Origin of the sequence: Paenibacillus sp. TC-CSREp1, assembly GCF_050171015.1 — a bacterium.
GTDB lineage: Bacteria > Bacillota > Bacilli > Paenibacillales > Paenibacillaceae > Paenibacillus > Paenibacillus silvae.
The window spans coordinates 115,344-171,011 of the sequence record NZ_JBNOKM010000003.1; the positions used below are offsets into that span (position 1 = coordinate 115,344).

Consider the following 55,668-nt stretch of genomic DNA (forward strand, 5'->3'; position numbering starts at 1 on the left):
TGGATTAGACAAGGTGGGAGAACATGACTTATATCAATGATAAGACGTATTGGACCATTGCTGATGAGGTATACAAACGAGATTTACCCTCAAACGGATATAAAAACGAAAATCTTCCAGGATGGACAATAGTTGAACCTGAGGGAGCAATGTTGCATGATACGAACGGTTCTGGTTTTGATGCTACGGTATTCTATAACGAAGAGCACAATCAAGTTGTTATAGGCTACAGAGGGACTGAACCACCTGATCGTCCAATATGGAGCGTACTAACAGACTGGGAGACCGATTTAAGTGATGTTGTGGGGAATCGTGCTAAAAATCTGGAGAAAACTCACAATTATATGGAGCGGCATAAGGAAGAGATTTCGTCTTTACCTTTGCATCAACGAATGCCTTTTATTCAAGAAGAATCAAGGTACCAGAATAATCAGTTTGTTCAAGCAATGAACCTATTTGAGAAAGTTAAAAAGGAGTACCCAACTGCTGATATATCAACAACCGGACACTCGTTGGGAGGTGCTCAGGCGGAATATGTTGCTATTCGTAACGGAGTATCTTCAACAAGTTACAATCCGCCAAGTATCGTACATTTACTTCCCGATGACTTACAAGAGAAGGTTCAAAACGGGGATTATCTGAAAACGAATGTGGCCTATGTTCATCCAGGGGATACTGTAGGATCTGGAGTGAAGAATGCGGATCAGCATGTTGGCTCTACCTATTACATTAATTCGACCTTTGAAGAAGCTAATCGATACGAGACAATCCCTATTTTCTTACCAAAGCGACGAGAGACTTGGTGGGAACAAGCGTTGTTCGGTAACAAGTGGTCGACTGAATTTATTCGTGTTCCGTCTATATCAGGAGAACAGAGTGCACTGTCCAAGTTTTTGGATTCCATGCTCGTTGGTCAGAAAGCGCATAGTATGGATCATTTTTCATTTGATGAAGATGGCAACATTAGTAATCCATTATATACGCTAGATGGTCGACGGGTGGATGGTCAGCCTAGAGTGGAAAACTATTCAGATATGATGAAGGCGAGAGAAGAGCTTAAAGCTGTAATGAACACACTTTATGAGAAGTATGGTTCTGCTGCTATGAAAGGTCTGGGTCAACTTGTTACAGCAGTAACAGGAATCAATTCAGTAGATATGAATAGACAGAACACTGCGTATTATGTGGGTGATCGACACGGGAGCACCATACAGCTAACACCTGAGGAGCTTGCACATGCTTCCAGACAGATGCGGAATAGCCTACTTGATTTTGCTAGTCATACAAATTCTTCAATTCAATTGTTCCAAGCTTATATATCAACCAGTGAGAGTCGGTCCTTTAATTCAATTGCCCATGATGCTACAGCAATGTTGGAGCAAATTAATCGATGGTACCAAGAATCTATTACAGACATCGCAGATTATATTGAGCAGAAAAGACAAGATTTTGTTCTCGCAGATCAATCATAGTGTATCTTTAACGAACGTGTAGGAGGTGTACATATGGGAAGAATAGCTGTTTCTTTGTCAGACTTGAGAAGAGCAGTTCAACAGTGTGAACAGTTGCAGCAGAACTTGATTCAGCAAGAACAGCAGATGCAAAATATATATAGAAAGTTGGAAGAATGGAAGGGAGAATCCGCAATAAAGTTGTCTGAAAAAATGTCGAGGTTCCTTGAAGGGAGTACATCCAGATTAGCAGAGCTAGAAGCGCACCAAGAAAGATTAAAACAGTATATCAGGAAAATGGAAGAGGCCGACTATGAATATCAACGATAAATCTGTGCTTATAGTATAGCGAACCCATAAGTCAATTGGGAGCGACCCTGATCTACACTTAAAACCCCGAGCCGAAGCGTGAATAACCGCTTCGGCTCGGGGTTTAATGCTCTAATTTTCCCAACAACAAATCCTTATTTTCCACTTACCGACTTGAACCAATCATTCACCTCTTGGGTGATCTGGTCGCCGCCGTTGGATTTCCAGTTCGTGACGAATTGATCGAATGCATCGATTGGCAGTTTGCCGTAGATGATTTTGTTGAAGGTTTCGAGCTCGGACTGACGGAGCAGGTTCCACTTGGATACCATGGTTGGTGTAGCTGCGCCTGTGAAATAGTTTTGTTTGCGGATGTCGATCTGGGACATCATGACTTTACCAGCATACCAGTTTTCCGGTTTACGGAATTCGGCGATTTGTTTCTCGTAAGGTGTTTCAGCTTTCTCGCCGCTCGCTAGCTTCACGAGTGTTTTCATGTACAGATCTGGAATACGCGCCGGGCCGGTCAGGAACGGGAATTCGTTGGAGAAGTCTTTGATCTTCTCTTTGTCACTGGTCGGTTGACCGTCTACGATATCCCAGTCGTACCCTTTCGCAAAGCCGTACTCGTACGGGCTGCCCGCTTTCGGGTTCGCCAGGTTATCCAGCAAATAGTTGTAGTACAGGAAGATCGCTTCCGGGTGCTTCGCATCTTTGTTGATCATGATACTTGCGTTGACACCAGAGTTCTGCCATTTCGTACCGATCTTGCCGTCTGGGCCAGCCGGAACAGGGTAGGCTTTGTATTTCGCGCCCGGTACGTTCTTCAGCAGGTCTGGAGCAGGCCAGTCCGGTACCCAGTTTGCGCCAGGCAGAATGCCGGCTTTGCCAGCCGTCCAGCTTTCAGCGGATTTACCTTCGTCCCATAGTGCGGAGTCAGCGTGGATATACCCTTTTTCCATCCATTCAGCCAGCTTGGCAAGGGCTTGTTTCGCACCCGGGTTCACGGAGCCGTACTCCAGATTGCCGTTTGCGTCTTTGTTCCATTGCTCCTCAATTGTACCGTATGCACCGAACAACCAGTCGAGCCCGCCCATCCAGGTGTTGGTGTTGTTTTTCAGCGAGATCGCCAGCGGGAATACTTTGTCTGGAGACAAACCGTCCGGGTTCTCGTTTTTGAATTTATCCATGATGTTTTCAAGGTCTGCGATGGTTTTCGGTGCTTCCAGGTTCAGCTTCTCCATCCAGTCTTCACGGAGCCAGAGCAGGGTATCGTCGTTATCTGTATACTCCATGATCGGCATGTTGTACTTTTTGCCGTCCTTGGTGAACGGGTACCACAGCTCAGGATGTGCTGCTGCGTGTTCTTTCAGAATCGGGCTTGCATACTTCTCGAACAGCTCGTCAATGGCGATGAATTGACCGGAGTCGATCAGCTGATTGGTGAGTACCGCGTTGGTTGGCACGGTTACGAAATCAGGCAGCTTCTCGCCGGACGCAATCGCGAGCTGCAGCTTCTGTCTGTATTGGTCGTCATTGGCCGGATACCACGTATCTTTGTGCTTCATGCCCAGCGTTTCGAGCATCCAGCGGTCATGTACGTTGTTCTCTTTGGTATCGCCATGAGCGTATTTTTTCGGCATCAGCACGGAGCTGAATTCGATGGGTGGGTCATATTTTCCTTTGGCAAACGCCGCTTCGGCTTCCGCAGAGCCTACAGCCGCCGGTGTATCGCTGGAACCTTTGTCACTGGCTGACTCGCCACTGCTACCGCATGCAGTGATGGTAATGAGTGCGATAACCGTGAGCAAGGACCACCATGCTTTGAATTTGATCATTGTTCAATCCCCCTACGATGTATGATCTTTACACTGTAACTGTACCAAGTGGAGCGGGAGGGCATCTATATGAGTTTGTTAGTTTCCATAGGACTCTCTTAGTGAAAGTGTAAAAAGTTTGGTTATCGCAATCTATATAAGTTGAACTAAAGATTTTACACATTCCACTCCGATGACAGAAGAACCTTCCAATCGCTGTTATCCCCAGATTTTTTGATTCCCTTTTTTAAAGGGGAAAATCCGGTGATAAAGGCGAAGCTTATGCTTCCGATGCAGCTTTCTTTCAGAAAGCTTTTAGCTCCGCTTCTCCAGGTTTTTTCTGTCCTCTCCGTTCTCGTGTAAAGGAATAGTTTAACTTATCTATAAGTAACGTAATACAAAGCGAACCGCTATTCATATTAATGCTGGTCGCGGTACTCTTGAGGAGTCACGCCAAACTGACGTTTGAACACTTTGATAAAATACGCCGGGTCCATATAGCCGATCTCCAGGCTGATTTCATATACTTTTTTGGTAGTTGTGACCAGCTTGTGGCAGGCTCGATCCATACGCAGGCGAGCGATATATTCACTGATGCCCTCGCCAGTCTCGATCTTATAAATCTTGGACAGATGTGTTGGATGCAGGTTCACATGATCTGCAAGCACACGCAAAGACACGTCCAGATGCAGGTTTTTATCGGTAAACTCTTGGATTTTCTTCACGTACTCGGATCGGGTATCTTTGACCTCGTTGGAGGTGCCTTCCTTGAGTTTGGCGAGTACGCCGAGCGACCATTTGCGTAGCTTGCCGATGGTGGAGAAAACTTCGCCGCTTTGCAACTGTTCAATCTCACTACCCATTAGACCTGCCAAGGTGAGCTTGTTCCGATGAGCCAGGTTCGTGAAGGCAGCGGTGATGAGAAAACCCGCCTCCATACAGTGTTCCCAGGATTCGGACCATTTCTCGTCCAACTCGGCACAGACGGCACGTATTTTATCTTCGGCGGCATCCCATTGGCCGCTTTCCAGCAGTTGAATGAAGGTAGGCGGTGTGTACAGCACGTCCAGCGGACCTTGTGCCGCTGGTGCTTCGACATCGGTCACCCGCATGACGAATTCACGCTCGTCCCCGACGATCTGGCGGAAATAGGCGGAAGCCTGACGGAAGCGATCGTAGATCTGTTCCGGGAAGGTGAACCACTCGGTCATGACAATGGAGAGGGAACCTTTCAGAAACTGTTTTACTTTGGATTGAAGCTGAATGGACAGCTTCTCCAGAATGGTTTCTTTTCCAATATCGCCACTTCGCTCCTTCAATTGCAGTAAAAACACGACATACCCGTGCTCTTCCTTCACACCCCACACGTGCATAAACTCACCCATAATTTCTTCCGCCATGTTGATAATGGCATATTCGATCAGGGTCTGATCATGGCTGTCGTAGTGGCCGAACTCCTCCTCCATGCGGACCAGCATCAGCGCGGCATCCCCGGTATGGAAGGGCAGGTCGTAATTGTCCAGCTTGCGCTCCCATTCGCTGGTGGAGAACCGACGTCCTTGTAATGTCTCCAAAAGAAGGCGCCCACGCAAATGCGGTAAATTCTCGCGCAGGGTAAACTGCGTCCGTGATAGGGAGCTGACAAGCGCCCATTCATTGTTCAGTTGGTCGATGGCTTTCTGCACTGCGCCGATGAGTTCGTCATCTGTTGGCGGTTTGAGCAGATAGTCCACGGCTTCATACTGGATGGCTTTCTTGGCATAATCGAATTCGGAGTAACCGGATAAGAGAATGCATTTTATTTTTTTGTCCCGGATGCGAATGCGTTCGATCAGCTCTATTCCTGTCATTTCCGGCATCTGAATGTCCAAGATCACGATATCAATCGGATGAGTTTCTATGAGCTGCAGAGCTTCACGAGCGGAGTATGCCCGGTGGACCTGTTCGATCCCGAGCGTATGCCACGGTTTGGTCATGGACAGGTTGTCTACCCAGTGTGCTTCGTCGTCTACGATGATCATTTGCATGGTTGTTTTGTCTCCTTAACGTTGGTTGAACAAAGGACATCTGTACACTTGCCACTCCGATGCCAGAATAACCTTCCGATCGCTGTTATCCCCGGATAAAGGCGAGCACTTCGTTTCTACAGGTTTTTTCTGTCCTCTGCGTTAGCGTGTACGTGGTCTTGTTCAAAAATGAATCAACAGATATGTGTAAACAGGCCGCTTTGGAATTGAAGGTCCAGAATTCCTTCAATCCTCCGCTAAAGCTCACATAAGGTATACCTTTATTTAAAATAAGGTCTTATATAAAGGCTGGATCGGGTGAAAAAAGGATGAAGACTTTACTCTAACGTAAAGCCTTCTTAATAAATCTTCAGACAGATGCATGAAGCACTTCAATAAACTTTAGACAACTACGGGTAGTATCAACTCTTACCAGTATCTCCTCGCTCCTTGTCGACATCCTCGCCCGGGATTTCCCAGACGATTTCGGTGCGGAAGCCGCCGAGTGGGGATGGGCCGAACAACAGGTAGGAATGGTTGCCAAAGGTGTGGATCATACGCTGGTACGTATTCCAGAGCCCGCAGCCGACCTCCTCTTGCAAAGGCTCCAGCATTTCCTGGTTCAATGCTTCGTACTGCTCCGGCGTAAGGCCGGGGCCGTCGTCGTCGATATAGATTTTGCCAAACCCGTTCGCACTTTCCCCGGTAATTCGAATCTCCCCCGATGTATACGACTTCCCAATACCATGGATCACCGAGTTCTCGACCATCGGCTGAAGCATTAAACGTGGAACCGATTGGGCAAGCATATGCTCGGGAATATCAATGTGATATTCGATACGGCCATTGCGCAGCTTCTGGATGTCCAGATAGTTGATGAGCAGCTTGATCTCTTCTTGTAACGAAGAGGTTTCCCGTTCCATCCGGGTGGTGTAGCGATAATATGCACTCAGGTTATGCGCCATGGACACCACGGCTTGTTCGTCCTTCATCTGTGCCATGTTGATGATATAACCGAGACAGTTGTATAGAAAATGCGGGTTAATCTGTGCCTGAAGCTGCTTCAACGTCGCTTCTCTGGCCCGGATTTTTTCCTGAAACACATTTTCGATAAGATCCTGAATCTGGTGGGACATGTCGTTGAAACGGTGGAACAAGAATGAAAACTCATTCTGGTTGTTGCTGTGCAAACGCACGGAGTAATCGCCTTGCTGTACGCGGCGAAGACCTTTGATCAGCTTCTGTATAGGGTACTGCACATTGCGATAGAGCAAGATGGACGCGGAGATGCCCACAACGAGCAGCAAAATCATGCAGACATAAAACAGATTCTGGCTCAGCGAGATCGGTTGCAAAATCTGATACAGCGGTACGACATCCACCAGATGCCAGTCCAGATACGTGGATTTGACGGTGCTGACGAGATAGTTTTTGCCGCCCAGCTCCACGACATCCTGTGTTGTATCTTCTAGCGAGTGAGTGTCCAGATAACGGATGAGTTCGCCGGATAACTGCTTGTCTGCGGTGCGGTTCAGGATCGGGGCGTTGCCTTTGTGGTACAGGATCGGATCGCCCTGGCCGCCTGCTTTGTACGTGTCGAGCATATTCTGAATATTCTCGTAGCTGAAGCTGGCTTCAATGACCAGGTTACTGCCTGTGAGCATGCCCGGCTGTGCTAATGAATCCGTATAGAACCAGTAAAAGGATTGCATGGCGTCTTTCGCGTCGGTGGAATGATCCCCGTAGGTCCATTGTCCGCTCATGTTTTTTTTCAAATACGCCTCGTCATAGCCGGTATCCCGGTTGTAGTTCGCAATAACCTCTTTGTTCTGCTGGGAGTACACCGCGTAGCGGGTAGGCCAGAGATCGGTTACGCCCGTCTGGAGCGTCATTTTCTCCTGAATGATGTACCGCGTCTGCATCTGGTCGTACTTATCCTGCCACAGGTTCAGGCCGTTGAAGGCACGCACATTCGGATCACGCGAGAGAATAAGGCTGAAATCCATCATCTGATTAATGCGCGAATCGATCTGACTGGACAGGAACGTGAGCTGCTTGGTGTTGGACACTTGCAGTTCTTTGCTGACGACGTCGTACGTGACGTTGTTCGAATAGGTGTACATGATCAGAATCGGGATGAACAGAATGACGATTAGCAGGTTGATTTTGGCGAAAAGGCTAAAGCGGGATCGGATTCCTTTTTGAAAAACGTTAAAGCGCTCCCATGTATACATAAAAAGTCTCCCTTATATTCACATCTAACTATATTGTTGAACGTTTTTATTTACACATGTAACGGAGAGGACAGAAAAAACCTGGAAAAGCGAAGCGCTCGCCTTTATCACCCGATTTTCCCTTTAAGAAGGGAATCAAAAAAATCTAGGGATAACAGCGATTGTAAGGTTATTCTGTCCTCGGAGTGGCTGGTGTAAATAACACGATTAGTTCACCAATATAGATCAAACTAACAAAACCCTATCGACCCTAACAATGTTATATAGTCAGACCTCGGAATGGCTTGATACTATTTATATCAGAGAAGCCCAAGACACACAAAAACTTTTTTTGGGAACAGGAGAAGGTTCATATGGAGGCTAAAATGGAGGGTCAACGGCTCCCGCAGGCGGATGCGGGAAACAAACTGGAACAGAAGAGAAAAAAACGCTACAAACAGCCGTGGGTGCTGCACTTCATGGTGCTGCCAGCGGCCATTATGGTCTTTATTTTTTCATACATTCCGATGTCGGGTATTCTAATGGCATTTCAGGATTACAAACCTGCGCTGGGTTTTACGGGGTCGGAGTGGGTGGGACTGAAGCATTTTGAGTATATGTGGACCAATGATTATTTCCTGCAAATTACGTGGAATACATTATTCTTTGCCTGTTCAAAGATCATCATGAACTTGATTATTCCGTTTATTTTTGCGCTATTGCTCAATGAGGTGCGGAAGATGGCGCTGAAACGTACGATCCAGACACTGGTGTATCTGCCGCACTTCTTGTCCTGGGTGACGCTATCCGGTATTCTGATCGATATTCTGGCACAGACGGGCATATTGAATCAGTTTCTGGTGTCGGTGTTTGGCATCAAACCGATTTTCTTCCTCGGGGATGGCAACTGGTTCCGCTTCACGGTTATTGTGAGTGATGTCTGGAAAGAGTTTGGTTTTAACACGATCATCTTCCTCGCGGCACTGGCGGGCATCAACCCGGCTCTGTATGAGGCAGCTGAAGTGGATGGGGCGGGACGCTGGAAACAGACGATGTATATCACCATTCCGGCACTCATTCCAATCGGGATCGTTATCGCCACGCTGGCGCTGGGCAACGTGCTGAACGCCAACTTCGACCAAATCTTCAACCTGTACAGCCCATTAATCTATCAGCAAGCGGATATCATCGATACGTTTGTGTATCGGGAAGGTCTGCTGAGCGGACAGTTCAGCTTTGCAACGGCGGTCAATCTGTTCAAATCGGTCATCAGTCTGATCCTCATTGTGATCTCGTATCGACTGGCATACCGTTTTGCCGGATACCGAATTTTCTAAGAAAGGATGATGATGAACCATGTATCATAAAACGCTGCCTTATCGCATTTTTAGCATCTTCAACAATGTGTTTCTGACCATCCTTTCGGTGCTCTGCCTGCTGCCGCTGTATCACTTGCTGATGGTATCCCTCAGTTCGTCCGCACCTGCGAATGCAGGGCTGGTAACATTCTGGCCAATCGGATTTACGTTTGAAGCGTACGCGAAGACGTTTGATAACGCCAACTTCTTGTCCTCGCTCTGGGTATCGGTGGAGCGGACGGTGCTGGGTACGGGACTTGCGCTGATCGTTAACACACTTGCGGCGTATGCACTATCCAAGGAAACGCGCGTGTTCCGCGCACGGAATATCTACCTGTGGTATTTTGTCATTACCATGCTGTTCAGTGGGGGCCTGATTCCGGGGTATATCCTCATTCTGAAACTGGGCCTGATGAACACGCTGTGGGCACTCATCCTACCGGGTTTGGTGGCGGTATTTAACATCATTCTGCTGCTGAATTTCTTCCGCACGGTGCCGAAGGATCTGGAGGAGGCAGCATTTATCGATGGCGCAGGTCATTTCCAGTCGTTTATCAAAATTTATCTGCCCGTGTCCGTGCCGGTTATTGCTACCGTGTCTCTGTTCATGATGGTGGGACACTGGAATGCATATTTCGACGGGATCATCTACATCCGTGATTCGGAAAAGCTGCCTTTGGCGACATTTATGCAGACGATCATCGTACAGGGCGACATGACCAAGATGGACCCGCAAGCGATAGCGAACCTGTCCCAGCGTACCATCCGGGCGTCGCAAATTTTCATCAGCGCACTGCCGATCTTGCTGGTATACCCTTTCTTGCAACGTTACTTTGTGAGTGGAATTGTGGTTGGGGCTGTGAAGGAGTAGGGACTAAAGGTTGTGTTTAGAGGATAACAAAAGGATTGTAAAAAGGAAGCTGCCAAACTGGGGAAGGCCAGGGAGGCGGCTTCTTTTTTGTTATACTACAATCGTTGCAAGCTTAAATTTTTATTATGTTTGAAAATAAATAGTGTTATGAAACTGTAAATGATTATCGCTATATTTAACAATATTAAACCTGAATAACCGTCCGTAAATTTCGTTCGCTCAATCCACTTGTTCACCAGTTCTCCAGAAAGAGCTTGTTTGGCTAAATAGTTGTTAATATCGTTCGGATGTATTTCATCAATGTATATGAGTGGAAACTCCATACTATTCGAAGAAGCTAGTGGAGGATAGAATTCCACCCATTTCTGGCCTGTCCATCGATCATACTTATATTTGAAGTCTGCGCTGGATTCAGATCCAAGATTGTCCCATCTCATAAATCCGAATATGAGTAGGATACACAGTGTAGAAATGCTAATGATTATTTTTTTATTTTTCAAATCAATCTCATCCTTTTTTACACGAACTATATCTATTTCTACTATTGGGACCCACTTGGTGCTAAAGGGGCTGTACCCGTTTTTATTTTACCAGTAATTCCAGTTTTCTGTAAGTGCATTCTTTCATGCTCAACTAAATCTCTCGAAATCACTGCCAAACTGGGGAAGGCCAGGGAGGCGGCTTCTTTTTTTGCATAAGAATGCTTGAATCTGTCTGGTTACTTAATTTGAATAAAATGGTACGATAGGAAAAATAAAATGGAATTCAAAATTCTTTTTATTCAGTAGTACTAATACCTATGATCTTATTTTCAAAGCAAGTTTTACAGAATCCCCGACCGATAAAGCCCACTTCTTTAGACGTGAGATAAAAGTGAGGTCGGATACGGAGTATCTCTATTGTGATGCTTCAAGTATCCGAAATGTCTGTGTTCTTTATTTTTTATTTGCTTGTTTCAATTCATTTATTAAACTGATACAGTATAGACATGGACGAATATCGAAGAACAAACACAACCGTATCTTTGTTGAACTATCATTTTGTGTTCTGCCCACGATACAGGAGAAAGATCTTTCTCAAATCAGAGGTAGAACAGCGCTTCAAGGCATTGGTGCATGAGGTATGTGCAGAGCTTAAAATGGAGATTGTTGCCATGGAGTGCGACAAAGACCATACATATCTGTTTCTCCATGCACTTCCAACATTAAGCCCTGCGGATATCATGGCAAAAATAAAAGGATTCACATCCAAAAAACTACGAGAGGAGTTTCCACACCTTCAGCATTTGCCCAGTTTGTGGACACGTTCCTATTTTGTTTCTACCGCTGGACATGTATCCAGTGAAACCATCAAGCGTTATGTTGAACAACAAAAGACAAGGGGGTAAAGCCTATGTCTCAGACCCTAACGGTTAAGGTAAAGCTGCTGCCGACAAAAGAGCAGATCCGACTATTGGAACAAAGTAGTCATGAATATATCCGAGTTGTGAATACACTCGTGGCCGAGATGGTAGAAGAAAAGAAAAGGTTGAAGAAGACAACAAAAGACGTTCCTGCTCATCTACCAAGTGCAGTAAAAAATCAAGCGATTAAAGATGCGAATAGTGTGTTCTCTACCAAAGTGAAGAAAAGTAAATACGCCATCATACCGACTCTGAAGAAACCGATTTGCGTATGGAATAACCAAAACTATTCGTTTGACTTCACGCACATTTCCATTCCATTCATGGTAGAGGGAAAATCGAGGCGTGTAAAAATTCGTGCATTGTTCATCGGCAGGGACCATCGAAACGTTGATCTTTTGAAGCACAAACGGGGTACGCTCCGTGTCACGAAAAGCTCAGGGAAGTGGACAGCCCAAATTGCTGTCACCCTGCCAACAACTGAAAAAACGGGTATGCGGATTTTAGGTGTTGATTTAGGGCTAAAAGTTCCTGCGGTAGCCATCACAGATGATGATCAAGCTCGCTTTTTTGGGAATGGACGAGAAAACAAATACAAGAAACGGAAGTTTCGTAGTGTTCGTCAAAAGCTAGGAAAACAAAAGAAAGTGAACGCTATTCGCAAGTTAGATGATAAAGAACAACGATGGATGAAAGACAAAGACCATAAAGTGAGTCGCGAAATCGTTCATTTCGCAGTCGAGAATAAGATTTCTGTCATTCGCTTAGAGCAACTCACGAATATCAGGCAGACGACAAGAACAAGTCGTAAAAACGAAAAGAATCTACACACATGGTCATTCTACCGTTTGGCACAATTCATTGAATACAAAGCCAATATGGCAGGGATCAAAGTACAATATGTGAACCCTGCATATACAAGTCAAACCTGCCCGGAATGTTCAACAAAGAACAAGGCGCAAGATCGAAGATATACGTGCCCATGTGGATTCAAGAAACATCGTGATATCGTTGGGGCGATGAATATTCGCTACGCAACTGTGATTGGCGGTAACAGTCAATCAGCCTAAGATGCTATATGCACTGTCTTAGGAGGGGTAATGGCATACCCTGATCTTAGCATCTGTCCAAAGCAGAAATGAAATGAGGACGTTAAGCTAGCTAAGAATCCCAGTCACTTTAGTGACCTTGCCTCTTTAGGGGTGGGAGTGTCAAAAGTGCAGTAAGATAGGGGGGGGCTTATCATGATTTCAAATTCAAATTCCTGGTCTGTATGTATATCTAGCGATGTTGAATTGAACTTTTTGGTTTATGTCGCGAGAGCATACAGCATCTGTGATGAATACTTCGATAAGCACGGTGCGTGGCCTAACAGACAAGTCTCATTGTCGGATCAGCTTCATCATGAGCTTGAGACACAATGGCAGGATTTCTGGAATGGCAGCATTCAACTAAAAGCGGAAGCAAAGATTCAGCAAAAGGCTGCATTAGAGTCTCAAGCACCGGATCTAGCTGTGTCTCATCCCATGTGTGCACACCTTAACCATAACCATGTATCTCCTTTTGTTCTGGACCAGCCCTATTTTGAAGCCATCCAGCACCAGGAATTGAGAGAAGCTTTGGCAGCACAATGGCCGTCTTATATCCAATGGTGGAACATGCCTGCGGGCGGACAGGCTGCGATGCACTACTGGGAACATATCCCTGATCTGATTCGTTATGTTCGAGAGTTCGAGATCGAAGCGGGCAGACCTATTCAGTCCTTCCATTTAGATGTGGAACTAATCTATAACGGCCCCTGTAAACCGATTGAGGTTACGGACGAATACGTCATTATGCCGATCAGAACGGATTACTTAATGAAGCCGGACTGGTGGAACGAGCGCTTCAAAGAGAGGTATTGAGAACGACAGTTTTACTATGGCCTAATTACAGGGTTTGCAGTTAACTCTAAATCAGGGGGGAATCAAATGGAATTCAGAAAAATTACTTGGGATAATTTTATTGAATGTATCGAACTTAAAGTCTCTCCAGAACAGCAGCAGTTCATCTCTTCGAATCAGCATGCACTTGCAGAAGCGTACATAGCCTCGGATGAGGGACAGATCATCATTACCTTTGCGGTTTACAAGGAAGAACGAATGGTCGGATTTATATCGATGTATTATGACGATGGGGACGGGAATTTCGATTACAGCAGCTATGGCATATTTAAAATGATGATCGATCATCGGTACCAAGGCCAGGGATACGGAAGAGAAATGGTAGAGAAAGCGGTAGCGTATGCACAATCAGCCCCTCGCGGAAAAGCCAAAGTGGTGGAGTTAACATATAAACCAGAAAATGTGGCAGCCAAGAAAATCTACGACTCGCTTGGTTTTCAACTTACGGGTGATGTATTGGCTTGTGGTGAGGTGCAGGCTGTATTGACGTTATAGTGGATGGAGAGAGCTAGATATGAGAAAACTTAAACCAGATGAGTATTCAACTGTATTGCCACTGATGGATTCGATTCAAAATAAAGCTGTATATGCACTTTCTGTGATTCACGGTACACAACAAGGCAGCGTATTCGTAAATGAAGGAAAACAAATTACCTCTGTATTTATTACAAGCTGTGGCGGTTTCTATGGTTTGGCTGGAGACGAAACGAACGATGCTTTTGCTCAGGATGTCATTCAATATATGAATGATGAGTCGAATCATCCTGACTTTTTTGCTTTGGGTGTCTATACCAAGGCTTGGGAGAACAGATTGCATGACTACCGTATTCAGCATTCCCGGAAAATCTCGCGTACATATTATCGTTTTAATCAAGACCGTTTCATAAAGTCATATGAGGAATATGATATAACACTGGAAAAGCCATTCAAGTATTACTCGTTAGACCTCGACATCTCTACAAAATACAGGGGACAGTTCTACCCGTACTATCAGCTCGTGTGGTCATCAGCCGAGCAGTTCTGTGCACATGGAATCGGACATTTTATTATGAAGCATGACGAACTGGTCAGTGTGTGTACTTCCCCTTATGTCGGTGGAGGATACGCAGAGATTGATATTATTACCATTGAAGAGTATCAGCGAAAGGGGTTAGCGAGTGTGGTTGGTGTACATTTCATTCAAGATTGTTTATCCCGAAATCTCATTCCCAACTGGAGCTGTCACACTGATAATGCAGCGTCCAATAAGCTCGCTCGGAAATTAGGATTTGAAGAGATCGGGGAACATTCGATGTATTGGTATCATGTATGACAGGCGTAATGCCCGTTAACTACATGATATAATAAAAGCAATATAACCAATGAGGAGGGAAAGATATGAAATGGCATGAAGTCCAGCAGATTTTTCCGAATCAATTCGTGAAATTTGAAATCCTGCATTCAGAAGAATCAGATAGCCAAGAAGTGATCGATGAGGTAGCTGTCATTGGACCTGTAAGTGATGCTGAAGCGACCCAGGAATTATTAAATAGCCGGGATAAAACATTGGTTTATCATACCTCCAAAGATCAAGTAATCGTTAAGGTGCGGAAGAATGTAGGTTTAAGGAGAAATATGTGAATGAAAGTAGAATACAGAGAAGGACTTTTATTCACTGAAGTGACTGTTCTTTTTAATGGAAAAACAAAAACGATCAATAACATCGTTATTGATACGGGAGCGAGTCATACTTTGATTTCACAGGACGAAGTGGATGATATCGGAATTAGGTTTGGTTTGGAAGACGAGATTGTAACGAGTTATGGCATAGGTGGAAAAGAGCATGCTTTTAGTAAAAGAATTGAAGGCATACAGGTAGAGGATTTTGTTTTAAGAGATGTGCCTATAGAATTCACTTCTTTTAAGTACTACAATATTAACGGTTTGTTAGGGTTAGATATACTTATTAAAGGTAAATTTATTCTGAATTTAGAAGAATTCGAGCTAAATCATAAGAAATAAACCTCATTGCCCCCTTCCCCTCATTCCTGCTATAATTTCCGTATATCGACTGCATTGGGGGTTATGACGTGGCAATAGGGATGATGCCGGATTGCTCGTTCGCTAGAAAGCCTTACGCAAAGCCTGAATAGGGGCGGACTTTGTGTAGGGCGCGACAAAATGAGATCGTTTGCCCTGAGTAAGCAACACCAATATCATGGTTCGACCCGCAGGCTTTGCACCTTATTTGCTTGACCACTATAAATAAGGGGCTGAAGGCCATGCAAACACCATTTATTCATAATCATCAATATAACTACATTTATAAACAAGCCGAATTTCTGCTGAAAACGCTGCGCTCGGTCGTGGACCCCAAAGTATTGGATACGGTCCGCTACACCGTCAGTACGAATGCCGTTGGCATCTTCGAGAATCTGACGCTGGAACAGAAGCAACTGCTGGAGCAGCTATCCACGTATGCGACGCCGCATGACGTGCAGTTGTACCTGAATCAGCTTGAAGACCATCTGATTCCATATCCACAGGTCACAGCCAAGCAGATTCAGAAGCTGTTTCCCAAAGCCAAAAAGCTCAAGCTGCCCGATTTGGAATCCATTGATTACGCTCACACCACGTATTTAAGATGGAAGGACATTGCAACGAGCCGATTGTTCATTGTGTACCCGCATGAGGGTAAGTTCCTCGGGATTGAGGGACGCATTACCGCTACGAACAAGAAGGGGTATTGTATGTTCTGTCATCGTCATCAGGAGCTGGGATTTTATAACGTGAAGACGAAGGCACATTCGGCGGACAATTTTGCCTCCATGGGTCAGTATGTATGTATGGATGACAAGGCGTGCAACGAGAGTATTACGGATATCAGCATGCTGGAGAAATTCTTGCTTGCAGCAATGAAATAAAAATAAAAGCTGGAGAGTCGTGTACAGCGAATATAGAGTGTAAAACAGCACAAAACCCGGATCGTAAAGCAGCACGAAACACACACAAGGTCGCTCAATTGAGCGGCCTTTTTTGGTGTGTTTATTTTTCAATCGTGAAAGTCGCGGATGCACTCTCGGCATTTAGGTTGTTAGTGGCTCGGCAGAATGGCTGGCATAGTTAACGCCCAACTCGTATGCCTGATGCAGCAGTTCCTCATAATGCTCCGGCGGGGCTTCTACAGTATTGTACAGAAACTCAACCCTCGAATTAGTCACGCCGCAGTAATCGGCGATACCGACATTAAGCAGATTGCGAATTGAATCACCGTAGTTCCGTTTGTTCATCTGTTCTTCGGTCACGCCAGCAAGGGCAATCCATAGAATTTGCTCATGATGCAGTGTGTTCGTACCGTAGGCAAAGGTGTTGTTCATCACACGGTCAATGTACCCTTTCAGCATCGCTGGCAGATGCCACCACCACAGAGGGAAGACAAAAGCAATCGCATCGTGTTTCCTGAGCCGATTGATCTCCGTTTCAATCTGAGGAGAGAAGCGCTGAATTTCTTGCGTATAGTCAGGTTCATCTTCTGCGCGTAGAATCGGATCGAAACCTATCTCATGTAAATCCACGATTTCTGCTTGATGCCCCGCTTCTGTCAGGCCTTTAACGAAACGATCGGTAACCTGGAAGGTCAGCGAATCTTTACGGGAATGGGATACAACGACTAATACGTTCATTAACAATCACAGCCTTTCTGGAGCGTGGTTAGGTAGCCATGTCTCCTTGGATGATGCTATTATAAACAGGGTTGAGAACATCTGGAAGTACGCACTTTGATGTTCTATAGGGAGATGAAAGTGCCCTAAGAACATGAATGTGCCTTGATTGGAAGACCGCAATATGGTCCTCGGCATGCAGATGAAAGGTGCAAAAAGGTTGTTCTATTGAAGAAGTGTCGGTGTAAATTATGTTGGTTGGGCGGATAGGGAATATGGAGGAATGCGCGGTGACGGAACAAGACAAGACGAAAACGGGTGCAGATGCTCCCAAGAAATATAGGGTTGGCGTTGAAGCAGCTTTGGAAGTGATGGGTGGGAAGTGGAAGCCGCTCATTATTTATCATTTGTTCACAGGGCGCAAACGGACCTCGGAGCTGCGGCGGCTGATCCCGGACATTACGCAGAAAATGCTGACGACCCAGCTTAGAGGATTGGAAAAAGACGAGATTGTACAGCGCAAAGTTTACTCTGAGGTGCCTCCCAAGGTGGAATATGAGCTTACGGAATACGGATGGGGACTCAAGCCTGCGCTGGATCTTCTGTGCTATTGGGGGGAAGAGCATCTGGACAAAGTGTATGGAGATCGGTCGAAGGTGCTGGAGGACTTTACATCTTCAGAAACGTGAAGAACGGGAGGGCAAGAACAAATGGACGATACCGTAAATGCTCAAGGCGTAAACCGAGCGAATCAAACGGATCAAGCGAATCCATCAGGCTATTCTCACCAAAACAAGCAAGCCAATAGATCTACACAAGCTAATCAGTCCACAAAGGATACTCCGGCAAACTCAACCGATTTAACCGATCCATCTAAACAGACCGTGCCGATCCGTTGTGAAGGGGTGGCTGTTGTGCTGATGAAAAGGTGTCTGGACCAATATCATGTGCTGATGCTCAAGCGAGCTGGACGGATGCTGCATAACGAATGGTGTTATATCGGTGGCGGTATTGAGCATGGTGAGAAGGCATGGGAAGCCGCGCTTCGGGAAATCCGGGAGGAAACGGGCATCACAGAGGTACGTTTATATACGTCTAATCAGTTCGAGCAGTTCTATTCACCGACAGAGGATTATATTTATATGGCCCCTGTCTTTGTAGGGTATGTGAACGAGCATCAGCCTGTCCGGTTAAATCATGAGCATAGCGAGCACCGATGGATGACGTTTGAAGAAGCGAAGAGGCACGCAGCATTGCCCGGCATTGATGATATTCTGGATTTTGTCGAAAAGCATTTTGCCAAAAAGGCTCCTTCCAAGTGGCTGCAGATTAATATAGAGAATGAATAGGAGGTATATCTCATCATATTTAAGACGTTTTATCCAAGAGCATTGTTAAACTTGATGTGTATGCTGATGATAGAGATCATTATATTCAGAAATGTTTTTTTTAGTGGAAATGGTGTATTGAAATACTTTGGCTTATTATTGTTTGTTTATATTTTGGTTTATATTGTTTTTCTTATTCGGCGTGTGCTGTTCTCCAAACCGAACATTGCGCTGGAGGCAGATCATGTCATTTCGATGAAAAATCGGAGATACGATGCATCCCAGATTGAGTGTATTTACATCAACTACAGACGGATTGGCTTTAAAATGTATGGCAAACGGATTGTGCCGATGGATTTATGCTTTTATTTTAAGAGAGATCAAGAGACCACAGGCGTAGAAGCCGTCCATGAATGGGCCGCGCGGAACGACAAAGAGATAAAGTATAAATTTTTTCAAACCTTGGCGTAGCAAAATACGTCTGTTGAATATAAGCAGTGTTTAGACTGGAGATTCTGGAGGAATAGTGATGCAAACCATAGAGCAATTTCTAACCAGCGATTGGTATCAAAATGTGATAGCTGAACTCGTTCAGCTTAAACCTCAGCTGAAATTTGTGGAACATGCCAGTTATGAAGCACCTATCCTGATGGATTCTTTTAGAGAATGGAAGTATGTTTTGGAGGGAGTTGACAGCCCTGCGCCAACCGAAGAGGAATGTGTACAGTGGACTATGGGGCAGATCGACGAAGACAAGGCATCCATTATGTCGTATGTAATTGCGAGGTTAACGTTTAGTGAAGAGTTAGATGATGATCCGGACGGAGAATTCGCAGCGGGCGAGGAACTGGAAGCAGGGGATCGTTCTGAGGTGGTGGAGGTGTTGGGATTCACAAGGTCAGTCGTCGCTCACACGGTCATCGAATATGACATGGTCAAAAATCATCCGAAGCAGTTAACAGCGTTTTTTAAAAGGACACATATCCCTGGTGCAGCCAAATTCGCATCACAGATTAAAAAGCTGTACGAACAGGAGAGGCGCCTATGAAATATTTAACAAAAGAATGGTACGAAACTTGTCAGCAGACAGGGCTTCATTTTGGCATGAGAGTACATAAAGGGGCGGCTTCACTGGACGAAGCTCTTTATCAGCGGCTGTATAAACGGAAGGAAAAAGAGCATGTAAAGCTCCAGCGAGATGTGTACGACACCGATCCACGTTTCATGCTGGAGCATGATGGTCAGGTCATGACCCGGGTAGACAAAGCATTTAGCGGGGAAGACGTGACGGAGGAAGATCAGCTCGTGTATCATATGCCTCCCGAAGAGCGTGCTCATATCGAGAAGCTGATTGCCGAGTACGATGCTCGTCCTGCTTTTGATGAGAAGCAATGTAAAGAAGACTATCAGGAAGCCATGGAATGGAATGACAAGCACCATGCGGAGCGCTTGCCCGCGGAGATTTTGGAACAGATTGCGGATATTCGTGTATTCTCGCTGGGGTACTGCACACGCAAGGTCATGCGGCAGCTTAAGAAGAAGAGTGAAGAAAATATCAAAGAGATGGAACGTGTATTGGAGGAGTACAGGGATGCTATGGTAAAGCAGAATATTCCGGCTGACATTCATCGTAAGTTGCAATTTCATGATTGTCAGTTGACGGAACTGCTGACGGGCGATGAGCTCGTCATGCGGTTTGACCCAAGAGGCGGCTTTACTGAGATCAACAAACTGATGCTGACTGCACCTGAGATTCTCAAGCAAGAGGGCGAGCTTGTCGGCAGATACTGGCTGTATCAGGAGCTGTATCGAATCGACAACGGATATGAGCTTCATGTGCTTTTGGATGGAGAACCGATGTCGGAATTAATTGTACGCTGCACTGATATTGTTGCCGAGATAGAGTAAACCGAGATGCGATCAGCTTGGTGTTTATCTTTTTTGTTTCGGCTGCATTTATTGTAACTCTTGTATGTATGAAAAAGAGGTCATGCCTGTTCAGACAAGGTATGACCTCTATTCCAATTCAGGTGGTAATTCTACTCCCAATTCCATATCTCTACCCGATTCAAATTGAAATGACGGAATTCTGGATTTTGGGCAATTTTTTGCAGTTCACGTACAGGCCCGGTTACAACGGCACCGTATACTTGCACACCGTTCTTTTTCAAGTAGGCCAGACGCCTCTGATCCAGTTCCACCCCGTTGTAATCGAGATGGCTGGACATCCATTTCAGATCAGACAGCATGAATTCAATTTGTTCCTTCATGGTTCCTTGTGACTGCTCTTGCTCTTTGGATTCTGCAGGTAAATAGTTGAACCATCTGCCACCATCATCTTTAAGTTCAAAGAGTGGTTTCAAACTAAGATGTGGGATATTGTAGTCAAACATGCCTGCTCTCGAATAGGAAAGATTTTTCTCCTGCAATTCACCTGAATACATGGGCATGGCCGTTACGCCGATATCGTATTTGGACAGAATCTGCATCAACTGCTCGGGAGTTTTCAGATTTTTTAAAGAAATGGACATCTCGGCAACATGTCCGTCATCCAGATTACGAAGCTGCTTGAGACTACTATTTTCATCAAAGTCATCATATGATGGCTTGCCACCCACCAAAGCGTAGGGTAGGTAGAACGGGCCAAGGTCATTGCCATTCAGATACGCACCTGTATTCGTAATCTTATAGCTGAATTTCCCCGTAATACTGAGCTCGGCTTGAATCTCGCCAGTAATCACTTCCCATGAGCCAACGAGGCGATACACTTTAAGATTTGTTTTTTGTGTTAGAAAGGGCGTAACTTCAAATGGCAGCGGAACCTTCTTATCCACGCGCAGTCCGTCACCATTCATCTCCACCACTGAAACGATCGATCGCAAGAACTCATTACGTACCTTGGATTGATCAAAATAAATATGCAGAACCGAGATATAAACATGATAGAGCATAAATAAGAGAAATAGAGCTCCCCCTGCATTAAGAAACAGCTTTAACCTTGTTTTCCATATCATTCGTTTGAACTGCTTATGACTCCATTCAGGGCGTTGGTGTTCAAAATCATCTTGATGGAGCGCATGCAGATCATCGGGTACATCTGGTTTGGACATTATTCATTCTCTCCTTTCATCTGTAACATTTCTTCTCTAAAACGTGCTCTTGCACGAAACAGAGAAACTTTAACCTGGCTCATCGTCATATCCAGAATTTCGCAAAGTTCCTTGTAAGACAACTCATTCATCTCGCGAAGCAGCAGCACAGTCCGATACTGCTCGGGAAGTTTCTTTATTACCTTCTCAATGAGCTTCATTTGTTCTTGAGCAACAAGTACCTCCTCAGGCGAACGGTATGTATTTTCTACATATTGTTTCTCCAATTCTCTGTTCATCTCCATTTCCCCGCGATGCTTTCGGTACCAATCAATAAATAAATGCCGGGCTACTTTGTACAACCATGCTCTGGCATAGTCAGCATGTTTCGTTTTCATGGATACCATAGCTCTGTAAAAGGTTTCTTGAACTAATTCCTCGGCGATTTCCTGTGACCCACACATTCGATAAAGATAGAGATACAGGGAGGACTGGTACTGTTTGAATAGGTTCGGCATATAAATCACTCCTCATTCCAGGTTTCATCCTCCTTCACTAAGACAACGGGTGGATTTGAAAAATGTTACAATTAAATTAAAAGATTAGGAATTTCATGGATTGCGCTTATGTCAGATTTATGAGCTAATAGTCAGTAAGGAGAGAGTTAATCGTATGGAATTGTTTACAGCATTAATCTGGATTCTCGTAAGTATTATTTTCATTCTGTTAATTGTCGGGATTGCGCGTTATGCTGTGGACTCGTCTCAAACGTCAAGAAAACTGGATACGCTGATGAAGGAAGTACGTGACCTGCGAGCCGAAGTCAGAAGAATTGAGCAGTCCAAGCAGCACAGCCAACATATTATTGATGAAAAGGTGTAACGGTAGAAAATGCATATGTTGATTGGAAATTAGGTTCGGCCCATAACTTGAGCGGGAGTGAATGAATATGATGTATGCAAATGGAGACATTCAAGCTGTTTTTATTGACAGAGATGGCACCATCGGAGGTACGGGACATTTTATTCATCCGAGAGATTTTCAGTTATATCCGAATGCACAGGAAGCCATTCGGCTTCTTAAGGGGACGGGAACGAAGGTTTTTGCCTTTACCAACCAACACCGAATTTCACGCGGACAAGCGACCGTTCAGGAGTTTGAGCAGCAGTTTCAGGAATATGGCTTCGATCAGGCCTATATTTGCTCACATGAGGAAGGGTGCAGCTGTCGAAAACCCAAGCCAGGCATGCTGCTTCAAGCGGCAGCGCAGCATGGTTTGGATCTGACGAAATGCATCGTTATTGGTGATGTAGGCGAGACGGATATGCTTGCTGCTCATGCTGTAGGAGCAACCAAGATTATGGTCCGAACAGGCTGGGGCGAATCTTCATTAACGAAATTCAGAGATAAATGGTCAGAGACTGAGCCGGAATACATTGCCGCAGATATTTTGGAAGCGGTACATTGGATTGTTGGAAATAAAGGATAAATTGTACAGCCGGTTTTATCGCACATGTTACAATAAAAAATGGACCGAGTTTGAGGTTAGGAGTGATTGTATGATCGCCAGAACATGGCATGGAGCGGTGCCGCTGGAGAATAAGGAAGCTTTTCTGGAATATGAGTATGAAACAGGGGTAAAAGATACGTTGGCGGTAGAAGGAAATCGCGGAGCGTATTTAAAGGTGGTAGAGCAGGGAGACTATGCTCATTTTTTCCTGTGTACAATGTGGGAGGATATGGAGTCGATGATGGCATTTGCCGGGCCTGAACCTACTATTGCAGTAACGTATCCCAAAGATGACGAGCTTGGCTTGATCTCCGATCCAATCGTAATTATACAGGAAGTGACCAGTGCAGATAATCCGTTCGAGAAATAAAAGAGAAGTTACTTGCAAAAATCAGATGAAACACAGGAGAAGGATATGTATACTAACCCAAGCGTGAAAAATATCAACATGCTTTTTCAAAAGCATGGGATTCACGAACAGATCGTGGAAGCAAATCAGTTGTTAGGCACGACGGAAGGACGGGTGTTCAGGCTGCGTGCAAGCTCGGGTGAGCAGTATATTTTGAAGTGGGATGATTCAGAACAAATCCGTATTGCCCGGCAGTTTCTGGAGACGTACAGTGATGTACGGCTGCTGCCCAGCCTTCTCTTTGCAGGCTCGGACAGCACTTATTTTGTATATAGCTATATGCAGGGTGAAACTCATTACAATCGGGGACAGAAGAAGGTATGGTTAACCCGGCTGGTGAAAGAGCTGTTTAATACATATGTGCGTGTGGCAGATACAGCTTCATGGGGAAGAATGGAGCTTCCGCGCAGGACGTGGAGGGAATTCAACCAGATTAGTATTGAAGAGGCCAGAGAGAATCTGGGTGACGTGCTTGGCGCGGAAGATTATAATCTGGTTCAAATTCTCGTCAATCGTCTGTTTCAGAAGCATGAGGACGCGAGGTTTATTTTGCATGGAGATACAGGGGTTCATAATTTTGTGTTTGAGCAAAAGGAATTGATCGGGGTTATCGATCCGTCTCCTATGGTGGGCCCGGTTCTTTATGATTTTCTGTATGCCTTTTGTTCTTCACCCGATGACCTTGACCCGGCGATGTTGTGGGATGTATTCAAGCTGTTAGATCACGTAGATATGCATCAATCCAGATTGTTGGAGGAAGCGATGGTTCATCTATACTGCCGAATCGGGCTTAGTAACAAACATCATCCGCAGGACTTGCCTGAGTATCTCCGGGCGTGGAATGAGTGGAGACAGCACATAATGCACAATGCACAGGAGTGGGATAAATGAGAGCGCCTGGAAGCTTAACTTCTGGCATCCTGTTCTGATACTGGAGCTAGATGGATTGTATCCACATTTGAAAAGAATAAACATTGTATCGAGAGAGGTGATTCCATTGGTAAACGTATAAACAGGGAGAAATCCATGTGATGTATTCAAAGGTACATGTGGTTTTTCTCTGCCTATGATCTCAAACTTCATAAAAGAGGAGAATTGACATGTTAAAACAATTAAGCGAGTCCATTTATTATATGGTTAATGATAATGAAAGAGAGAGACCCGTATTGGGTCTGGTATGTGGGGAAAAATATAGCCTTGTCATTGATGCGGGCAACTCGGTTCAGCACGCCCGGGAGTTTCTGACCGAAATTCAGCGTTTGCAGGTACCCCCAGTACGATATGTTGTAATTACTCATGCTCATTGGGATCATTTCCTGGGAATGAATGAATATGGTGATGCGATCGTTATTGTAAATCGTCTAACCGAACAGCGTTTGAATGAATGGCGGGAATATGCTTTTGATGATACGGCGCTGCTTGAGCATGTAGAGAATAAACGGATTAGTGCACACGCGATGGAAGTTATACAGAATGAAATGTCAGACAGGGAGTCGTTTAGACTAGGCACGTCGGGAATGGTATTTGAGGGGATGCTCCAGCTTGATCTGGGGAACAAAGTTTGTATGCTGGAACAGATTCGCAGTACACATACGGACGACTCGACTATTGTATATGTTCCCGAGGAAAAGACGCTTTTCCTTGGGGATAGTCCTTATTCTACGACGACGCGTTCTTTATTTCATTATAAGCAGCATCTGTTGCTTCCCATGATTGAGGATATACAGCGATATGATGCCGTGCATTTTCTACTCGGGCATGAGTCGATTTGTGATGTGGAGGAAATGGACGTGTTTTTCGGACAATTGAAAGCATGCAATCAAGCGGTGAGCTCTACGTCGTTGGACGAAGCGATGAAGTCGTTTAAACGAGAACAGGGGCGTGCGCCGGTGAGGGATGAGGTGTTTTTTCTGAAAGCACTGGTTAATGATCGTATTCTCACGGCTGATTAATTGTTGGGATAAAAGGCAGAGTTGCAGGTTTATATTGGTTTAGAGTAATCGAGGCCGTCAGAGTTAGGTTTACTGTAATGGTGCGGTTATTAATTAGGGGATGGGTTACAGGATAAGAGTAAGGGTCACATTAAGGAGAATAGTAGAGTAAAAGTTGTGATGTTTAGAGCCTTGGCTTTGTGCCAGGGCTCTTTTCATTGTTTATATTACTTCATATTTTATACTTCTTCCATAATTCATGAAAAGTACCGACATCGTCGGGCTCAAACATGAACTACAATTTTAACGATTCCCAGGAAGCTTATTTGCCCTGAATCGGGGGTGTCAGAATTCTAACGATTCCTAGGAAGCTTATTCCATCTAAAAAGCTTAAAATTGCCCTTTTTTCTACGAAAAATAGCTAAATAGCGTTTCTGTGAATCGTTAGAATTTTGGGGAGCCCCAATTCGCCTGAATAAGGCTTCTCCAGATCGTTAGCGCACCAGACGCTGCGAAGTTATGGTAGATACGCCTAAAAAACTTGGTATTGCACTTGGCAAATCCTCTGTGAGTGATGACAAAGGGAAGGGTGTCTCATCCGTGGCATGGAAAGGAGATTCCACCATATGTTAAATGTGTTTTGTTGAAAACAAACTGGATTTATTGCTCTTTTATCTATAAAATGGAATTATAAAACGAAACTTAGTTTCATCAAATGAAACTAAGAGAGAGGTTGATAACATGAACTTTCATTTCAACGGAATTGACCATGTTCAGCTGGCAGCCCCTGTCGGCTGTGAGGCAAAGGCTCGGCATTTTTTCCATCAGATATTGGGCTGGACTGAGATTGCAAAGCCTGAACTGCTGCAGAAACGCGGCGGTGTGTGGTTTCAGTGTGGCGATCATCAGGTTCATATTGGTGTGCAGCCGGATTTTGCACCTGCTACCAAGGCTCATCCGGCATTTCATGTACAGAACCTGGAACAGTTGCGCGAGCATCTTCGTCTGCACAACCTTCAAGTTGCTGACGACGAGGCAAGAACGGATGAGGGAGTCCGCCGCTTTTATGTGAATGACCCTTTTGGCAATCGATTGGAGTTTCTGGAGTGGATTGCAGTATAAACAGCATAGAGCTAATTTTAATGCCAACGCTAACGCTAAGCTAATGCTAAGCATAATGCTATGCCAACACAGCGCTGACGTTAACGTTACAGCAACGCAAAAAACAGGGCGATCCTATTTACGGGAATCGTCCTGTTTTATTTTATCTGATATGTGCAGACAATCTGCCTTTGACAAATTTAATGATGGTGATGCGCATGCGCATCAGGGGCGTCACCTTTTACAGTGCAAAGTACCGAGGTGTCGTGAAGATGCTTTTCAGACTCAACCTGCAAGGTGACATGTTTGATCTCTTTGTGTTCAAGCAGATGCTCAATTTTCTGCACCAGAATTTCGGACGCATATACATCCATCGTGCCATCTACGACAATATGTGCGGTCAGTGCGTTCAGGTTGCTGGTGATCGACCAGACGTGCACATCGTGTACTCCTTTGACGCCATCCACTTGCTGGATCGTCTGCACCAGATCGTTGACATCCACGTTGGCAGGTGTGCCTTCCATGAGAATGTGCAAAGAAGACTTGGTGACATAATACCCACTACGCAATACGAGTACCGCCACAATGACACTCGCCAGCGGGTCAGCCCAGCCCCAGCCGAAGAACATCATCAGCAGAGCAGCGGCGATTGCACCGATGGAACCGAGCATGTCACTGATGACATGCAAGTATGCCCCGCGCATGTTCAGGTTGCCCTCTGTGTCACTGCCGCGCATCATAATCCAGGCAACCAGAATGTTCACAAGCAATCCGATCGTACTGATAATCAGCATGCCCATCGTTGCAACCTCAGGCGGGTTGATGAAGCGGCCAATGGCCTCGTAGAAAATGTAAAGCGCAATCGCAATTAACGTAACGCCGTTTAACGTTGCTGCCAGAATCTCAAAGCGTCTATAACCGTAGGTTTTGCCTGTATTGACGGCTTTTTCCCCGAATGTGAACGCGAGTAAAGCAATTCCGAGTGCGATGGAGTCCGAGAGCATATGGCCTGCATCGGAGATGAGTGCCAGGCTGTTGGTGATGAATCCTCCGAAGGCCTCTACGATCATGTAAAAGGTAATGATAATGAAGGAAAAGAGCAGTACCTTTTTGTTATTGGTGCCATGTGCGTGATTATGTCCATGGTCGTGCCCATGATTGTGACTATGTTGGTGTCCTGACATTAAAAATCCTCTCCTTGGGAGCCTTGCTCCGTGATGTAAGTTGCCTGTTGCAGTTGAGTGAGACATGTTTGTTACGTGTTGCAAGTTTAAATGCGTGGGGTTCTGTTGCAGGTTGTTGTAACAATCACTTTATATGATATATCTTGTTGTCCTGAATAGAGTTATGTTACATGTTTCAATGCTACTGCTGTTTGTCCCCGATAAACAACTGTTTTTATTTAATATGAACATATGAGCAATCACTCATATGTTATGTGTTTATTATAATTCCGTCCTACAGTAGTGTCAACCCAATTTGAACAAATATAAACATGGATCGGCACAGACAACGATACTGGCAGCTGCACTGGCAAATAGCTTTCTGTTTATGCTACCATCGGGGCAGGATTACTATAGAAGGGCGGACTACGAGATGAAACATCTGCTGCTGGCAGACGATGATGCCAATATTCGCGCACTGCTGCGCCATGTCATGACGAAGGAGGGATACCGGGTTCATGAAGCACAGGATGGTATCGAGGCAGTCAAAATCATACAGGAGACACCCATTGATCTGGCGATTCTGGATGTCATGATGCCAGGCATGGACGGACTCGAACTGTGTGATTACATTCGTCAGCATTACGACATTCCTATTATATTGCTGACCGCGAGGGATCAGCTGTCGGATAAGAAAGAAGGATACTTGCGGGGCACGGATGAATACGTGACCAAACCTTTTGAGCCGGAGGAACTGGTGTACCGGGTCAAAGCGTTATTCCGCAGATATCATCGGACTTCCAGCGATATGATTCGCATGAACCGGATCGTGATTGACCGCAACAATGTGGAAGTGAGTGATGGGCAGTCGATTCTTTTTTTGCCAATGAAGGAATTCGAACTACTGTCTCAGCTTGCTCAGTTTCCTGGGCGCCTCTTCTCGCGGGACGAACTGATTCGGCTCGTCTGGGGAGCGGATTATGAAGGGGACGACCGAACGGTGGATGTACATATCAAGCGGCTGCGTGACCGATTTGCAGATTATGCGGACGATTTTGTGATTCAGACGGTGAGGGGCATCGGATACAAGATCGAGGTGAAAGCGCATTGAGAACGTTATACGTTCGGATATTTCTCATTACGGTGGCGGTGATTATCGTCAGCAGTGTGCTTGGGTTCTTTTTCTCCAACATCTACTACCACGCGAAGCTTAAAGACTTTAATGATGAGAAGCTGGTTGGCATCGCCATGGATATGAAAGAATTTGCCGAAGAGCAGTCCAAGCCTGATAAGGTGGAGCGATATCTTCACAACGCAGCTGCATTAGGATACGAAATCTATGTCACCGATGGTCAAGGCGATGATCAGTTTTACGGTCGTGAATTCCGCGAAAAGGACTTGGACAGGCAGGCTGTTCGTCTGGTGCTGGGCGGCGATGTGTACCATGGCGTGGCCGAGTTTCCGAGCCAACCGTTTATTACCGGATTTTTCGATAATCAATTAAGCAATACGGTTGGTGTTCCGCTGCAGGTGGGCGATGCTCGCTATGCCATGTTCATGCGTCCCGATGTTATTCTGCAATTTGGAGAACTGCGCATCTTTTTCGCGCTCATTGGAGCATTAACGGTGGGTATCAGTGTCCTGATCTTCCTGTTTAGCACACGTTATCTGGTGAATCCGATCGAACGGCTGTCCGAAGCGACAAAACGCATTGCGCAAGGCAATTATAACCTGAAATTAAACACAGCAAGACGTGACGAGATCGGGCAGCTGGCTCAGCATTTTATGACAATGAGTCGTGAATTGGAACGGGTGGATCAGGCACGGCAGCAGTTTGTATCCAACGTATCTCATGAGATTCAATCACCCTTAACCTCCATTCAGGGATTTGCGCAGTTGGTGGCGGATCGGGAATTACCGGAACAGGAACGCGAGCACTATGCGTCTATTATCGAAGAAGAGAGCAGGCATCTGTCCCTGCTAAGTAAACAGCTGCTGCTGTTATCTTCGCTTGAACAGGGACATGAAGACCTGACTCGAACGACTTTTTCGCTGAGAGCGCAATTTCGTCAGGCTGTTCAAGTGCTGCAGTGGCAGCTGGACGACAAGGAACTGCTGCTGCGTATGTCTGTTCCTGAGTCCATAAAGATTACGGGCAATGAAGTGCTGCTGATGCAGGTCTGGATGAATCTGCTTGGCAACGCCGTGCAGCATCTACCGAAAGGTCGGAGCATTGAGATTCGAGCAGAGCAGACGGAGACGGCGTGTATTGTTCATATTCAGGATACCGGGGACGGGATTGCAGCGGAGCATTTGCCGTTTCTGTTTGACCGTTTCTACCGGGTGGATCATGCGCGTGAACGTTCTTCCGGCGGGACTGGTCTGGGCCTTGCGATTGTGCAGAAAATTATTCGTCTTCATCACGGCTCAGTTGAGGTGTCCAGTTCAGCCGAAGGCACGGTATTTATGGTAACTCTTCCGCAGATGTAATGAGTTATTCATTTTCCGTTCATTTTCACCTCCTATACTTGGGTTATCAAGAGGGAGGTCAGAGCATATGTACTTGGCTATACGGGAAATGAGGTTTGCAAAGGGACGTTACGCCTTGATTGCGACCATCATGGTGCTGGTGTCGTTTCTGGTGTTATTTGTAACCGGACTTGCTCAGGGGCTGTCGTATGATAACGCGGCTTCGATTAAAAATATGGCAGCAACCCATTTTGTGCTTGAACAGGATTCAAATCATCGCTTCACTCGGTCGCAGGTAGGTCAGGAGGAACTGGATGAGGCTCGTGCTGTTGTGGGACAGGGCAATGCCGAACCGCTTGGGGTCAGAATGAGCACGGTCAACCCGGCAGACGACACCAAAAAGATCGATGTCACACTTTTCATGGTGAATCCGGGCAGCTGGCTTGCGCCAACTGTCACTGAGGGCAAAGCGATCAATGATCAGTCCGCAGGTCAGGTTGTGGTTGATCAGAAGCTGGCGAAGTCCGGCGTGAAGATCGGCACGGTTCTGGTGGATCAAGCTTCGGGAACGGAGTGGACGGTAAGTGGTTTTGTGCAAAATGAATCATTCAGTCATGCCCCGGTGGTATTTCTGAATGAGCAAGAATGGCTAACATTGCAAGCAGGGTCACGTACGATGCAGGCAGCATCTGCAATAGGTGGAGCAGACACTGGAACAGGAACAAGCACAAGCGTGGAAGCTGATACCGCGACTGGTACTGGCAATGAAAAAAATGCAACGAGCGCAGATGGTACAGGGACTTCTTCTGGTGCAGAGCGTGCGCCAGTCTACAATGCGATTGCGGTCAAAGGTACCGATGATCAGGTGAGCGGCCTAAGTGCTGCATTGCCAAAGACAGAGATCATCACCAAATCGGACGCGGTATCCGCCATTCCAGGTTACAAGGAAGAGCAGGGCTCATTACTAATGATGATTGCTTTCCTGTATGTCATCTCGGCATTTGTGCTTGCGGTATTTTTCTATGTCATTACGATTCAGAAAACCAGTCAATTTGGCATTTTAAAAGCGATTGGTACACGAAACGGTTATTTGGCAGGCAGCGTGTCGCTACAGGTGTTGCTGTTGTCTGTGGGCAGTCTGGTGATTAGCGTTCTGCTTGTTCGACTGTTTGAATCCGTTCTGCCGGCATCCATGCCATTTCAATTAGAGGTATCCACGCTAGCATTAACCTGTGCGTTATTCATCCTGATGTCGATGGCGGGTTCGTTATTCTCGGTGTGGAAAGTCACCAAAATTGATGCACTCGATGCGATTGGGAGGACGGCAGCATGAGAAACCGACTGGAATTACAAGGCGTTACACAGACATTTGATGACGGCAGCAGCCAGCGCACAATTCTGGATCAGCTCGATCTGCAAGTTGCAGAAGGGGAACTGGTTGCTGTGATGGGACCTTCGGGTTCAGGCAAAAGCACGTTTCTGTCCATTGCAGGCGCACTGCTTGAACCAACGGATGGGAAGGTATTGCTGGACGGCACTTCTATTATGGGCAAAAGTAAAACGGACATCTCGGATGTGCGGCTGCGCCAGCTTGGATTTATTTTTCAAAGTGCGAATCTCATTCCGTACCTGAAGGTGGAGGAGCAATTATTAGTAGTAGCGAAGCTTGCAGGGATGGATAAAAGCAAAGCCGAGCGCCGTGCAGGTGAACTGCTGGAGACGGTGGGATTGTCCCATCGACGGAAAGCTTACACCGACAAGCTGTCTGGCGGGGAACGCCAGCGTGTTGCCATTGCGCGGGCGCTGATGAATGATCCGGCTGTGCTGCTGGCGGATGAACCGACGGCCAGCCTGGATGCGGAGCGCGGGCTGGATATTGTAGGCACGATTGCACGGCTCGTCAAGGAGCAGGGAAAGAGTGCGGTAATGGTTACGCATGATGAGCGGATTTTACCGCTTTGCAGCCGGGTTCTTTTTTTGGAAAAGGGAAAGCTGGTGGCGCATTAGAGGTGTTCATGTTGAAGTGCATTATGAAGGTCACAGCTTCCTGTTGGGAAAGTGGCCTTTTTTTAACATAAATGTAATGTGTTGGAGTGAAAATGGAACATGGATGAATGAACACATTATGGAGTCAAGATTTCGAAAGGATGAGGACAGATGAACCGTTTGAATGCAGCACTTTATCCGGCACTGAGCGCGTTGATCCATTGCGAAACCATTGAGGCAGAGCGCAGGCCGGGTGAGCAGTGCATGAAACGCTGGTGAGTAATATCAGCATCATACCGTTTATCGGAGATAAATGTGTTGTGTTTCAGCCGCATACGGACTATGGGAACTGCCCGGAGGAACGCTGGAAGCAGGCGAGCACTATATGCAGGGATTGAAACGTGAATTAATGGAAGAGTTAGGAGCAGAGCTGCGCAGCTACATGAACGACTACGAAATGGCGTATCCGTAATTGTTATGAAAGAAGATACTAATTTTGAAATGCTATTAAACATTCTATTGCTTCACTGAATCAAGAAGAGAGAAAAAATCTTGTATTCAACGTTGAGCTAGCACGAGTCCAAAGAACGTTGGAAATTGCTCGAATATACTGAGTAGCTGGCGTTAGCTTAATATTTTAAAAAGATTATTTGAAGGAGTATTTGATAGATTTATAGGAGCTCCTACTGAGCCCCTATTTTGATTCTAGACTCAAACGTATTCCGAAAGAACCTTTTACCCTCCAATTTAATGGATACCGAGCTGTAGGCTTTAACTAAACCTCCACAATCGATAATATGGTCTTGACTCTCCAACACGTGCCAAACTTCTATCTGATCTTGTCGGATGGCTGCAACAATAAAATCAATGTCTTCCTTCAGAACGAGATATGTATGATTCAAACCCAAAATAAATGTAACTTATTGGATTTTTGATGCGTCTATTCTAATGAGTTGAACTTCAGATAGGGGGAATACAGATGAAAATAAATAAGATGTTACTTGTTAGCAGCGTAGTGTTAAGTATGCTTCTGATGGCCGCTTGTGGAAATGAAAAGGAAAAGGCACCAGAAACAGTCCAATCAACAGATCAAGAAACCAATCAAACAGAAGAGACAGATCAAGTTCAAAAAGAGCAAAATCCAATGGTAGATGAAGCGAAGTATGAGGGTGAAGAAAAAGAACTGGTTAAAATATTAAATTTATCAACTAAATACAGGAATGAAGGTAATGAGAAAGAATATATGGGGCTAGTCAGCAATGAACCTAATACGCCTATAAATCAAATGAATGCTAACAAAATAGTGGATATGCAAGTGGAGAGTATTGATGGAATTACGGATACCCAAGGAACTATTAGTGCGAACGTAACTCTCGAGGGATCTGAACCGGGATTGAACATGTACGTATTTCATAAGGTGGATGGTATGTGGAAAATCTACGATATTGATTAATTTTTATCATAAATAAAGTAATAAAAAGATGTTGCCCTACTACAATTGTAGGGCAACATCTTTTTTAATTAAGAATTAAATCCAATCGGTTGCAGAGACTCTGACCATCGTATAAATTGGTCGATTTACACCTCTTGGGTCATAGTTAGTTGACACGGGATTACCATTACGAACAACAGCATAGTTCATTTGAGATGAACCTCCGCCATCGAGCATGATAGCTAAGTTGCAACCGCGATTGATCATAAATTGACGAACCCCCCATGCATTCTCGAGCTCGAAGACAGCTAGCCAAATTTTAGAACCATCCCAACCAATTGCGGTTCGCTGAGTTTTACTTGTTGGAGCAAATCGGAAAGCATTTTGGCTGCCGGCTTTTGCCTTAGTGCAATCACTTGAAGAATCTTTACCGTGAATTGCTGTGTAGAAAGCATCCGCATTAGCATACGAAACATTTGGAAACAAGCTGTATCCACCGATGGCCCACTTAACATTATTTAGCTTAGCTTCACTGGCATAATCAACTACACCAGTTGCAACCGAAGTGCCCCCATTATAGCAAAACATCGTGCCTCGTTTTGTGGATACACCACAAGCTTGACCTGTTCGATTGGAACCTGAACGTACAGCGCTACCATTCTGCATTGCTATACCTAACATCGTTGGTCCATCGAAAAAAGTACCATTCACTCCGAAGTATGGGGAATCTTTAACTGATTTAGCCCCTACGTCGACCACAGAAATCGCTGCTAAGTCTGCTTTAATTGTGCGAACTGGATTACCATTATGAGTGTAAGAAATAGATTGAGCTACTGTCATAAAATAAAACCTCCAAATTTTAATTTTATAAGATTAAAATTAACGGCCGCTATTTTCTCTCTCATATGTATAGGTAAAATTCTTTCATATTTAACAACCACAAATTTAAAAATTCGGTAAAATGTCAGCTGATAGAAAAGGTAGGTCTATCAGTCACAATTCAAGATACTCAATATATGGACTTATACGAACATAAAATACTATATATAATCTTGAAATATATGGTATTGTTGTACTAGAAATTAGAGGGGGGGACCTAATGAACTATATTATTTTTAGAAGCAGGTGATACCTTTGCAGCTGTAAGACAATTGAAGCCGAACTCAGAAGGATACTTGAATCGTGGTCGGAGAAAAATTCAACTGCACTGCATGAGTGTGGTAGGTAAATGAAACAAATTTCAAATGAGAACTATTATAATGCTGATGGACCTTTTAACTATTTTGGTATCCAAGATTCTCAGACAGGTGAATTCCAAAAAATTACGGAGAGCTACCTGATAGAATTGATTGAAGTGTCTAAAGCTCTGTTTGGAATCACTCGTTTGCCGCTTTCGTCTATGATAGACAGACTGTCAAAGAGAAATATTATCGATCGTGAACAGAAGTCTAGATTTCATAATTTAAGGCAGATTAGAAACATGCAAGCACACCCATCTTTTCAAACGCAGTTAGGTTTGCCTACTTACGACGTATTGAAGGATATATGTACAGAGATAGATTCTTTATTCCATGCTATACATAATCACGATAAGTGAGGAATCAATTTATTAAATAATAAATGGTAACAATCGGACTTCAACCTGTCCTAAGCTTTTTGGCTAAGGTTGGGAATCCGGGTAAGAACGCAAATCGTTAAGCATGATGCGAATAAAGATGAAAATGAGGGGAAAACACAATGAAATTAAGCAAACGCAGCAAGAATAACAGACCTTATCAAGTGATCGGCCGGAGATCGGCCCGCAGGTGGGCAACCTGTCTGCTCTCCGCGGTCCTGGCCCTGACGTTCGTACCGACTTATCCAGCAGAACACGCATCGGCGGCCACAACTACGATGGTCTCACAAGGAGGTTTTACGCAGGATCAACTCGACGGATTGGCTTATCTGAACGAGATTCGGGCGAAAGTAGGCGTAGGCCCACTGGAGCTGGATGCGAGATTGTCTCAAGCGTCTCAAGCACACGCGGCATATTACAATAACACTCAGTTCAAAGGAAGGACGGCTCATGAGGAGGGGCCTGGCACACCAGGATTTACGGGAGTGAGAGCAGGAGACCGGGGAAAGGCAGCTGGATGGCCAAATACAATGGTAGCTGAAGTCATGGCTTTTAATATGGCAACAACACGCCAAGCGATTGATGGCTGGCTAAGCACCGCTTATCATCGCCAGATTATATTGGATGAGGAGTACACATCGGTCGGCATTGGATTACAAAATGGTACTGCTGTCATGAACCCAGCCTCTATGAAGTTACAGAGGGATAGTACGGAAGCCAGAGTATATCCGTACGACGGAATGAAAGGAGCGGACGTCGGTTTCTACGGATTTGAGAATCCGAATCCTCTGGTTGCCTTCGGTGTTGAACACTCGGGGGGCATCATCTCTGCTTCAGCTGGCTTTGCCATCGATTCGTTCGAAGCCAGCATCCTGGATTCGCAAGGACAAGATGTTCCGTATTACAGCGAACTGCATGGTAATACGGTGTTCTTGTATCCCAAGGATGTGCTGGACGGGTACAGCGTCTATACGGTGAAGTTTGATTATATTCTGTATAAGGAGTCACAGCGACGGAGCAAAACCTGGTCGTTTACAACGGGGAAAGGGAACACGATGAAGGGTTTATCTGCGCAGTACGACGAATTGGTGTTGAATTCAGGAAGTAAGTTACCGATGCAGATCACGGCCTCTTACGACGATGGGACATTCGCAACGCCAAAAACGGCGATTACATACTCCAGCAGTTCCCCTACGGGTCTGAAGGTCTCGCCGGATGGCGTACTCGAAGGAGTTAAGCCTGGCAGTTACAAGGTAACGCTCAGCTCCGGAGAGGTGCAGGGAACGGTACCGGTACGAGTATTCGAACGCCTCAAGAGCAAGAGTTATCCATCAACTGATCCGGCGAAGATTAAAGATATCGCAGGACGTGCCGACCAATCAGCAATTGAGTGGGCCCTTCGTTCAGGTATCGTTGGAGCGGACGCAAACGGTAAATTCCGGCCAGAAGATTCTGTGAGTGAAGCGCAGTTCCTCATCATGCTACTACGCACCTACAAAATAGATGACGAATCATACGCTTCCAAGAAAAAGAAGCATTGGGCTGAAGGTGCCTACAATGTGGCCAAGGCCCGCAATCTGCGGTTGTTTAGTTCAGGTCCGGGCAAAAGTGAATTCCGGGATAAGCCAATTAACCGTTATCGCGCAGCTGGCCTGATCGCATCGATGGACGGTGTAAATTTCGATTTTCCTTATGCAGTGAACTACGTGCTGGCTCATAATTACATGCGCGGAACCCAAGGAAATCAGAGTAGTATGTTTGGTTCCAACGATATCGTTACTCGGGCGCAGGCATCGGTGATCTTGATGCAATTGCAGTCCAATATGAAGCAATTGGTTGGAGCACCGAAGTCGGTCACATCCGAGGAAAAGCTACCTGCACATCTATTTCCGGAAGTATATATTAAACCGGCACTTGGTAGCAAAACGTTGATTGTTGAATTCGGCACGGACGGCAGGCTCTTGGTGGAAGGGAAATTCACGGATCAGGCGAGCAAGCAATTGGAGATTCAGATCGATCAACACCTGGATAACGTGCAAACTGGGAAGTTGCTGGAGAAAATTCCAGTGCAGATGGATTCATCGGGTCACTTTTCCATTTCGTCCACGGGAACATATAGCGATGCCATCCTAAATGTATTTCTAAGGACACCAGAAGCAATTTATGCCATTAATGTCAAAAGAGGCTCAATGAACGCATCGGATTATTCAAGATAAGAAATTATGACCTAACAAATATGTTCACAGCTTAAGAATGAAAGATGAAGAAGCGTCCGTGCTGGTGCGGACGCTTCGACATGTCAGGAGAGTTGAATTAGAAAGTAGAGTAGTCTTAATTCGCATGCCTTTTCTTAATGTTGATAATTTTAAATTTCACTGATGAATGTGAATATGTAAGTAGAATACGTAAACGGATGAATTATTAAAATTAAAAAGACTTCAGGAGGCTTTGGAGAAATGCTTTCATAACTGTTGACACATCAGCCCTGCATTTTTTAAAGAAAGTACTGCGCCATATGCTAAGTATTCAATGGACACTCTACTTTTTCTTGAAGATCATGCATGAATTACTTCTTACGTTGCTAATAGTTGAGATGGTTCCCCAACTCAATTATATCGGTGAGGTTAATGCTTCTCTTCGAAAATTAGATAAGTTTGATAGAGAGTTTGATAATATAATTACAGCTATAAATGCAAATTTTCAATCTTTACAACTAGCGTTATCAATCAAAAAGAACAAAGGGTTCCTTCAATCAAAGTTGGTACAAGTATCATTCCGCATCCCCACTTTATCAGAGTGATCGGGTATGGCGATGTGGAAATCGTGTGTGATCCGCTCAATCCCGAGGATGGGGAGCAGGTGGTGTCGGTTGAGGTAGCTGATATCGATGAATCGGTAGGGCGTTTCCGGGAGCAGAGTCGGCAGGATATTGCTGTATCAGCTGGCTTATGAGCTGCGGAAAGCAGAGCGAAGCTGATCCAAATTCAGATGCAACATCTACATAAGGAGGGCTCCATATGGTTCGTGATGAGATTAATCGGATGCTGGATGTGCTGCCGGAAAATGAGCTGAATGTGGCTTGTTCATATATTGAAATGGTGCACCGCAAATATATGTATCAGAAAACGCTCGAGGACAAGGGAGTTCAAGTGACTGAGTTTTGCGAGGAATCGGAGGAAATTGCGCAGCGCTGGGATGAGGTGTTTGCCCATAACCTGGATGATATTTTAAAAGAGGTAATCCACTACAGCCAGTTCAAATGGCATATGTTCAGTTACGAGCAGCAGGATTGCCTGCAGAACGATGAGGCCAGAGCGGCCTTCGATGCGGAAGACAAACATGATTTATATGTGATGTATCAGCATTCACCTGATATACAGGTCTATAACAATGCAAGCGCTGTTGTCTCGGCTGATTTTGATGAGCAGCAGGATATCTATATTTTTGACAAGGCGTTCACATGGACGTATGTGCATACGCATGAATCAATGTGCGGGCCGTATTTTTATAAAATCGAGCAGGCATAGAGAGGAGGAGTTTCGTTGCAGGAACTTTTTAAAGAGATGATCAAAAATGAAGTAAAACCTTTGTTTACCCGTCATGGCTATACCAAAAAAGCTCTGAATTTTCGAAGAGTCGAAGGCGATCTTATTTACGAATTCAACTTTCAGAAGTCCCAGGCCAATACAGCCAATCACGTTCGCTTCTATATTAACTGCATGATTCATTCCAAGGAGCTGGCGGAGCTGCAGTATATGATATCAGGCGGTAAAACGATGGAGGCGCAGGCTCATTTGATCTGCAGGATTGAAGAGATTGTCCCAGCTGCTCCAGACCGCTACTCGCTGACACCTGACACTGACCTGGTCATCCTTTCAAAAGAATTGTTGGCCCATCTGGAAAAAGCTATGGAATATATGCGGAACATAACCAGCGCCAGGGATATTGTGGAATATTATATGAAAAGAACAGCACTGCATTTGAGTGAAGAAACCTTTCATTTCCTGCTGCAAAATGGTGATAAGACGACTGCTCAGAAATATCTGCAACAACTGCACGCCGAATACGGAGCCGAAAATCGCTGGGCGATCTTTGAGAAGAAGTATGCAGCTATCTTTGCAGAGTATGGACTGTAACATATCCTTCAGGATGAATAGTAGACCGGTTCTACTTTATATAATGTTTGCTCGATCGTTGGACATAAGGCAGCATCATACACTCCATGAAATTTGATTCTGAAATAAAGACTTTTGAGGAAGTTTTTAATGTTATTTTTTTGCCTGAAGGCAGGCAAGAATTCAGAATCTTTTTCCACTGCACCAAAGCGTTTAATCCACTGCTGCATGTAAGACTGACCAACGATTTTTCTATCTAGGATGCACATGACTGGCTTCACCATTCTTTCATCTTCTCCATCGGAGTAGATACGCTTGCTAATTGTCATTTTCTCATAAATTAAATCCAGCATCGTTAAAAGATCGTCTTCATTTAATTCGCTACATTGAGCCAAATCTTCCAAAACATCAGCAGCATGAGCTACAGCATGCGCCCAACCCTTGGTTTCATCATATCCGCGGTAATCCTTCTCGTTTCGTATGTTCTGAAAGACAGCATCTTTAATCTGATGAATACGCTCATTGGACAGGAACAGCGTTTCTTTATGTCTCATGAGAAGAAGTGGGATAACCAGCATGGAAAAAGATCGTGTGAAGACAGAATCTGAATGGGTTTCACCTAGTTTGAAAAGTAAGTGGTTGTCATCTAAAACGATAGTTAAAATCTGTTCTAATTCGTATGTAGTCAGAGGAAGGCTAGGAATCCAGTGAGATAAGGTGGTATAGATCAATTCATCACGCAATTGTGCGTCTACCGTACCGATGTTATGTAACATTTCTTGTATCAAGTCGACGGCATTCGTGGGTGCTTGATATTGATTTTCTTGTATGTAGATCAGCTTTTCTTTAAAATTCATTTAAACACACTCCTGCAAATCAAATTTCAATTCTAGTGAACTTATTTATCAAAGGTATTATACAATTTCTAAGGAGGAAAGCCCATATGACAACTGCTAAAGGAACAACACGGACATGCGAGAAGGGACATACATTTGTTAAAAAGAGTGACTGTTCGACTTGTCCCAAGTGTGAGGCTGAACGGAAACCAAAAGAGGGATTTATGAGCCTGCTATCTGCTCCGGTAAGACGTGCACTTGAAGCGGAAGGTATTACGACATTATCGAAACTTGCCGAGTATACGGAAAAAGAGATCCTGAAGCTGCACGGGATCGGGCCGTCGTCCATGCCTACACTGCGTAAATCGCTGGAGGAAGAGGGATTGTCTTTTAAGGCATGATCTTAAAGCTCTTTTTGATCGTTTCCCTCATTCCTCAGCTTATTGGAGGCTACTCTATAACAGATAACAGCTCTTTCATCGTTACTTGATACAGCAAGTTCCCCTCATTCAGCAGCAGGCGATCCTGCCGATAATCCTGTCGTGCCTGTTGGAACGGGGTGTTTTTTTCGTTCAGCAATGTGACCTCCGTCCCCTCGGTGAGGCTACCAGGCTTATGCATTTTTTTGAAAATAAATGTTAGATGCTTCCCGTACCCGGCTTCAAACAGGAAGTGATAACCATCCGTACAGAAACCCGAGGAACCTGATATATTCGGCTTGAGGAAAGTTACTTGCGGAGGCACCGTACCGCCCTCGCCTGATATACACCCAAGTTCAAAATCAGTGTAATAGTAAAACCAGACCTCCTGTTCGTTGATCACATTAAGTGCATAACAATCGGCAATGTCGGCGGCAGTATTTTTATAAAGCACATTCCCGTATGCATCCCAAGCCAGCAATCCACTCTCCCCAACAGGCTGTTCCCAGCCATTGTTCCCAAAAACACCCTCATCGAAGTAACTTGTCCAGATCGTTCCATGTTTCGTCACCTGTACACTCTCAATCCCATCCCCAAGCAAAAATTCACGAATCGTTGTTCCCTCCATATCACATACTTTCGCATTCAGATCAAATTGATCTTTTCCATAATAGCTACAGCGTGCGCCAACCAACAGCAGATGTTCTTGCAATGGCTGTACGTAATGGTAGTGATAATGTTGTTCCCCGATGACGACATCCTGGACATATTGATCGGATACGATCAGCACTTTGTACGTGTAAGGCTTGTTTAATTTGGTTTGCACAAACATACCTTGTTTTCGCTCAGGGACTTGATTGATAAGCAGTACATATGCAAGGCCGTCGTGTCCCAACTGCACGGAGACAATATCAAAACCTTCGGTATAACCGGATATATCGGCAAAAGGCAGTAACGTTAATTTTGGATCAGGCATGGCTATATCCTCCTTCAATATTAAAAGCAATCGTAAAGCAGCATCTTCGACTGCTGTTGTTACATTGAATTATGACATGACCAGACTGGACGGAACATGGTGTAAGTATAACGAACCCTATCAAGGGGAGGAGGAAAAAATGAGTATGCCTCATTTCTTCACTGTAGTACAATAAGGAAGCTGTGTAAATTTTTACGCAATCGGATAGCGGCGGTAAAAAAACAACATGAGAGAAGGACGTGTTAGAAGTGCAGCAAGATCCTCGACAAGAACCATTTCAAGAATCAATGAGAGAATATCGTCCACTGGGTGTGTCTGGGCTTGGAGGCTGGCTGATCCTAATCCAGATTGGGTTGTGGTTCACATTAGTGATGCTCCTTGCACAGATTAGCCAGTCTGTTTTACCCATTCTAAACACAGAGACATGGGAGATTCTCACTTCGAAAGATTCAGGTTATTATCACCCACTTTGGGGTCCGATGATTATTTTTGAGGCCATTTACAACATATTGTTTCTATTATTCACGGTGTATGTCATCGTTGCTTTTTATCGTAAAAAAGCGATTCTTCCGCGTCTGATGATTATTTTTTACAGTCTTAGCCTTACAGTAGTCATCGTGGATTCACTGCTGCTCTCTCAGATTCCGATGGCGAGAGAACTGGCAGACGGAAGCTCTATTCGGGACATTGCAAGATCCGCCATTGCTTGTGCGATCTGGATTCCGTATTTTATCAAGTCTGAACGTGTGCAAAATACATTTGTTCGTTAAATAATGTAGCAGGAGATGACCGAACTTGAGTCGAAAAGATTTGAGATCGGTCATTTCTATTAGATATCCAACCGTTATAACATATTTGAAATGAGACAGTGAAGGGTGACGGTACACATTGAAGATTTTTCTGGTGCGACATGGCGCAGATGAAGAAGGGTATCGCGGTGGCTGGAGTCAACGAGGCCTTACCGAATTGGGCGTTAATCAGTCTAAAATGCTGGGTAAATATTTGTATGAGCATGCAGAGCAATATGATATTCAAACGGTTATAAGCAGTGATCTCCCTCGTGCGGTTCAGACGAGTAAGGAGATTGAAGCAGCATTGGATATCTCTGTTACGTACACACCGGATTGGCGTGAGATGAACAATGGTGAACTGGCAGGAATGCTTCATGCGGAAGCGGAGGAAAAGTACCCCGGGATCTATTTTAATACGCTAGAGATGCATACTGCCTTTCCGGGCGGCGAAAGTCCGAAACATTTTTATACGAGAATAAGAAGCGCATTTGAGAATTTATGTGTTGAACTTGAAGCGAAGAAGATGAAATCTAATGTTCTCCTGGTCACACACGGAGGGGTGATTAATATCCTCTATTATGTTCTATTGAACAGGGAGTGGAGCAATACGTCCCGTTTTTATCCCATCGACAACACGAGCATACATACTCTTGAGAGGCAGCAGAACGGCTGGAGTGTATTAGAAATGAACAGAATTCCTCATCTAAGATCGTAAAGCAGACAAAACCCAAGTCTAAACGATAAGAAAATGCAAAAATAAACCGAGGGAATAGGGAGGTAGTGAATTATGAGCGATAAACCAGAAGAGCTGCTGCATCAATTAAAGTCATTATCGGGGCCGTTCCCGGCCTGGAATTTAGAACAGTTGCCTAACCGGCCAGGAGAACTATTTCTGGACTGGTTGAGACTGGCGATGGAGAACAACGTAAAGGAGCCCCATGCGATGACCCTTTCAACAGTGGATCAACATGGTTATCCAGATGCGAGAGTGTTAATTTTAAAAAACATCATTCAGGATACGTTTTATTTTGCTTCCAGTTCAACCAGTCGGAAAGGCCAGCAGTTGAACGATAACCCAAGGGTGGCACTTACCTTATACTGGCCTTCATTAGGAAGACAAATCCGGATCAGGGGGACAGCCCAGGATCAGGGAGACGATGCAGGAGCTGCGGACTTCCGAAAACGCAAACCTGGAGCCAGAGCGGTCGCCATGACACAGCGTCAGAGTGAGATATTAGCTAGTGAGCACGATTTGAATCATTCCATTGAACTTCAGGAGAAATACCTTCAGAATAATCCCGATTTTGCAGAGCCTCATTGGCGTTTATATGCTGTGCATGCACAGGAAGTGGAGTTTTGGCAAGGTGATACAGATCGCAAACATATCCGTGTTCGATATACGTATCAAGACGAGCAATGGCACAAGAACAGATTATGGCCTTGAATGATAGACATAACTCCTCAACGTACATAATGTCATATCCTCTTCGACGGGTGCTTCGCTATAATTTTCAGGTTATCAGCAAGTTGAAACTGAAATGCAGCAAGCAAGGAATGAGGAGGCATGGTTATGACAAGCAGAAACAAATATAAAGCACTTGAACTGGAGAGTCCCGGTGTCTATGAGCTGGAAGGGCTGGAGGTGGGGGTGACATCCAATTGTAATTATAAATGCGATTACTGCTGCGCCTACAATCGGGATGATGGCGAGTGTATCGGCAGCGCGGAGGTCATTCGAATCATCCGTGATCTTCCACATCTCAAGCGGGTACGCTTGTCAGGCGGCGAAGTGACGCTGAAGTACCAGGACTGTCTTGAGATTGTTAGCTATTGTTCTGCACATGGCATAGATACACAGCTGAACACCAATGCAAGTCTGCTGACAGAGGAACGAATCATTGCCCTGCGGGACGCAGGCCTGTCCAATATCCATATCTCATTTAACTATACGGATGCGGAGTCATACGCTTCCTACTACCGTGTGCATCCACGTATGTATGAGCGATTGGAGCAGAACATTCGTATGTGCACAGAACTAGGTCTGGAAACCGTGCTGGAGACACTGCTGTTTGAAGGCAATCAGGAAAATATGCAGGCCATCAGCGATAAGGTTTATGAGCTGGGCGTGCGCATCCATGAGATACAGAACAGCATCAAGATGCCACATACCGATTGGAGCCAGATTGTCTCCAAAGCGTCGCTTGTGCAATCGGTCAAGGCATTAATTGAAAATAAAAAGCCGGATACAACGCTCTATTTTACATGTATGGATCGGTTTGCCGACCGATTGAATCTGCGCGAGCAGCCGGGCGTGTATTTCTCGAACTGTGTGGATGGTACGAAACAGCTGCATCTGCATGGCAACGGAGATATTCTGATCTGTGAGCTGTGTCATCCGGTGGTGATTGGTAACATCTATAAAGGAACGTCGCTGCGGGATATCTATAAGCAACAACCCGCTGCATTGACAGACTTTCTGGAAAAGCGGCCTTGTCCGGCATATGATGCTTTGTTTACGTAAGAGAATATTACGAACACGGAGGTCTTCTGAATTCCTTGATGGAATCAGAGGGCCTTTTTATATGCGTTACAATCTGTTTCAATGCATAGCAATTCCAATTAATTCATCTCTTCTCTTTCAGATTCATTTAAGATAGCGGGCCTAATATGGCTGTAACAACTTAAATGAAGAGGTGAAATTCACATGAAGAAAAAGCTTAATGAACTAACCCGGAAAGACCAACATATAACTCCTGCTTCGCGAAAAAAACGCAGGTGGCTTACGATAACTCTCGTAGTGGTACTGACAATCGGAGGCATTCTGTACAGCTTGGCTGACCGCTATCTGATCCGACACGTACAGGTCGTTGTTGCGGATGGTAACTCGGCGGCCTCAAGTACAAGTACAACAGCTTCCGGTACAACCACCTCGACAACGACATCAACGGATGTACATGCAACATCGGATGACTGGAATTATACCAGTGATGATCTGAAGGTTCAGATTCAGAAGGTGCAGACGGGCTCAGGCTCGGATCAGATTACGTATTATGTGGCTGATGTTCAGGCGAAGGATGCGAGCAGTTTGCGAAGTGCACTCGCGGATAACAGCTTTGGAACAAATATTACGGAGGACACATCGGAGATTGCTGCAGCGAACAATGCAATTTTCGCCGTGAATGGAGATTACTACGGATTCCGTGATGATGGTGTCATTATCCGTAACGGAGTGCTGTATCGCGACAGCCCGACAAGGGATGCACTGGCTTTATTCAATGACGGGACGATCAAAACGTATAACGAAAATGATATCTCTTCCTCTGAACTGCTGGCACAAGGAGTTACCAACACGTTATCATTTGGACCGATTTTGGTACAAGACGGTGAAATCACCAGTGACTTCAGCAGTGTGAAAATTGACAATAACTTTGGTAACCGCTCCATTCAGGATGCCAACCCTCGAACAGCCATTGGCATGATTGCCCCGAACCATTATGTGTTTGTGGTGGTCGATGGTAGACAGGAGGACAGTCGCGGCATGACGCTGGCGGAGCTTGCTCAAACCATGAAAGACCTGGGTGCAACCGAGGCGTATAACCTTGACGGTGGAGGTTCTTCTACGATGTATTTCATGGGCAGAGTGGTTAACAATCCACTGGGACGTAATCAGGAGCGAGGCGTAAGTGACATTCTGTATTTAACGGAGGGAAAATAACATGACAATCCTCATTCCATCCTATGAACCTGACGTTCGTTTATTAAATCTGGTTTTGCAGCTGCAGACGTTTAAGTTAGGTCCGATCGTCATCGTGGATGATGGCAGTGGACCAGAGTATCGGGGGATTTTTGAGACTGCCGAGGCGTATGGATGCACGGTACTGACTCACGAAGTGAACCAGGGCAAAGGACGGGCACTCAAAACAGGCTTTCAGTATATTAAAGAGCATGGGCCGCAAGGAGGGGTGGTCTGTGCAGACAGTGACGGGCAGCATCTTCCTCATGATATTCGCAAAATTTTCGAGACGCTGCTTACTCAAACCAGTCCCGGAATTGTACTGGGCAGCCGCCGTTTTACAGGTAAGGTTCCTGCCCGCAGTCGTTTTGGCAATGCTGTTACACGTTCCGTATTTTCGCTGACCACAGGCAATAAGGTTTACGATACACAGACGGGCTTACGAGGGTTCCCCTATGCAATGCTGGAGTGGCTGTGCCAGATTCCAGGAGAACGTTTTGAATATGAGATGAACATGCTGCTTACCGCGCATAAGGAAGGGTATGAGATTACAGAGGAATTCATTGATACGGTCTATCTGGATCATAACGAGTCGTCCCATTTCCGGCCTCTTGCCGACTCGTTCCGGATCTATCTGCCTATTCTGATGTTCAGCACCTCCTCGTTGTTATCGGCTCTGATTGACTTTGGCTTATTATTCATCATGCAGTATTTTACGCATAATCTGTTCCTGTCCGTGGTTGCAGCAAGACTGTGCAGCTCTATGTTCAACTATACGGTGAATCGTAAATATGTTTTCTCCGCAGGTCGAAACTCGAAGATACGGAAGTCTCTGCCCAAATACTTCTCGCTCGTACTGCTGGTGCTGCTGCTTAACTACGGACTGTTGTATTTTTACAATGAAAAACTGATTATCCCGCTGCTCGCAGCCAAGATTTTGACTGAAATTTCGATCTTTGTGTTCAGCTACTGGGCGCAGCGCAGATTTGTTTATTAACGACTTATGAATCATTAATCGCTTATAATGAGGGCAGAATGGAGTGAGCCAGATGGCTCGCTCTTTTTTCGATTGAAGCGGTTTCCTATTACATGGTTTATACGGTACGATGGAGAGAGATGAACGCACGAAAGTGTATGAAATGAATCAAGGAGGTGCATCATGTATCTTCGAAGTGTCGAATTGATGTCAGAGCGGGTGGAACATCCGAGCCGGTATCCGTTCAATATTGCCTCCATTCATGCAATGGGGCGGTTAGCATTCCGCAATAACATTACTTTTTTCGTTGGTGAGAATGGCTCAGGGAAATCAACGCTGTTGGAAGGTATCGCTCATCAATGTGGATTCAACACTGCCGGGGGTGGGCGCAGTAATCACTTTGAGACGCATGCATCGGAGTCTGCGCTTGGAGATTATCTGAGACTGGCATGGATGCCGAAAATCACCAACGGTTTTTTCATGCGCTCTGAGTCATTCTACCAGTTTGCATCCCATGTGGATCAATTGGGTCCCCAATCAATTCAATATTATGGTGGAAAATCATTGCATGAGCAGTCTCATGGAGAGTCCTTTCTTAACCTGTTCATCAACCGTTTCAGTTCAAAAGGCATTTATCTGCTTGATGAGCCTGAAGCCGCGTTATCTCCTGCACGGCAGCTCTCGTTACTTCGGATTCTGCATGATCTGTCCAAGACCTCGCAATTTATTATTGCGACTCATTCACCTATTTTGCTGGGTTACCCGGGGGCAGATATTTTAAGTTTTGATGACGGTCATATTCACGAGATTACGTACGAGGATACGGATCACTATCAGATCACCCGCAGCTTTCTGGAGAATCGGAATCGTATGCTGCATGAATTATTTAAAGAGGATTAATCTGATCATGACCACACAAACGGAAAATCGACTATTCAAAAATGGATCGTTGAGGGAGAGAGCAAATGAAGACAGCATTGTTAATTGTTGATATGCAAGAAAGTATTGTTAGAACCAAGATGGATCAGAAGGCCATAGATCATGCAAGCGAATATATTAATCATGTGGCAAACGTTCTGCGTTCAAACAACCATGTCGTTGTACATGTGCAGGACGTAGAGGGCATGGAGGGGGCCGAACCTGAATTGTATCGTGTTATTCCCGAGATTGATGTGCAGGACGAGGACCTCATCCTGACCAAAGAGAGCTCCAATGCGTTCTGGCAAACGAATCTGGAGCAGATGCTCAAAAGCCAGGGCGTAGAACTGCTCATTATAGCAGGATTTGCGGCAGAAGAATGTGTGCTGTTCACATACCAGGGTGCAATGGAGCGTGGCTTCAGACCGGTGATGCTCCAGAATGGCATTCTCAGTACACATCCAGATGCAGTGATTGGCACATACAGAGATCGTCATGTGATCTCGTACTCGGTAGTGGATTATCTAATTGGTTAAAGGGTGACATGAACAGGCAGCTTGAATCAGCAGCAGTATGTAGTTTCTCAAAGGGGGTGGGGATATGGATGTATTCAACGTTGCTTTCTTACTTGTACTCTCCTTTGCAGGTCTGATCTGGGCCATTAAAGGCATGAAGGAAAAGCTGCGGCTGATGGTGTTTTTCGGTGTGATTTTAATGCTGGCACCTGTACTCATCCTTGTGGGGTGGATAAGTGGACTGCCGCTTGTAAGCTCTGTTGCATTTGCAGCTTCCCTGTTTGTTCGGAAAGAGAGCAAAAATGCATAAGCGTATTAGTAGTACGTTGCGAGAATGATCTGTTTTTCGATATAGGATAGTAGATGAGCAGGCTCTGTTTCTTCTCTGATCAGGAGAAAAAGCAGAGCTTTTTTGCTTGTTCATTTTCCAATAAATAGCTTATGATGGGGAAAGTAACCAGATGGTTTTCTATGCAAAACTTCTATGCCAAAAATCTCTATGAAAGCATCAATGAAAGAAGGACAGAACATTGACTAGACGTATAATCGTAACTGGCGGGGCTATTATTCGTGATCGTGAAGGTAGAATTTTGCTTCAACGGAGGTCAGACTACGGAGATTGGGGACTGCCCGGTGGCGGTATGGAAGCAGGAGAGCAGATTGAAGAGACGATGATCAGGGAAGTGAGAGAGGAAACAGGCCTGGAAGTGAATGCTTACGAATTGGCCGCGATATATACGGGAGAAAGAATGAAATATACATACCCTGATGGGAATGAAGTGGTTTTTGTCATGTTTTTGTTTCATGTTACCGCTGATCTGACAGGACGGATGGCTGCGGATCATAGAACGCTATTATTTGAAGACGAACAACGAGAGTCGCTGCAGCTTGTTTTTCACAGTCTGGAGGAGATTGATATGGCAGTCATAAATCAGGTTCAGCAGCCTGTATTTATCGACCTGATGCAGGGTAAGACCGCATTGCTGCGCAATTAAAACATATTTTTATCCAACAAAAAAGGAGGGCTTCTAATGCCTTGGCCCATGGTCCATTTTGCAATTGCATCCGAAATCGTATCGCAGCATGCTTCTCCATCGCTATTGCTGGGGAGTCTGGCTCCAGACTCCATTCATGTAAGGACGAATGTACGCAGTGAAAAGGCGAAAACTCACCTGATGGCTGAAGAACATGTATTTGCGACCGATGTGGATTTTCAGCAGGTTATCGAATCGAACAGAATTCGAATGCTGCAAGAGCCTTCATATTTACAATACATATGTGGTTATATCGCTCACATCTATACCGATCGAGAGTGGACTTATCAGATTTATCCTGCATTTGAAGCTCACCCGAATGGAAGAGAGATCTACACCCATGACGTGAAGAAGCTGGAATTCCGAATCTTGCGGGAATATGCCGGAGCTTCGGCATGGCTGGAGCAACTGAGTTTAGCCAAAGCCTATGATTTTGGTGGTCTGAAGGAGCAGGAGATATATCAATACAGGGGAGAAAAGCTTGATTTTTTCACGAATGATAAGAACGAGCCCGATGATGACATGCATTTGTTAACAATGGATGCTGTATCGGCGTTTATCGAGAGAACTGCTTCGGATTTGAAGTCCAGATTTCAGGAATGGCAGGTATACGAAAAGCTGTAATTGTCATGAGACCATAATGTAGGAAGAGAGGATACGAGAATGGAGAATGGCATTAGGCTGGTGCACTATGAAGAGCAGTATGAAGAGGCTTTAACCCGTTTTGCGTTAAAAAAGGAACAGATTTACTTTACGGCAATGCCTGTAGAGGTCATAGAAGAGGCGGCTGCTAACCCGGACAAAGACCCGGTTGTCATTTTAGTTCAGAAAGTACCTGTTGGATTTTTTGTTTTACATAAAGGTTCAGAATACGTGGAGCCAGCGGAGCGGGATGGCAAAATTCTTGTTCGTGCGTTGTCTATATCGGAGGAACACCAGGGAAAAGGATATGCACTGGAAGCGATGAAACAGCTGCCTGCCTGGGTCCGTGAGTATCACCCTGAAGTCGAAGAGATTATTCTTGCTGTGAATGAAGAAAACAATGCCGCGCGGCAGCTGTATTTGAAATCCGGTTTTCTCGATTTTGGGTTAACCAGGCTGGGAAGCCGGGGAATACAGCATATGTTGCACTACAATTTGAAACAGGAGGTAGAGGATGGCAGAAATACATAAGGGAAGATACTCCGCTCAGATTGAGGGGGAATTCGTTGTTTTTATCATCGGGATGAGAATTAATCGGCTGTGGGCCATTCATAAGTGGCTGCCCGTGTTCAATGCAATGGGGCCCATGATCAAAGAATTATATCAGAACCCGGATACCGGATTTTTGGGTACGGAATTTATGCTGAACTGGCGCGGAGTAACCTTGCTGCAATACTGGCGTTCATATGATGAATTGGAAAAGTACGCGCGCGGCGGATTACATCTGGAGGCCTGGAAACGATTCAATACATCTATTGGCTCTGATGGTTCTGTGGGAATATACCATGAGACGTATAAAGCTCAATCCGGTTCGTATGAAACCATCTACGCCAACATGCCGAAGTTTGGACTGGCTAAAGTGTCGAATCATGTACCCGCAACGGGAGGCATGGCAACATCACGGCGCAGAATGGGCGGAGAGAATGAGCCGGCAGTTGAGACACCAGAGAATCCATGAAGCTAACCAATAGCAATAAATAAACAGTGAATAGAAGGGAGCATGTGATGAAGGCTGAGATTAATCAGAAAGATTTGCATTCCTATGAATTAAGCTGGTTGTGTGTTAAGCCGATGCTGATCTCTGTACGCGGACAGGATGTATCGCCAACGGATCTGGATCACGACTTGCAGTTACGGCAGCAAACAGAGAAAATATATGCCTCATATCAGCTGGCCGCGCAGAAAGCCATCAATGCTATGAATGATTGGGTCAGGCAGCATCAGGAGATGTTTCTGGAAATCAAAGAAGATTTGAAATAATGAAGGTGAACAGGCATGAATGAAGTTGAACTGTTGAAGGTATATGGATTGGAGCCAGATCAGAAGCATTGTGAAGCCATTCGTCAGCTGCTGCGTCAGGAGATAGAGGAGCCGGAAGGTGAGGATAACGAGGTTCTGAAACTGCTGTGCATCATGCTGTTTGCAGTGGGAAACGTGGAGGATACGGAGTTGATCTGGCAGGCCAAACGAAAAAATCAGGACACGGGCAGTTATATTGATGTTCAGCTGCTTTGTGGGGCTGGCTTGGCAGAGACTCTCGTTTATCTTGAAAATAAGCACGGTGATCATGCACACGAGGAATGGCTGTATCTCAAACAATGTGAGCCATATGACTTTGTGGATTTTTCCAAAGACCAATGGCTGGCAGGATACAAAGCATATTACAATGTTTGATCCATGGAAGGGGGCGTATGATGAAGTCGGAAATGGCTGAACAGATCCAGAGACAGCTATGTGCAAAATATAATGCGAACTACGTTCCAAGTGAACCGCACCTGAAGGTTGGGGTTTCCTGGAACGTCAAGGAGGGACGTGAGCCGATTCACGGAATGCGCATCCAGCCCGAAGGCGATACGACCGGGTGGTACATCTGGGCTGAGGAATATTCGGATGCAGACGACTTCTTTGTACCGCTGCATGTTGCACATATGGATGAATGGGACTCGAAAATTGGTCGATATCTCGGACTTGCTCCGGGGTGGAGGTTTCTAATTGCTGAGGATTATGAGGATGTATGGTTTGATGAAGGGCTATTGAATAGATAAATCATCGTATTACCACGCTTGCATATTGCATGGACTGTTCCATGCATAGCGGCGTTTTTTTTATGGAAGTGTATGCCTACATGAACGTTGACTTATTTCATATGTGTGCAAATTCCACATTATGGGTTATGATGTACGCGAGATAAAATTTTACAGGGATAGGAAGTCGCCTGTCCTAATTAATCCGGGAGTGAAGTGTAATGATTCGAAAGTTGGCTCTCTGCACAAGATGAAGATGTACCGCCTCAATATGTGGACGAGAGCAAATATTCGGGCGATGAACTGGAAATTGTCAAACTAATGAATGCGCGTATGCGTTATTTATGTGAACAAGATGAAGAGGGATATATGGGTCTGTTCACTGCAGAAGCACCCGTCACAGGTAAGCCTGGCTATAAGGTTCGTCACATAATTTCAATGGATGAAATTACGATCACAGAACAGAAGAACATCTATCAGGCAACGGTGAAGGTTACCGAATTACGACAGGGAGACGAGATGGAGTACAATCAAATGATGGTGTTTCGGAAAAAGAAAGCGGATGGTAATACTGCGCAATGGATGATTGCAGACATCGACTAAGCCTGGATACGAAAGAAGGTAGAAAGCCCAGATGCAAAAGACATTATTTGAAATAGTAAATGAAGTGCAGGATGAAGCGACGTTTATTGCATTTCTGAGTGCACTCCGTAAAGATCGGCAGGCTCATGCGGATGAATGGCAGCAGGATTCAATTGATTCATTTTTGGAAGCTGCCGCAGATTGGGGACGGGAGTCTGTTGACGGCTTAATACACTACGAGAAACCGGATAACCCGTGGAAGCGATGTGCTCAGATCATGTACATGGGCAAAATTTATGAATAGTTGGCAAAAGGATAACAGCTGAGAAGAATACATAACGGAGGTCTGCGTTAATGATGAATTTTTTAGAATTAAGTCTCCTTCTACTATTGATTCTGTTTCTTCCATCGTTTGTGAACAGATTTCAAAGTGAATTTGCTGAGGGATGGGCGGCTAGATGACGAATACGGTGAATAGAAACATATCGTACAAGCTAGGCCGAGAACGATTTAACTTTCGGGTGGCTGGCATTGTGATGAATGGGGACAAGATTCTTCTGCATCAGGCGAAACAGGATGATTTCTGGAACTTGCCCGGTGGCAAAGCAGAGTTGAATGAATCTACCGAGGAAGCTATTCAGCGAGAGATGGTAGAGGAATTGGGTGTTTCTGCGCAGGTACAGAGGCTCGCATTTATTTGTGAAGATTTTTATGAATACGATGACATACATATGCATGAGATCGGATTCTATTACGTTATTTCTTTTCCAGAAGCACATTCCTATTATGATGAACCTGAATTCAATGGCTTGGAAAACGACGGTGAATTGACATTTCGCTGGTTCCCTATGGGGGAGCTGGAGCAGATGGAGATTTATCCTGTTTTTCTGAGAAAAGAACTCGCTCATCTACGTGATGCCAGCGGCATCAAACACTTCATTCAAAAATAGAGGGATTAGCCCATGGATATTACTTTTATTCGTCATGGTCACGCCGAACATTTGCTGAATTACCCGAGTGAACTTAACCGATTACATCCGGGTTTGACCGCACAGGGGAAAGAGCAAATTAAAGCTTTATGTAAACTTATACAAGTGAAGCCTGACGATACCATCGTAGTCAGCCCCACGAAACGCACCCTTGAAACTGTGGAACTATTAACATCCAGCGCACGTGGCAGGGTAATGATTAGTCCATTGGTCGGACCTAGAATGTTTCCTCAAGATTCGAGCTATACTCCACTAGGCTGTGATCAGATTTATTCAAGGGCAGAGGTTGGCAGGTTATATCCAGATAGACAGATCATTGATGTTAGCGTGAATGACTGGGAAGAAAGCATAAATCAGATGCATGCACGGCGTTTCACACTACTGGCAGAGTCACTTCTTGCGTGGTGCCGCAAACAAAAGGGACATATATTTATGGTTTCACATGATGGCACGATTACGAATTACAGAATGCTGTTAGGTGAGCAGGGACTTACGAGAAATGATTTTCTGGGTGAAGCGGGATACTGCACCATTCGTAATGTTTAAGGGGGAGAAGGAGAGCATTATCATGACTATTTTCCAGCCGATCGAGACGAAAAGATTATATTTGAGAGAGTTAACCTTAGCAGATCGAGAGAGTGTTTTTCAACATTTTGCAAATCCAAATGTCACGCGATTTATGGATATTGAGCCTTGCCGTGGCATGGAGGAAGTAGAGGAGATCATCCAGTTTCATATACAGGACTCTGGATGCAGATATGGTATTTTCAATAAAATGCATAATCAATTCATTGGTACAGCTGGGTACCACTGCTGGAATCCGAATTCACCCTCCAGTGCGGAGATTGGATTCGATCTATCTCCTTCTTATTGGGGGCAGGGTTTGATGCAGGAAGCTTTAGAAGCGATGATTCCAATAGGGTGGAACGTAATGAATCTGGATTGGGTGGAAGCAACCGTAGAGCCAGAAAATATTCAATCACAGCGATTACTGAACAAGTTGGAATTTGTTAAGTCGGATGAACTGCAGCAAGGTCTTTTTTATTACACGCTACATAGGGAATCTATCCCCACTGGCTGATCTATATAAGTTAAAATATTCATTTACACAAAAACGAAGAGGACAGAAAAAAACTGAAAAAGCGAAGCGGTCGCCTTTATCACCGGATTTTTCCCTTTAGGAAAAGGGAATCAAAAAAATCCGGGGATAACAGCGATTGGAAGGTATTCTGTTATCGGAGTGGACTGTGTAAAATCTTTAGTCAATTTATATCTTAAATGGTAGGGTTGAAATGGATAGGTGGAGTCATGCAATAATTTCATGTGTTATTAATGGCTGCTGGACAAACAGCGTTAATCTGAAAGGAGCTAAACGAACATGGAATTTATCGGACAACAGATTAAAATCACTACTTTGACCGAGCAGGATATGGAATTTATATGCCAATTGGAATGTAATGCAAGCTTGTGGACTTTTGAAGAAAGCGTGGAAACGAAAGAAGAAAATGTAAAGGAGAAATACCGCAGTCATTTTCCTGTCGAAGGTGAGACACCGTATGCTTATGATTTTGTGATTCGTCGTTTGAATGATGCCAGTGATAAACCAATTGGTGTGATGCAGATGTGGAGTTACGTTGATTTTCGCCAAAGCTGGGAGCTGGGTTTCGCTGTGATGCCCGAATTTTCAGGGAAAGGATATGGAAGCGAAGCTGCCCGGTTACTGCTGCAATTTGCATTTGACGAATTAAAGGCACATAAGGTCGTAGGCATGTGTAATGCCGAAAATGTACGCTCGGCTGCTTTAATGCAGCATGTGGGCATGACGAGAGAGGGTATTTTCAAGGAAGAACTATGGTGGGAGGACAGGTGGACGGACCAGTTCTTCTTCTCCATTTTGGACAGAGAGTACAAGGCAATGGAAAGCAAAAATAAGGAGGCGTCTCTCTCATGACACAGCGTAAACTGGTTTTGCTTAGTGATCTGTATTTTGATTCAAATGAAGACTTGAACGAGC

The 55,668-nt window shown here is 45.0% G+C and carries 68 protein-coding genes (1 of these 68 cut by a window edge); 58 read left to right on the top strand and 10 right to left on the bottom strand.

The features are described from left to right. Positions 1–23 precede the first annotated feature (23 nt). Entirely contained in the window at positions 24–1,472 is a 1,449-nt protein-coding gene (locus ACQSGY_RS05205; RefSeq protein ID WP_427050965.1) for a lipase family protein, read from the top strand. 33 nt (positions 1,473–1,505) lie between these two features. Continuing rightward, positions 1,506–1,781 carry a hypothetical protein gene (locus tag ACQSGY_RS05210; RefSeq protein WP_427050966.1) on the top strand — a complete coding sequence of 92 codons (276 nt, stop codon included), beginning with the start codon at positions 1,506–1,508 and terminating at the stop codon, positions 1,779–1,781. 134 nt (positions 1,782–1,915) lie between these two features. Here ACQSGY_RS05210 and ACQSGY_RS05215 read toward each other — a convergent pair whose 3' ends face one another. The 3 genes from ACQSGY_RS05215 to ACQSGY_RS05225 all read right to left on the bottom strand — a co-directional run bounded on the left by ACQSGY_RS05215 (position 1,916) and on the right by ACQSGY_RS05225 (position 7,817). Further along, positions 1,916–3,598: an ABC transporter substrate-binding protein gene (locus ACQSGY_RS05215; protein ID WP_427050967.1), complete on the bottom strand. Its 1,683-nt coding sequence runs from the start codon at positions 3,596–3,598 to the stop codon at positions 1,916–1,918. Positions 3,599–3,996: 398 nt separating this feature from the next. Continuing rightward, on the bottom strand, positions 3,997–5,604 hold the full coding sequence (locus ACQSGY_RS05220) for a response regulator transcription factor (RefSeq protein ID WP_427050968.1): 1,608 nt from the start codon (positions 5,602–5,604) through the stop codon (positions 3,997–3,999). Between the two features lie 401 nt (positions 5,605–6,005). After that, a complete protein-coding gene (locus ACQSGY_RS05225) occupies positions 6,006–7,817 on the bottom strand; it encodes a cache domain-containing sensor histidine kinase (protein ID WP_427050969.1) in 1,812 nt (603 codons plus the stop codon). 458 nt (positions 7,818–8,275) lie between these two features. Here ACQSGY_RS05225 and ACQSGY_RS05230 point away from each other — a divergent pair, with 458 nt between their 5' ends. The 10 genes from ACQSGY_RS05230 (at position 8,276) to ACQSGY_RS05275 (ending at position 16,273) form a co-directional block, all read left to right on the top strand. Next, complete coding sequence (locus ACQSGY_RS05230; RefSeq protein ID WP_427051201.1) at positions 8,276–9,133, top strand: ABC transporter permease; 858 nt, start codon at positions 8,276–8,278, stop codon at positions 9,131–9,133. A 19-nt stretch (positions 9,134–9,152) separates the two neighbouring features. Next, on the top strand, positions 9,153–10,025 hold the full coding sequence (locus tag ACQSGY_RS05235) for a carbohydrate ABC transporter permease (protein WP_366289700.1): 873 nt from the start codon (positions 9,153–9,155) through the stop codon (positions 10,023–10,025). Positions 10,026–11,013: 988 nt separating this feature from the next. Continuing rightward, a complete protein-coding gene (tnpA, locus tag ACQSGY_RS05240; RefSeq protein ID WP_427050970.1) occupies positions 11,014–11,412 on the top strand; it encodes an IS200/IS605 family transposase in 399 nt (132 codons plus the stop codon). Positions 11,413–11,417: 5 nt separating this feature from the next. Beyond that, on the top strand, positions 11,418–12,497 hold the full coding sequence (locus tag ACQSGY_RS05245) for an RNA-guided endonuclease InsQ/TnpB family protein (protein WP_427050971.1): 1,080 nt from the start codon (positions 11,418–11,420) through the stop codon (positions 12,495–12,497). 174 nt (positions 12,498–12,671) lie between these two features. Then, positions 12,672–13,331: a hypothetical protein gene (locus ACQSGY_RS05250; protein ID WP_427050972.1), complete on the top strand. Its 660-nt coding sequence runs from the start codon at positions 12,672–12,674 to the stop codon at positions 13,329–13,331. Between the two features lie 66 nt (positions 13,332–13,397). Next, a complete protein-coding gene (locus ACQSGY_RS05255) occupies positions 13,398–13,865 on the top strand; it encodes a GNAT family N-acetyltransferase (protein ID WP_427050973.1) in 468 nt (155 codons plus the stop codon). Positions 13,866–13,884: 19 nt separating this feature from the next. Further along, a complete protein-coding gene (locus tag ACQSGY_RS05260; protein WP_427050974.1) occupies positions 13,885–14,682 on the top strand; it encodes a GNAT family N-acetyltransferase in 798 nt (265 codons plus the stop codon). Positions 14,683–14,747: 65 nt separating this feature from the next. Next, positions 14,748–14,990, top strand: a complete 243-nt coding sequence (locus ACQSGY_RS05265) for a hypothetical protein (RefSeq protein ID WP_427050975.1) — start codon at positions 14,748–14,750, stop codon at positions 14,988–14,990. Beyond that, complete coding sequence (locus tag ACQSGY_RS05270; protein WP_427050976.1) at positions 14,991–15,371, top strand: retropepsin-like aspartic protease; 381 nt, start codon at positions 14,991–14,993, stop codon at positions 15,369–15,371. Positions 15,372–15,631: 260 nt separating this feature from the next. Continuing rightward, positions 15,632–16,273 carry a FusB/FusC family EF-G-binding protein gene (locus ACQSGY_RS05275; RefSeq protein WP_427050977.1) on the top strand — a complete coding sequence of 214 codons (642 nt, stop codon included), beginning with the start codon at positions 15,632–15,634 and terminating at the stop codon, positions 16,271–16,273. Between the two features lie 162 nt (positions 16,274–16,435). On the opposite strand, the gene ACQSGY_RS05280 is transcribed toward ACQSGY_RS05275, so the two are convergent. Continuing rightward, positions 16,436–17,032, bottom strand: coding sequence for an NAD(P)H oxidoreductase (locus tag ACQSGY_RS05280; RefSeq protein WP_427050978.1), 597 nt, complete (start codon positions 17,030–17,032; stop codon positions 16,436–16,438). A gap of 254 nt (positions 17,033–17,286) precedes the next feature. Here ACQSGY_RS05280 and ACQSGY_RS05285 point away from each other — a divergent pair, with 254 nt between their 5' ends. The 5 genes from ACQSGY_RS05285 (at position 17,287) to ACQSGY_RS05305 (ending at position 20,247) form a co-directional block, all read left to right on the top strand. Then, positions 17,287–17,700 carry a winged helix-turn-helix transcriptional regulator gene (locus ACQSGY_RS05285; protein WP_427050979.1) on the top strand — a complete coding sequence of 138 codons (414 nt, stop codon included), beginning with the start codon at positions 17,287–17,289 and terminating at the stop codon, positions 17,698–17,700. Positions 17,701–17,721: 21 nt separating this feature from the next. Continuing rightward, positions 17,722–18,360, top strand: coding sequence for an NUDIX hydrolase (locus ACQSGY_RS05290; protein WP_427050980.1), 639 nt, complete (start codon positions 17,722–17,724; stop codon positions 18,358–18,360). 153 nt (positions 18,361–18,513) lie between these two features. Next, complete coding sequence (locus tag ACQSGY_RS05295) at positions 18,514–18,810, top strand: hypothetical protein (protein WP_427050981.1); 297 nt, start codon at positions 18,514–18,516, stop codon at positions 18,808–18,810. 58 nt (positions 18,811–18,868) lie between these two features. Next, entirely contained in the window at positions 18,869–19,387 is a 519-nt protein-coding gene (locus ACQSGY_RS05300) for a hypothetical protein (RefSeq protein ID WP_427050982.1), read from the top strand. Beyond that, complete coding sequence (locus tag ACQSGY_RS05305) at positions 19,384–20,247, top strand: DUF4085 family protein (RefSeq protein WP_427050983.1); 864 nt, start codon at positions 19,384–19,386, stop codon at positions 20,245–20,247. Before ACQSGY_RS05300 ends, ACQSGY_RS05305 begins: the two co-directional genes overlap by 4 nt. Positions 20,248–20,378: 131 nt before the next feature. Here the strand turns inward: ACQSGY_RS05305 and ACQSGY_RS05310 are convergent, their stop codons facing one another. Both ACQSGY_RS05310 and ACQSGY_RS05315 read right to left on the bottom strand, forming a co-directional pair. Then, positions 20,379–21,449, bottom strand: a complete 1,071-nt coding sequence (locus ACQSGY_RS05310) for an anti sigma factor C-terminal domain-containing protein (RefSeq protein WP_427050984.1) — start codon at positions 21,447–21,449, stop codon at positions 20,379–20,381. Further along, positions 21,449–21,946, bottom strand: coding sequence for an RNA polymerase sigma factor (locus ACQSGY_RS05315; RefSeq protein WP_427050985.1), 498 nt, complete (start codon positions 21,944–21,946; stop codon positions 21,449–21,451). Before ACQSGY_RS05315 ends, ACQSGY_RS05310 begins: the two co-directional genes overlap by 1 nt. 154 nt (positions 21,947–22,100) lie before the next feature. On the opposite strand from ACQSGY_RS05315, the gene ACQSGY_RS05320 reads away from it, so the two are divergent. From ACQSGY_RS05320 to ACQSGY_RS05345, 6 genes are all read left to right on the top strand, one after another. Beyond that, positions 22,101–22,310: a hypothetical protein gene (locus ACQSGY_RS05320; protein ID WP_427050986.1), complete on the top strand. Its 210-nt coding sequence runs from the start codon at positions 22,101–22,103 to the stop codon at positions 22,308–22,310. 67 nt (positions 22,311–22,377) lie between these two features. Further along, positions 22,378–22,917: an HAD-IIIA family hydrolase gene (locus ACQSGY_RS05325; RefSeq protein ID WP_427050987.1), complete on the top strand. Its 540-nt coding sequence runs from the start codon at positions 22,378–22,380 to the stop codon at positions 22,915–22,917. A 70-nt stretch (positions 22,918–22,987) separates the two neighbouring features. Next, positions 22,988–23,308 carry a hypothetical protein gene (locus tag ACQSGY_RS05330; RefSeq protein ID WP_427050988.1) on the top strand — a complete coding sequence of 107 codons (321 nt, stop codon included), beginning with the start codon at positions 22,988–22,990 and terminating at the stop codon, positions 23,306–23,308. A 45-nt stretch (positions 23,309–23,353) separates the two neighbouring features. Beyond that, positions 23,354–24,238, top strand: a complete 885-nt coding sequence (locus tag ACQSGY_RS05335) for a phosphotransferase (RefSeq protein WP_427050989.1) — start codon at positions 23,354–23,356, stop codon at positions 24,236–24,238. 209 nt (positions 24,239–24,447) lie between these two features. Next, a complete protein-coding gene (locus ACQSGY_RS05340; protein WP_427050990.1) occupies positions 24,448–25,299 on the top strand; it encodes an MBL fold metallo-hydrolase in 852 nt (283 codons plus the stop codon). A gap of 720 nt (positions 25,300–26,019) precedes the next feature. Next, the gene (locus ACQSGY_RS05345) at positions 26,020–26,400 is read left to right on the top strand and encodes a VOC family protein (protein WP_427050991.1); all 381 of its coding nucleotides are present in this window, start codon (positions 26,020–26,022) and stop codon (positions 26,398–26,400) included. Between the two features lie 179 nt (positions 26,401–26,579). On the opposite strand, the gene ACQSGY_RS05350 is transcribed toward ACQSGY_RS05345, so the two are convergent. Continuing rightward, entirely contained in the window at positions 26,580–27,563 is a 984-nt protein-coding gene (locus tag ACQSGY_RS05350) for a cation diffusion facilitator family transporter (protein WP_427050992.1), read from the bottom strand. A gap of 412 nt (positions 27,564–27,975) precedes the next feature. Here ACQSGY_RS05350 and ACQSGY_RS05355 point away from each other — a divergent pair, with 412 nt between their 5' ends. The 6 genes from ACQSGY_RS05355 to ACQSGY_RS05380 all read left to right on the top strand — a co-directional run bounded on the left by ACQSGY_RS05355 (position 27,976) and on the right by ACQSGY_RS05380 (position 33,450). Next, positions 27,976–28,653, top strand: coding sequence for a response regulator transcription factor (locus tag ACQSGY_RS05355; protein ID WP_427051202.1), 678 nt, complete (start codon positions 27,976–27,978; stop codon positions 28,651–28,653). Beyond that, positions 28,650–30,032, top strand: a complete 1,383-nt coding sequence (locus ACQSGY_RS05360) for a sensor histidine kinase (RefSeq protein ID WP_427050993.1) — start codon at positions 28,650–28,652, stop codon at positions 30,030–30,032. Before ACQSGY_RS05355 ends, ACQSGY_RS05360 begins: the two co-directional genes overlap by 4 nt. Positions 30,033–30,099: 67 nt before the next feature. Further along, positions 30,100–31,344: an ABC transporter permease gene (locus ACQSGY_RS05365; protein WP_427050994.1), complete on the top strand. Its 1,245-nt coding sequence runs from the start codon at positions 30,100–30,102 to the stop codon at positions 31,342–31,344. Then, the gene (locus tag ACQSGY_RS05370) at positions 31,341–32,018 is read left to right on the top strand and encodes an ABC transporter ATP-binding protein (protein ID WP_427050995.1); all 678 of its coding nucleotides are present in this window, start codon (positions 31,341–31,343) and stop codon (positions 32,016–32,018) included. Before ACQSGY_RS05365 ends, ACQSGY_RS05370 begins: the two co-directional genes overlap by 4 nt. A gap of 292 nt (positions 32,019–32,310) precedes the next feature. After that, on the top strand, positions 32,311–32,469 hold the full coding sequence (locus ACQSGY_RS05375) for an NUDIX domain-containing protein (protein WP_427050996.1): 159 nt from the start codon (positions 32,311–32,313) through the stop codon (positions 32,467–32,469). Positions 32,470–32,976: 507 nt separating this feature from the next. Continuing rightward, on the top strand, positions 32,977–33,450 hold the full coding sequence (locus ACQSGY_RS05380; protein WP_427050997.1) for a hypothetical protein: 474 nt from the start codon (positions 32,977–32,979) through the stop codon (positions 33,448–33,450). A gap of 75 nt (positions 33,451–33,525) precedes the next feature. Here the strand turns inward: ACQSGY_RS05380 and ACQSGY_RS05385 are convergent, their stop codons facing one another. Continuing rightward, a complete protein-coding gene (locus ACQSGY_RS05385) occupies positions 33,526–34,269 on the bottom strand; it encodes a phosphodiester glycosidase family protein (protein WP_427050998.1) in 744 nt (247 codons plus the stop codon). A gap of 388 nt (positions 34,270–34,657) precedes the next feature. On the opposite strand from ACQSGY_RS05385, the gene ACQSGY_RS05390 reads away from it, so the two are divergent. From ACQSGY_RS05390 to ACQSGY_RS05410, 5 genes are all read left to right on the top strand, one after another. Continuing rightward, positions 34,658–35,026 carry a DUF4145 domain-containing protein gene (locus ACQSGY_RS05390; RefSeq protein ID WP_427050999.1) on the top strand — a complete coding sequence of 123 codons (369 nt, stop codon included), beginning with the start codon at positions 34,658–34,660 and terminating at the stop codon, positions 35,024–35,026. A 140-nt stretch (positions 35,027–35,166) separates the two neighbouring features. Then, positions 35,167–37,260 carry a CAP domain-containing protein gene (locus tag ACQSGY_RS05395; protein WP_427051000.1) on the top strand — a complete coding sequence of 698 codons (2,094 nt, stop codon included), beginning with the start codon at positions 35,167–35,169 and terminating at the stop codon, positions 37,258–37,260. 580 nt (positions 37,261–37,840) lie between these two features. Next, positions 37,841–37,996: a hypothetical protein gene (locus ACQSGY_RS05400; protein ID WP_427051001.1), complete on the top strand. Its 156-nt coding sequence runs from the start codon at positions 37,841–37,843 to the stop codon at positions 37,994–37,996. 65 nt (positions 37,997–38,061) lie between these two features. After that, entirely contained in the window at positions 38,062–38,571 is a 510-nt protein-coding gene (locus ACQSGY_RS05405; protein WP_427051002.1) for a DUF4275 family protein, read from the top strand. 15 nt (positions 38,572–38,586) lie between these two features. After that, positions 38,587–39,180, top strand: a complete 594-nt coding sequence (locus tag ACQSGY_RS05410; RefSeq protein WP_427051003.1) for a DUF4304 domain-containing protein — start codon at positions 38,587–38,589, stop codon at positions 39,178–39,180. A gap of 8 nt (positions 39,181–39,188) precedes the next feature. Here the strand turns inward: ACQSGY_RS05410 and ACQSGY_RS05415 are convergent, their stop codons facing one another. Beyond that, the gene (locus ACQSGY_RS05415) at positions 39,189–40,016 is read right to left on the bottom strand and encodes a DUF2785 domain-containing protein (RefSeq protein WP_427051004.1); all 828 of its coding nucleotides are present in this window, start codon (positions 40,014–40,016) and stop codon (positions 39,189–39,191) included. An 86-nt stretch (positions 40,017–40,102) separates the two neighbouring features. On the opposite strand from ACQSGY_RS05415, the gene ACQSGY_RS05420 reads away from it, so the two are divergent. Then, positions 40,103–40,396: an RNA polymerase alpha subunit C-terminal domain-containing protein gene (locus ACQSGY_RS05420; protein WP_427051005.1), complete on the top strand. Its 294-nt coding sequence runs from the start codon at positions 40,103–40,105 to the stop codon at positions 40,394–40,396. A gap of 49 nt (positions 40,397–40,445) precedes the next feature. Here the strand turns inward: ACQSGY_RS05420 and ACQSGY_RS05425 are convergent, their stop codons facing one another. Further along, on the bottom strand, positions 40,446–41,390 hold the full coding sequence (locus tag ACQSGY_RS05425) for a hypothetical protein (RefSeq protein WP_427051006.1): 945 nt from the start codon (positions 41,388–41,390) through the stop codon (positions 40,446–40,448). 287 nt (positions 41,391–41,677) lie between these two features. Here ACQSGY_RS05425 and ACQSGY_RS05430 point away from each other — a divergent pair, with 287 nt between their 5' ends. The 23 genes from ACQSGY_RS05430 to ACQSGY_RS05540 form a co-directional block, all read left to right on the top strand. Continuing rightward, the gene (locus ACQSGY_RS05430; RefSeq protein WP_427051007.1) at positions 41,678–42,160 is read left to right on the top strand and encodes a DUF2569 domain-containing protein; all 483 of its coding nucleotides are present in this window, start codon (positions 41,678–41,680) and stop codon (positions 42,158–42,160) included. A 118-nt stretch (positions 42,161–42,278) separates the two neighbouring features. Beyond that, complete coding sequence (locus ACQSGY_RS05435) at positions 42,279–42,896, top strand: histidine phosphatase family protein (protein WP_427051008.1); 618 nt, start codon at positions 42,279–42,281, stop codon at positions 42,894–42,896. A 72-nt stretch (positions 42,897–42,968) separates the two neighbouring features. Beyond that, complete coding sequence (locus ACQSGY_RS05440) at positions 42,969–43,625, top strand: pyridoxine/pyridoxamine 5'-phosphate oxidase (RefSeq protein ID WP_427051009.1); 657 nt, start codon at positions 42,969–42,971, stop codon at positions 43,623–43,625. A gap of 126 nt (positions 43,626–43,751) precedes the next feature. After that, positions 43,752–44,702, top strand: coding sequence for a radical SAM protein (locus ACQSGY_RS05445; RefSeq protein ID WP_427051010.1), 951 nt, complete (start codon positions 43,752–43,754; stop codon positions 44,700–44,702). Positions 44,703–44,885: 183 nt separating this feature from the next. Then, positions 44,886–45,896 (top strand): phosphodiester glycosidase family protein, encoded by a 1,011-nt coding sequence (locus tag ACQSGY_RS05450; RefSeq protein WP_427051011.1) that lies wholly within the window; start codon positions 44,886–44,888, stop codon positions 45,894–45,896. A 1-nt stretch (position 45,897) separates the two neighbouring features. After that, positions 45,898–46,911, top strand: a complete 1,014-nt coding sequence (locus ACQSGY_RS05455) for a GtrA family protein (protein WP_427051012.1) — start codon at positions 45,898–45,900, stop codon at positions 46,909–46,911. A 162-nt stretch (positions 46,912–47,073) separates the two neighbouring features. Further along, the gene (locus ACQSGY_RS05460; RefSeq protein ID WP_427051013.1) at positions 47,074–47,790 is read left to right on the top strand and encodes an AAA family ATPase; all 717 of its coding nucleotides are present in this window, start codon (positions 47,074–47,076) and stop codon (positions 47,788–47,790) included. Positions 47,791–47,855: 65 nt separating this feature from the next. Continuing rightward, on the top strand, positions 47,856–48,344 hold the full coding sequence (locus ACQSGY_RS05465) for a cysteine hydrolase family protein (protein WP_427051014.1): 489 nt from the start codon (positions 47,856–47,858) through the stop codon (positions 48,342–48,344). A gap of 64 nt (positions 48,345–48,408) precedes the next feature. Further along, the gene (locus ACQSGY_RS05470) at positions 48,409–48,633 is read left to right on the top strand and encodes a hypothetical protein (RefSeq protein WP_427051015.1); all 225 of its coding nucleotides are present in this window, start codon (positions 48,409–48,411) and stop codon (positions 48,631–48,633) included. 220 nt (positions 48,634–48,853) lie between these two features. Next, positions 48,854–49,318, top strand: coding sequence for an NUDIX domain-containing protein (locus ACQSGY_RS05475; protein WP_427051016.1), 465 nt, complete (start codon positions 48,854–48,856; stop codon positions 49,316–49,318). 36 nt (positions 49,319–49,354) lie between these two features. Next, positions 49,355–49,981, top strand: a complete 627-nt coding sequence (locus tag ACQSGY_RS05480) for a hypothetical protein (protein ID WP_427051017.1) — start codon at positions 49,355–49,357, stop codon at positions 49,979–49,981. A 39-nt stretch (positions 49,982–50,020) separates the two neighbouring features. After that, complete coding sequence (locus ACQSGY_RS05485) at positions 50,021–50,530, top strand: GNAT family N-acetyltransferase (protein WP_427051018.1); 510 nt, start codon at positions 50,021–50,023, stop codon at positions 50,528–50,530. Continuing rightward, complete coding sequence (locus ACQSGY_RS05490) at positions 50,514–51,017, top strand: DUF4188 domain-containing protein (RefSeq protein ID WP_427051019.1); 504 nt, start codon at positions 50,514–50,516, stop codon at positions 51,015–51,017. The genes ACQSGY_RS05485 and ACQSGY_RS05490 overlap by 17 nt, the downstream gene beginning before the upstream one ends. 47 nt (positions 51,018–51,064) lie before the next feature. Next, positions 51,065–51,319, top strand: a complete 255-nt coding sequence (locus ACQSGY_RS05495) for a hypothetical protein (RefSeq protein ID WP_427051020.1) — start codon at positions 51,065–51,067, stop codon at positions 51,317–51,319. 15 nt (positions 51,320–51,334) lie between these two features. Next, the gene (locus ACQSGY_RS05500) at positions 51,335–51,733 is read left to right on the top strand and encodes a hypothetical protein (protein WP_427051021.1); all 399 of its coding nucleotides are present in this window, start codon (positions 51,335–51,337) and stop codon (positions 51,731–51,733) included. Positions 51,734–51,750: 17 nt separating this feature from the next. After that, positions 51,751–52,104, top strand: coding sequence for an immunity protein Imm33 domain-containing protein (locus ACQSGY_RS05505; RefSeq protein ID WP_427051022.1), 354 nt, complete (start codon positions 51,751–51,753; stop codon positions 52,102–52,104). 252 nt (positions 52,105–52,356) lie between these two features. Continuing rightward, a complete protein-coding gene (locus ACQSGY_RS05510) occupies positions 52,357–52,686 on the top strand; it encodes a hypothetical protein (protein ID WP_427051023.1) in 330 nt (109 codons plus the stop codon). A 31-nt stretch (positions 52,687–52,717) separates the two neighbouring features. Continuing rightward, positions 52,718–52,969 (top strand): DUF7660 family protein, encoded by a 252-nt coding sequence (locus tag ACQSGY_RS05515; RefSeq protein ID WP_427051024.1) that lies wholly within the window; start codon positions 52,718–52,720, stop codon positions 52,967–52,969. 166 nt (positions 52,970–53,135) lie between these two features. Then, a complete protein-coding gene (locus ACQSGY_RS05520; RefSeq protein WP_427051025.1) occupies positions 53,136–53,615 on the top strand; it encodes an NUDIX hydrolase in 480 nt (159 codons plus the stop codon). 12 nt (positions 53,616–53,627) lie between these two features. After that, positions 53,628–54,200, top strand: a complete 573-nt coding sequence (locus tag ACQSGY_RS05525; protein WP_427051026.1) for a histidine phosphatase family protein — start codon at positions 53,628–53,630, stop codon at positions 54,198–54,200. 22 nt (positions 54,201–54,222) lie between these two features. Then, on the top strand, positions 54,223–54,735 hold the full coding sequence (locus ACQSGY_RS05530; protein WP_427051027.1) for a GNAT family N-acetyltransferase: 513 nt from the start codon (positions 54,223–54,225) through the stop codon (positions 54,733–54,735). 297 nt (positions 54,736–55,032) lie between these two features. Continuing rightward, on the top strand, positions 55,033–55,605 hold the full coding sequence (locus ACQSGY_RS05535; protein ID WP_427051028.1) for a GNAT family N-acetyltransferase: 573 nt from the start codon (positions 55,033–55,035) through the stop codon (positions 55,603–55,605). Next, a protein-coding gene (locus tag ACQSGY_RS05540) for a Type 1 glutamine amidotransferase-like domain-containing protein (RefSeq protein WP_427051029.1) crosses the window boundary here: on the top strand, positions 55,602–55,668 show its beginning. Its footprint extends 578 nt past the window's final position; the window shows 67 of its 645 coding nt (coding positions 1–67); it begins with the start codon at positions 55,602–55,604; its stop codon lies beyond the right edge, outside the window. The genes ACQSGY_RS05535 and ACQSGY_RS05540 overlap by 4 nt, the downstream gene beginning before the upstream one ends.

Excerpts from the sequence above, each read along its gene's own strand:
- ACQSGY_RS05340 (WP_427050990.1), top strand. The coding sequence starts at position 24,448 with ATGTTAAAACAATTAAGCGAGTCCATTTATTATATGGTTAATGATAAT.
- ACQSGY_RS05350 (WP_427050992.1), bottom strand. The coding sequence starts at position 27,563 with ATGTCAGGACACCAACATAGTCACAATCATGGGCACGACCATGGACAT.
- ACQSGY_RS05405 (WP_427051002.1), top strand. The coding sequence starts at position 38,062 with ATGGTTCGTGATGAGATTAATCGGATGCTGGATGTGCTGCCGGAAAAT.
- ACQSGY_RS05525 (WP_427051026.1), top strand. The coding sequence starts at position 53,628 with ATGGATATTACTTTTATTCGTCATGGTCACGCCGAACATTTGCTGAAT.
- ACQSGY_RS05395 (WP_427051000.1), top strand. The coding sequence starts at position 35,167 with ATGAAATTAAGCAAACGCAGCAAGAATAACAGACCTTATCAAGTGATC.
- ACQSGY_RS05250 (WP_427050972.1), top strand. The coding sequence starts at position 12,672 with ATGATTTCAAATTCAAATTCCTGGTCTGTATGTATATCTAGCGATGTT.
- ACQSGY_RS05355 (WP_427051202.1), top strand. The coding sequence starts at position 27,976 with ATGAAACATCTGCTGCTGGCAGACGATGATGCCAATATTCGCGCACTG.
- ACQSGY_RS05265 (WP_427050975.1), top strand. The coding sequence starts at position 14,748 with ATGAAATGGCATGAAGTCCAGCAGATTTTTCCGAATCAATTCGTGAAA.
- ACQSGY_RS05260 (WP_427050974.1), top strand. The coding sequence starts at position 13,885 with ATGAGAAAACTTAAACCAGATGAGTATTCAACTGTATTGCCACTGATG.
- ACQSGY_RS05320 (WP_427050986.1), top strand. The coding sequence starts at position 22,101 with ATGGAATTGTTTACAGCATTAATCTGGATTCTCGTAAGTATTATTTTC.
- ACQSGY_RS05330 (WP_427050988.1), top strand. The coding sequence starts at position 22,988 with ATGATCGCCAGAACATGGCATGGAGCGGTGCCGCTGGAGAATAAGGAA.
- tnpA (WP_427050970.1), top strand. The coding sequence starts at position 11,014 with ATGGACGAATATCGAAGAACAAACACAACCGTATCTTTGTTGAACTAT.
- ACQSGY_RS05530 (WP_427051027.1), top strand. The coding sequence starts at position 54,223 with ATGACTATTTTCCAGCCGATCGAGACGAAAAGATTATATTTGAGAGAG.
- ACQSGY_RS05345 (WP_427050991.1), top strand. The coding sequence starts at position 26,020 with ATGAACTTTCATTTCAACGGAATTGACCATGTTCAGCTGGCAGCCCCT.
- ACQSGY_RS05450 (WP_427051011.1), top strand. The coding sequence starts at position 44,886 with ATGAAGAAAAAGCTTAATGAACTAACCCGGAAAGACCAACATATAACT.
- ACQSGY_RS05445 (WP_427051010.1), top strand. The coding sequence starts at position 43,752 with ATGACAAGCAGAAACAAATATAAAGCACTTGAACTGGAGAGTCCCGGT.
- ACQSGY_RS05415 (WP_427051004.1), bottom strand. The coding sequence starts at position 40,016 with ATGAATTTTAAAGAAAAGCTGATCTACATACAAGAAAATCAATATCAA.
- ACQSGY_RS05515 (WP_427051024.1), top strand. The coding sequence starts at position 52,718 with ATGCAAAAGACATTATTTGAAATAGTAAATGAAGTGCAGGATGAAGCG.
- ACQSGY_RS05310 (WP_427050984.1), bottom strand. The coding sequence starts at position 21,449 with ATGTCCAAACCAGATGTACCCGATGATCTGCATGCGCTCCATCAAGAT.
- ACQSGY_RS05270 (WP_427050976.1), top strand. The coding sequence starts at position 14,991 with ATGAAAGTAGAATACAGAGAAGGACTTTTATTCACTGAAGTGACTGTT.
- ACQSGY_RS05370 (WP_427050995.1), top strand. The coding sequence starts at position 31,341 with ATGAGAAACCGACTGGAATTACAAGGCGTTACACAGACATTTGATGAC.
- ACQSGY_RS05495 (WP_427051020.1), top strand. The coding sequence starts at position 51,065 with ATGAAGGCTGAGATTAATCAGAAAGATTTGCATTCCTATGAATTAAGC.
- ACQSGY_RS05385 (WP_427050998.1), bottom strand. The coding sequence starts at position 34,269 with ATGACAGTAGCTCAATCTATTTCTTACACTCATAATGGTAATCCAGTT.
- ACQSGY_RS05215 (WP_427050967.1), bottom strand. The coding sequence starts at position 3,598 with ATGATCAAATTCAAAGCATGGTGGTCCTTGCTCACGGTTATCGCACTC.
- ACQSGY_RS05465 (WP_427051014.1), top strand. The coding sequence starts at position 47,856 with ATGAAGACAGCATTGTTAATTGTTGATATGCAAGAAAGTATTGTTAGA.
- ACQSGY_RS05500 (WP_427051021.1), top strand. The coding sequence starts at position 51,335 with ATGAATGAAGTTGAACTGTTGAAGGTATATGGATTGGAGCCAGATCAG.
- ACQSGY_RS05490 (WP_427051019.1), top strand. The coding sequence starts at position 50,514 with ATGGCAGAAATACATAAGGGAAGATACTCCGCTCAGATTGAGGGGGAA.
- ACQSGY_RS05210 (WP_427050966.1), top strand. The coding sequence starts at position 1,506 with ATGGGAAGAATAGCTGTTTCTTTGTCAGACTTGAGAAGAGCAGTTCAA.
- ACQSGY_RS05335 (WP_427050989.1), top strand. The coding sequence starts at position 23,354 with ATGTATACTAACCCAAGCGTGAAAAATATCAACATGCTTTTTCAAAAG.
- ACQSGY_RS05300 (WP_427050982.1), top strand. The coding sequence starts at position 18,869 with ATGCAAACCATAGAGCAATTTCTAACCAGCGATTGGTATCAAAATGTG.
- ACQSGY_RS05225 (WP_427050969.1), bottom strand. The coding sequence starts at position 7,817 with ATGTATACATGGGAGCGCTTTAACGTTTTTCAAAAAGGAATCCGATCC.
- ACQSGY_RS05485 (WP_427051018.1), top strand. The coding sequence starts at position 50,021 with ATGGAGAATGGCATTAGGCTGGTGCACTATGAAGAGCAGTATGAAGAG.
- ACQSGY_RS05390 (WP_427050999.1), top strand. The coding sequence starts at position 34,658 with ATGAAACAAATTTCAAATGAGAACTATTATAATGCTGATGGACCTTTT.
- ACQSGY_RS05420 (WP_427051005.1), top strand. The coding sequence starts at position 40,103 with ATGACAACTGCTAAAGGAACAACACGGACATGCGAGAAGGGACATACA.
- ACQSGY_RS05375 (WP_427050996.1), top strand. The coding sequence starts at position 32,311 with ATGTGTTGTGTTTCAGCCGCATACGGACTATGGGAACTGCCCGGAGGA.
- ACQSGY_RS05505 (WP_427051022.1), top strand. The coding sequence starts at position 51,751 with ATGATGAAGTCGGAAATGGCTGAACAGATCCAGAGACAGCTATGTGCA.
- ACQSGY_RS05425 (WP_427051006.1), bottom strand. The coding sequence starts at position 41,390 with ATGCCTGATCCAAAATTAACGTTACTGCCTTTTGCCGATATATCCGGT.
- ACQSGY_RS05460 (WP_427051013.1), top strand. The coding sequence starts at position 47,074 with ATGTATCTTCGAAGTGTCGAATTGATGTCAGAGCGGGTGGAACATCCG.
- ACQSGY_RS05280 (WP_427050978.1), bottom strand. The coding sequence starts at position 17,032 with ATGAACGTATTAGTCGTTGTATCCCATTCCCGTAAAGATTCGCTGACC.
- ACQSGY_RS05430 (WP_427051007.1), top strand. The coding sequence starts at position 41,678 with ATGAGAGAATATCGTCCACTGGGTGTGTCTGGGCTTGGAGGCTGGCTG.
- ACQSGY_RS05455 (WP_427051012.1), top strand. The coding sequence starts at position 45,898 with ATGACAATCCTCATTCCATCCTATGAACCTGACGTTCGTTTATTAAAT.
- ACQSGY_RS05305 (WP_427050983.1), top strand. The coding sequence starts at position 19,384 with ATGAAATATTTAACAAAAGAATGGTACGAAACTTGTCAGCAGACAGGG.
- ACQSGY_RS05205 (WP_427050965.1), top strand. The coding sequence starts at position 24 with ATGACTTATATCAATGATAAGACGTATTGGACCATTGCTGATGAGGTA.
- ACQSGY_RS05480 (WP_427051017.1), top strand. The coding sequence starts at position 49,355 with ATGCCTTGGCCCATGGTCCATTTTGCAATTGCATCCGAAATCGTATCG.
- ACQSGY_RS05470 (WP_427051015.1), top strand. The coding sequence starts at position 48,409 with ATGGATGTATTCAACGTTGCTTTCTTACTTGTACTCTCCTTTGCAGGT.
- ACQSGY_RS05290 (WP_427050980.1), top strand. The coding sequence starts at position 17,722 with ATGGACGATACCGTAAATGCTCAAGGCGTAAACCGAGCGAATCAAACG.
- ACQSGY_RS05230 (WP_427051201.1), top strand. The coding sequence starts at position 8,276 with ATGGTGCTGCCAGCGGCCATTATGGTCTTTATTTTTTCATACATTCCG.
- ACQSGY_RS05325 (WP_427050987.1), top strand. The coding sequence starts at position 22,378 with ATGATGTATGCAAATGGAGACATTCAAGCTGTTTTTATTGACAGAGAT.
- ACQSGY_RS05220 (WP_427050968.1), bottom strand. The coding sequence starts at position 5,604 with ATGCAAATGATCATCGTAGACGACGAAGCACACTGGGTAGACAACCTG.
- ACQSGY_RS05440 (WP_427051009.1), top strand. The coding sequence starts at position 42,969 with ATGAGCGATAAACCAGAAGAGCTGCTGCATCAATTAAAGTCATTATCG.
- ACQSGY_RS05380 (WP_427050997.1), top strand. The coding sequence starts at position 32,977 with ATGAAAATAAATAAGATGTTACTTGTTAGCAGCGTAGTGTTAAGTATG.
- ACQSGY_RS05535 (WP_427051028.1), top strand. The coding sequence starts at position 55,033 with ATGGAATTTATCGGACAACAGATTAAAATCACTACTTTGACCGAGCAG.
- ACQSGY_RS05365 (WP_427050994.1), top strand. The coding sequence starts at position 30,100 with ATGTACTTGGCTATACGGGAAATGAGGTTTGCAAAGGGACGTTACGCC.
- ACQSGY_RS05275 (WP_427050977.1), top strand. The coding sequence starts at position 15,632 with ATGCAAACACCATTTATTCATAATCATCAATATAACTACATTTATAAA.
- ACQSGY_RS05255 (WP_427050973.1), top strand. The coding sequence starts at position 13,398 with ATGGAATTCAGAAAAATTACTTGGGATAATTTTATTGAATGTATCGAA.
- ACQSGY_RS05235 (WP_366289700.1), top strand. The coding sequence starts at position 9,153 with ATGTATCATAAAACGCTGCCTTATCGCATTTTTAGCATCTTCAACAAT.
- ACQSGY_RS05245 (WP_427050971.1), top strand. The coding sequence starts at position 11,418 with ATGTCTCAGACCCTAACGGTTAAGGTAAAGCTGCTGCCGACAAAAGAG.
- ACQSGY_RS05285 (WP_427050979.1), top strand. The coding sequence starts at position 17,287 with ATGGAGGAATGCGCGGTGACGGAACAAGACAAGACGAAAACGGGTGCA.
- ACQSGY_RS05315 (WP_427050985.1), bottom strand. The coding sequence starts at position 21,946 with ATGCCGAACCTATTCAAACAGTACCAGTCCTCCCTGTATCTCTATCTT.